The sequence below is a fragment of the Pseudomonas sp. RC10 genome, from assembly GCF_038397775.1.
Taxonomy (GTDB): Bacteria; Pseudomonadota; Gammaproteobacteria; order Pseudomonadales; family Pseudomonadaceae; genus Aquipseudomonas; species Aquipseudomonas bambusae.
Window position 1 is genome coordinate 4,155,277 of the sequence record NZ_CP151650.1, and the last position, 56,591, is coordinate 4,211,867.

The window sequence follows — 56,591 nt, forward strand, 5'->3', positions numbered from 1 at the left end:
CAGAAGAAAATCGCCGGGGCGGGGCTGGACGTGTACGGCATCGAGCCGCTGCCCGCCGATCATCCGTTCCGCAGCCTGCCAAACCTGCTGGCGACGCCTCACGTCGGCTATGTCACGGAGAACAACTACCGGATGTTTTTCAGCCAGATGATCGAGGACATTCAGGCCTGGCACGCGGGTTCGCCGATTCGGGTGTTTGGCTGATGGCCGTCGCCCTCTCCCGGCCCCCTTCAGACCCTCGTGCCGCGCTGTTGGTCATCGACATGCAGTACGACTTCATGCCCGGTGGCGCGCTCGCAGTGGCCGAGGGTGATCAGTTGGTGCCGCTGATCAACCGCCTGGGCGCGCAGTTTCGCAACGTGGTGATCACGCAAGACTGGCACCCGGCCGAGCACATTTCGTTCGCGTCGAGCCATGCCGGGCGCGCACCGTTCGACAGCATCACCCTGCCTTACGGACCGCAAACGCTATGGCCGGATCATTGCGTTCAGGCCACGGGCGGCGCCGAACTGCACGCCGACCTCGACATTCCCCAAGCGCAGTTGATCCTGCGTAAAGGCTGCAACGCCGGGATCGACAGTTATTCGGCGTTCGTCGAGGCGGATCGCACGACCCAGACCGGGCTGGCGGGGTATTTGAAGGAGCGCGGGGTCGACAGCGTGTTCGTGGTCGGCCTGGCGCTGGACTTCTGCGTGGCGTGGTCGGCGCTGGATGCGCGGACGGCGGGGTTCAATACGTGGGTGATCGCTGACGCGTGCAAGGCGATCGACCTCGGCGGGTCGCTGGAAACGGCGTGGCAGGACCTGACGGCAGCGGGTGTGGTGCGGATTGATAGTGCTGATCTGACGGGCTGAACCGGATACCCGTCGCCTTCTCGCCAGGCTGGGGCTTGGCGTGCGCTGACGATTCTCTGTGGGAACGAATTCATTCGCGAAAGGTTGGTACAGCCTGCACATCTCCATCGCCTGTCCCACCTTCGCGAATGAATTCGCTCCCACAGTTAAACCTGCGTCAGGCCGCACATTTCGTGGCGATATCGAACCCCTGTGGGAGCGAATTCATTCGCGAGACGTAGGCATGGCCAATGGAGACATGCCGTCTGTACCGGCCTCTCGTCAGAATGCCGCCCAGAATGAATTCGCGCCTACAGGTCATGCGCCTTGCCGGCCTACTCGTTACCCAACGCAAACCGTTTCAACCCTTCCCCTTCCATCCGATACCGCACCCACTCGTCCTGCGGCTCGGCGCCAATCGATTTATAGAAATCGATCGCGGGCTGGTTCCAGTCCAGCACGCTCCATTCGAAACGACCGCATCCGGTGTCATGGGCGATCTTCGCCAGATGCCGCAGCAGTTGCTTGCCCGCGCCAATCCCGCGCTGGCTGGCAGACACGAACAGGTCTTCCAGGTACAGCCCCTTGCGGCCCTGCCACGTCGAGTAGCTGAGGAAATACACCGCAAAACCGATGGGCTGGTCGTCCAGCAGGCAAATCAGCGCCTTGGCCGGTGACGGCTCGTCAAACAGGCTGCGCTCGATGTCGGCGACGCTGGCCTTGACCTCGTGCTCGGCTTTTTCGTAGATCGCAAGCTCGGTGATGAAGCCCAGAATCACGGCCGCATCGGCGCGGGTGGCGTCTCGAATATGAAGGGTCACGGTGGGGTCTCCCGAATCAATGAAAAGGCCGCCGCGCAGGGGCGAACGACGGGGAGCGGATTGTGTCTCAACCAACAGCACGGCGCAGCAGGTACACCGAAAAAAACTGACCGTCTCCCTCAGCAAACCGCCAGACTACCCAAGAGAAGCAGCATGGACACTGAACAAGACGGCAAGACCCCCGGCCTTACCCCCGAGGAAGAACGCGACATCGACGAGAACCAGCCACCCCGCGCCGCCGTGCTGCACGAGACGATCCGCATGCAGGGCGATCAGGAGCTGGAGCGCAACGTCGCCGCGCTGTTCTGGTCGGCATTGGCCGCGGGCCTGACCATGGGCCTGTCGCTGATGGCCATGGGGCTGCTCAACTCGCGGCTGCCGGACGGCGAAGCGTTCAAGGTGATCGCCAGCGTTGGCTACAGCGCCGGGTTTCTTGCGGTGATCCTTGCCCGTCAGCAACTGTTCACTGAAAACACCCTGACGGCCGTGCTGCCGGTGATGAGCAAGCCGACGCTGAACAATTTCGGCCGTCTCCTGCGGCTCTGGAGTGTGGTGCTGGTGGGCAACTTGTGCGGCACGCTGCTGGTGGCGTACGTGATGCTGGAACTGCCGATTTTCGACACCAAGACCGACGCCGCCTTTCTGGACATCGGCCGCAAGGTGATGGAAAACGGCACCACGCAGATGTTCGCCAAGGGCATCGTCTCCGGCTGGATGATCGCCACCATGGTCTGGATGATCCCCTCCATGGAAAACGCCAAGATGTGGATCATCCTGATGATCACCTACCTGATGGCGCTGGGGGATTTCACCCACATCGTGGTCGGCTCGGCGGAGGTCTCGTACCTGGTGTTCGCCGGGGAATTGTCGTGGAAAGAGTTCTGGCTGGTGTTCGCCGGGCCGACCCTCGCGGGGAATATCATCGGCGGGAGCTTTATCTTCGCGCTGATCAGCCATGCGCAGATTCGAAGTGAGAGCGGGACGCCGAAGAAAGAACGTCGTCCCAAACAACCGCCGAAGGACAGCGCAAACCCCGAAGGCGCGTGAGAACCTTTGTAGGAGTGAGCTTGCTCGCGATAGCGGTGTGCCTGTGCCACATCTGTTGACCGATAACTCGCCTTCGCGAGCAAGCTCACTCCTACAGGGCCCGTGCAAGATGGCAGATCGGTGTACTTAAATAATTTTTAAGAAATACCGGCTACGTTTAAAGGCAAAATGCAAGTCTCCAGTCGCAACGTGGTTCAGGCACTCCAATGACCCGAATTCTGACAATCGAAGACGATGCCGTCACCGCCAAGGAAATCGTCGCCGAGTTAAGCAGCCATGGCCTCCAGGTGGATTGGGTCGACAATGGCCGTGAGGGGTTAGTGCGCGCCGTCAGCGGCGATTACGACCTCATCACCCTCGACCGCATGCTGCCCGAAGTAGACGGTCTGGCGATTGTCACCACCATGCGCGCCCTCGGCATTGCCACGCCGATCCTGATGATCAGCGCCTTGTCCGACGTCGATGAACGCGTCCGTGGCCTGCGCGCCGGGGGCGACGATTACCTCTCCAAACCTTTCGCTTCCGACGAAATGGCCGCTCGGGTCGAGGTCCTGCTGCGCCGCAGCAACCCCGTCACCCAGGCCGAAACCATGCTCAAGGTCGGCGATCTGGAGCTGAACCTGATCACCCGCGAAGCCAGCCGCGCCGGGCAGCCACTGAACCTGCTGCCCACCGAATACAAGCTGCTGGAATTCCTGATGCGCAACAACGGACAGATCATCACCCGCATGATGATTTTCGAGGAAGTCTGGGGTTATCACTTCGACCCCGGCACCAACCTCATTGATGTGCACATTGGTCGCTTGCGCAAGAAAATCGATCCCCCTACCCTGACGCCGCTTATACGTACCGTTCGAGGCTCAGGTTATGTCATTGCCGAACCCGTCTAAGGGCTGGCGCTCCTCCAGCAGCCGGCTGCTGGCGCTTTACAGTTTTCTGTTCGTGGCCTGGAGCAGCATCCTCATGGGGGTGCTGTACTGGGAAGTCACCAGTTACCTGAACAACCTCGCCCGCCACTCGTTGATGCAGCGCCAGCAACTGTTCTCGCGCTTCGAAGGCGTCCAACTGGACGACGCGCTGCACACCAGCGAGCGCTTCGACATCCGCACCGTCGACGCCTATGGCCTGTTCGACAAGGACCTCCAGCCCATCGCCGGGCCGATCCGCGAGATTCCTGAGGGCCTGAAGCTGACCGGTGAAATCCAGGAGCTGGACACCTGCATCGATTCCGACGACCCGAACCTGCCGCGCGCCAGTTGCGATGCCGTGGCCATTCACACGATGGACAACCGCTGGCTGGTGCTGGTCCGGGACAATGGTTCACTGTTCGCCGTGGCCACGCTCATCCTGCGTGCGTTGCTCTGGGGCGTCTCGCTGACGATCATCCCTGGCGCCTTGGGTTGGCACCTGCTGCGCCGTCGACCCTTGCGGCGTATCGGCGCGATTCAGGCCAGCGCCGAAGCCATCGTCATCGGCGACCTGACCAAGCGCCTGCCGGTCTCGGACCGTCGGGACGAGATCGACATGCTCGCCGATATTGTCAACGCCATGCTCGACCGCATCGAGCGGCTGATGAACGAGGTCAAAGGCGTCTGCGACAACATCGCCCACGACCTGCGCACCCCGCTGACCAGGCTGCGGGCGCAGCTGTACCGCATTCAGCAGCAATCCCCGGAACATTCGCCCCAGGGCGAACAGATGGCGCAAGTGATTGCCGATGCCGACACCCTGATGGCCCGTTTCCGGGGCTTGCTGCGCATTTCCGAGCTGGAAGACCATCAGCGCCGCTCCGCCTTCGGCCAACTCGATCCCGTGCCGCTGCTGCATGAGCTGTTCGATTTCTATCTGCCACTGGCCGAAGAAGGTCGCGTCTCACTGCACCTGAAAGTCGCGGAACGGCTGCCGCCGCTGGTGGGCGACCGGGCGCTGTTGTTCGAAGCGTTATCGAACCTGCTCAGCAACTCGATCAAATTCACCCCGGCCGGTGGCCAGGTGCTGATGATCGCCCGGGCCGAGGGCGACACCACGTTCATCGAAGTCCAGGACACCGGCCCCGGCATCCCCGACGCCGAACGCGAAGCGGTGTTCAAACGCTTCTACCGCAGCGAAACCGGCAACAACCACAGCGGCTTCGGCCTCGGCCTCTCCATCGTCGCCGCCATCGTCAACCTCCACGGCTTCAAACTGCGCATCGGCAACAGCCCCTCCGGCGGCGCGAGCCTGGTGCTGGAGTGTCGGCAGGTGACGGCGCTGGGCTGAAACGACAAAGCCGCCTTGAGGGGCGGCTTTGGTGTGCGGGATTCGGGTTACAGGTTGCGGGCCTTCTCAATGATCCGGTCCTGACGCTCCCAGGCTTTCTTCATGACTTCTTGGTAGACGCGCTCTTTCTCTTCGGAAGTGGCGTTGCGGACGAAGTCTGAAAGCGTGCGTTTGAAAGATGTATCTGTTTTTTCCGGCGAACTCATATTTTTCCCTCATTGGCGTTAAGCATCCTTGCCAGCGAAGTCTGATCATATTTTTCAGGGATATGATCGTCAATTCGCTGGATGTTCTCTCGGTACATTCGCGTGGTCCCGTTCTCATTCTTGATGAGGACATCCACGGTCACAGCATGCCCGAATTCAGTTTTGAGTCGATTAACGACCTCTCGAGCGCTGAAGTACTGCCTGATGAACTCATGCGGAGGAATGTTCCGACCTTCCACCTGCTCCCTTGCCGCCACAAACCTCCAAGCCAATTCAGGATCTTGGTAAACGTACAAAATCAGCACGAAACGTTGTTTGCGTAAGGATCTGCGAATGTTGCGCGCGACGACGTCAAAATTCGCCGATGTGCCATCCAACAAAAAGGACTGATTCTGCTTAAGCACCTGGTCATGGACTTTGTCCACCAGCACGGAAATCGCGCGCTGAAACAGGTAAGAATTGCCCCCGGTATAAGACGGAATTTCGCCTCTGAGAAGGTCTGGATCAATCCGCACCGTAGGGGTTTCAAATCGAGCGAGAAACTCCAGCGACGCCTCTGTTTTACCCGCACCCGGCGACCCGGCCATGAAAATGGACACGGGAAAATCATCGGGTGGAAAAAATGAAAGGCTCGTCAGCCTTCTTGCAATCTCCCGCCTGTTCGCCTTGGCAAATGCCACCGCCTCATCCGCAATCTGTTGTTCGGCTGAATCCATTTCCCCTACGTCCTTTCAATGAGTTGACCCATTTGATTGGCACGCAGTATTGGTAGGTTTACGGACCCTGCCTATCCGACGCAACACGCAGAAACAGGATGCGCTGCCGAGCATTCACGGATATGGGATAGCAGGAGGCCGTAGCGTTCAGGCTATAGAGATGCTGTGGATGTACCGGCCCCTTCGCGAATGAATTCGCTCCCACAGTGGAGGCCCGGACGGCTACAGGGGGTTGATGTCGATCGCGTAATCGTGTCGTGACGCAAAACCTGTAGGAGCGAATTCATTCGCGAAAGACGGTTCAGGCGGTGGAGATACTGCGGATGTACCCGCCCCTTCGCGAATGAATTCGCGCCCACAGGAAAAGCCCGGTGCGCCGGCGTGCTACACCGGGACGCTGTTGATCACATCACCCCGGCATGCACGTGAAGTCCCGGCTGCGACCGATCTGGTGCCCTTGGGAATCCTCAAGCTTCACCCGGTATTCCTCGCCCAGGCTCGACTCCACCAGTTTGTAATGCTCGCCCGCCTTGAACTGGTTGAAGCTGATCCCCGCTTCGCAATTCATCTGCCCGTCGTCGCCATTGCCGTCGACGATCAAATCCAAGTCCAGCGTGTGTGCCCCCGGCTTCACATCGAAATACCGGCCATCGTTCAGCCGCTTCCCGTCCAGGTCCTCGGCCATCAAGACCCCGGAAGGCTCTTCCTGCAACCCGATCCACGCCTCGGTGGGATCGGCTTTCGGCATAGGACCCGCACACGCAGACAGGACAGCCACCAGCCCCAGCATGGGCACGAGCAACAGTGATTTGGCGTTCATGACACAACCCTCATTGGAAAGAAAAAGTCCCTGTGGTGCAGGGTGAATTTCAACGATTAAAGGCTGCGCGCCGCCCGGATGAACCACAAATGAATCCCCCATGAAAGCTCCTTGTGCGCGGGACTAACGATTTGTTCATCTGGGCGAAAGCTGCCTGTTAGGTCCCGGCCCCAAGACTGCGCCCATTCGAATAGGAGGTTTCAGGCATGCTCGGGCTGGTCAGGACTGCATTGCTCAAGCCCTACACGTTTATCGTGTTGGCGATTTTCATCTGTATTGTCGGGCCGATGGCGGCGGTCAAGACGCCCACAGACGTGTTCCCCGACATCGGCATTCCGGTGGTGGCGGTGGTCTGGCAGTACGCGGGGCTGTCGCCGGACGCCATGGCCGGTCGGGTGATCTACACCTACGAGCGCTCGCTCAGCACCACGGTCAACGACATCGAGCACATCGAATCGCAATCCTTGCCCGGCATGGGCATCGTCAAGATTTTCTTCCAGCCCGGCGTGGACATTCGCACCGCCAACGCCCAGGTGACGGCGGTGTCACAAACCGTGCTCAAACAGATGCCCGCCGGGATCACGCCGCCGCTGATCCTCAACTACAGCGCCTCGACCGTGCCGATCCTGCAAATGGCCTTTTCCAGCCCGACCCTGTCGGAAGCGCGGATTCGCGACCTCGTGCAAAACAGCATTCGCCTGCCCCTCAGCGCCGTGCCGGGCCTCGCCATGCCAACGCCCATGGGCGGCAAGCAGCGGCAGATCACCCTCGACCTCGACCCGCAGGCACTCGCCGCCAAGGGCCTGTCGGCGCAGGACGTCGGCAACGCGCTGGCCGCTGGCAACCAGATCATTCCGGTGGGCACGGCGAAGATGGGCACCGACGAATACACGGTCCTGTTGAACAACAGCCCGCAGGCGATCAACGAGCTCAACGACCTGCCGATCAAGACCGTCGACGGCGCGCTGATCACCATCGGTCAAGTCGCTCACGTGCGGGACGGCTCGCCGCCGCAGACCAACATCGTCCGGGTCGATGGCCGTCGTGCGGTGCTGATGCCCGCGTTGAAAAACGGCAACATCTCGACCCTGTCGATCGTCGACGACATCCGCAACATGCTGCCGCTGATCAACGAAACCCTGCCGCCCGAGTTGAAAACCTCGCTGCTCGGTGATGCCTCGGTATTCGTAAAAGAGTCGGTGGGCAGCGTGGCGCGGGAAGGCATCATCGCCGCCCTGCTGACCAGCGTGATGATCCTGCTGTTCCTCGGCAGTTGGCGTTCGACGCTGATCATCGCCGCGTCGATTCCACTGGCCGTGCTGTCGGCCATCGCTCTGCTCTCGGTCACCGGGCAAACCCTCAATGTCATGACCCTCGGCGGGCTGGCGCTGGCGGTGGGGATTCTGGTGGACGACGCCACGGTGACCATCGAGAACATCAATTGGCACCTGGAACAAGGCAAGGCGGTGAAGGACGCGATCATGGACGGCGCGAAGCAAATCGTCGGCCCGGCGTTCGTCTCGCTGCTGTGCATCTGCATCGTGTTCGTGCCGATGTTCATGCTGCAGGGCATCGCCGGTTACCTTTTCCGGCCGATGGCGCTGGCAGTCATCTTCGCCATGGGCAGCTCGTTTCTGTTGTCGCGCACGCTGGTGCCGACGCTGGCGATGTTTCTGCTCAAGCCCCACGTGCTCGAAACCGGCCCCGGTCATCACCCGGAAGACGCCTTCATTAATCACCACGAGGGCGATCAGCACGGCCGTCAGCGCAACGTGATCCTGCGCGGCGCGCTGAGTTTTCAGCAAGGTTTCGAGAAACGCTTCTCGGCGATTCGCGACGTCTACCACGGGCTGCTGGGACTGGCACTGAAACGTCGCAAAGCATTTCTGCTGGGATTTCTCGCCTGCGTGCTGGCCAGCTTTGCGTTGTTGCCGAGTCTGGGGGAAGACTTCTTCCCGGCCACCGATGCAGGCGCCTTGTCGATGCACGTGCGCCTGCCGCTGGGCACGCGGATCGAGGAAAGCGCCGCCGACTTCGACCGCATCGAGCAGCGCATCCGCGAGATCATTCCCGGCGATGAGCTGGACACCGTGATCGACAACATCGGCATCCCGCTCAGCGGCATCGACATGGCCTACAGCAGCAGCGGCACCATCGGTCCGCAGGACGGCGACATTCAGGTCACCCTGAAAGAAGGCCACGCGCCCACTGCCGACTACGTCAAACGCCTGCGCGAAGCCCTGCCCCAGAGTTTCCCCGGCAGCCAGTTCGCCTTCCTGCCCGCCGACATCAGCAGCCAGATTCTCAACTTCGGTAACCCGGCCCCGCTGGACCTGAAAATTTCCGGGCCCAACGGCGACGCCAACCGTGATTACGCGCTGGAACTGCAACGCCGCCTGCAACACATTCCTGGCATCGCTGACCTGCGCATCCAGCAGTCCACGGGCTATCCGTCGCTGCAAGTGGATGTCAACCGGCTGCGCGCCAAGCAACTGGGCATCACCGAAAAAGACGTCACGACCAGCCTCGGCGCCTCATTGGCCGGGACCTCGCAAGTGGCGCCGACCTACTGGCTGAACCCGAAAAACGGCGTGTCCTATTCCGTGGTCGCCGCGACCCCGCAATACCGGCTGGACAGCCTGCCGACGTTGGAAGCCCTGCCGATCACCGGCAGCGACGGGCAGTCACAGATCCTCGGTGGCCTGGCAACGATCAAACGCGTGGACAGCCCCGCTGTGGTCACCCATTACAACATTCAGCCGACGCTGGACCTGTTCGCCAACGTTCAGGGCCGTGATCTCGGCGGTGTGGCCAAGGACGTGCAAAAGGTCATCGACGACATGGCGCACCTGCGGCCCAAAGGTGCGGTGGTCAGCCTGCACGGCCAGATCGACGCGCTGCACGAAGCCTTCAGCGGCTTGAGTTTCGGCCTGCTCGGCGCGGTGGTGCTGATCTATCTGCTGATCGTGATCAATTTCCAGTCGTGGATCGACCCCTTCGTGATCATCACGGCATTGCCAGCGGCACTGGCCGGGATCGTCTGGATGCTCTTCCTCAGCGGCACGTCGCTGTCGGTGCCGACGCTGACCGGGGCGATTTTGTGCATGGGCGTGGCGACGGCCAACTCGATTCTGGTCGTGAGTTTCTGCCGCGAGCGTCTGGCCGAACACGGCGACGCGCTGCTCGCCGCGCTGGAAGGCGGGTACACCCGCTTCCGCCCGGTGTGCATGACGGCTTTGGCAATGATCATCGGCATGCTGCCACTGGCCATTTCTCAGGAGCAGAACGCGCCGCTGGGCCGTGCCGTCATTGGCGGGTTGATCCTCGCCACCACCGCCACCCTGCTGTTCGTGCCCGTGGTGTTCAGCCTCGTGCACCGCCACTCGAAACCCATCTCTGCTATTACCCCCGCCAGCGCTACCGATGGAGAAACACCCCATGTCGTCTGAACACGCCCCTTCGCGCAAACGCCTGATGCTCACCGGCATCGGCGGCCTGACCCTGGCGGCACTTTTGGTCGCCAATGGCCTCGCCGCTCGCACCCGCCATGATCACGCCGTCGCGGACTGGACTGAAAGCCAGTCGGTGCCAGTGGTCACGGTGGTCTCGCCTTCGCAAAACGCCCAAGCCGACACGCTACAATTGCCCGCACGCCTCGACGCCTGGAGCAAAGCCTCGATCAATGCCCGGGTCAGCGGCTACCTGAAAGACTGGGCCGCCGACATCGGCACGCAGGTGCAGGCCGGTCAGGTGCTGGCCCACATCGACAGCCCCGAGCTGGATCAACAACTGGCGCAAACCCACGCGCACCTTGCCCAGCAACAGGCCCAGGCGCGCATCGCCCAGACCACCGCCGAGCGCTGGCAACACTTGCTCGCCACGCATTCGGTGTCGCAACAGGAAGTGGACGAGAAAGTCTCCGCCGCCACCGCTGCGAAGGCCGATGTGCAAGCGGCGGAGGCGGACTACCAGCGCCTCACCGACTTGGCCGCGTACAAGACGATTCGGGCGCCGTTCAGCGGCACGATCACCGCGCGTAACACCGACATCGGCCAGTTGATCAAGGCCGACGATGGCGGCGGCACCCCGTTGTTCAGCATGGCCGACACCCATCGACTGCGCCTCTATGTGCCGATTCCGCAGAACTACGCCAGCGTCATCCGCCCCGGCATGCAGGTGCAGCTCAGCGTTCCCGAGCACCCCGCACAAACCTACAAGGCGACCCTGCTCGGCGACTCCACCGCCGTCGATCCGCGCTCCGGCACGTTGCTGGCCCAGTTCGTGGCCAACAACCCCGATGGCGCGCTGCTGCCGGGTGATTACGCCGACGCGACCCTGCCCATTGCCGCAGGCAGCCATGGGATGAGCATCCCGGCGAGCGCACTGATTTTCCGCGCCAAAGGCACGCAGGTCGCGACCATGGACGGGGCCGGTCATGTGCACCTGCGCGACATTCACATCGCGATGGACCTTGGGGATCGGCTGGTGATTGACCAAGGCTTGCAAGCCTCCGACAAGGTCATCGACAACCCGCCCGATGCCCTCCGTGAAAACGACCCGGTGCAACTCGCGGACGCGGGAGGTGCCCATGCGCCCAAGGCTTAAGGGTCTGACCCTGGCGCTGGTTATCGCAGGCGCGTTAACGCTGCAAGGCTGCTCGCTGGCGCCGACCTACCACGCACCAGCGGTGCCGCTGCCTGAGCATTACAGGGAGGACGCAGGCCCGTGGCACCCGGCGCAGCCTGCGGATCAGTTGCAGGCCCAGTGGTGGCAGGTGTTCGGCGACAAACAGCTCGACGACCTGCAACAGCAACTGCTCAACGCCAACCCGGACCTGGCGGCCGCCCTCGCCCACTACGACGCGTCGGTGGCCTTCGCCAGCCAGTTGCATGCCGGGCTGTTTCCGCAGATCAACGCCAGCGTTGCGCCGGTGCGTCAGCGTCAGTCGGATCGAAGACCCTTGCGTGGCGATACCCAGCCCTCGGTCTATAACAGCGACACGGCCGGGTTCAGCCTGAGTTTCGACCCGGATCTGTGGGGCAAGATTCGCAATCAGGTGGCGGCGGGAGACGCGCAGGCCCAAGCTTCGGCGGACGACCTGGCCGTCGCCCGTCTCAGCCTGCAAAAGCAACTCGCGACCCTTTACGTGCAAGCGCGCGGACTGGACGCGCAGAGCCGAATTCTCAAGGCGTCGCTAGACGACTACACCCAGGCCCTGCAACTGACCCGAGACCGTTACGAAGGCAAGATCGCCTCGGAGCTTGACCTCTCCCGCGCCCAGAGCCAGTTGGCCGAAGCCCAGGCGCAACTGGACGATGTCAAAGCGCAAAGTGACCTGAGCGAACACGCCATCGCCGAGCTGGTGGGCGTCCTGCCGAGCGACTTCGCCCTGGTTCACGACGCTGAATCGTTGAAACAGCCGGACATCCCTCATGCCTTGCCCGGCAGCCTGTTGCAACAACGGCCTGACGTGGCGGCCGCAGAGCGTCGGGTGTTCGCAGCCAACGCCAACATCGGCGTCGCCAAAGCCGCGTGGTACCCGGATTTCAGCCTCACCGGCCTGCTCGGCGGGCAGACACAGGGCAGCGGCAATCTGCTGGCGGCGGCCAATCGTTATTGGGCACTGGGGCCGCTGGTGAACCTGCCGATCTTCGACGGCGGACGCCGCAACGCCAACGAGCGTCAGGCCAAGGCCGAGTTCGAAGGAGCCGCCGCGCAGTACCACAGCCAAGTGCTCAAGGCGGTGCGCGAAGTGGAAGATAACTTGGGCCAATTGCGGGATTTGCAGCAGGAATCCCAAGACCAGCAAGCCGCCGTCGACGCCGCCCACAGCGCCGAACAGATCGCGACCAACAGTTATGAAGCGGGGGCGCTGAATTATCTGGAAGTGGTGACCGCGCAGACCACCGCCTTGCAGGCGCAGCGGCGGTTGCAGGAAGTGGACACCAGCCGGTTGCAGGCCAGTGTCGGGTTGGCGGTGGCGTTGGGTGGAGGGTGGAGCAGTTCCTTTTCCAATGACTGACTCACCGCTTTCGTCCGACCGCGGCCCGAACCGTCGTAACCTCCGGCATCTCCTACAGGTTTTTGCGGTGCATCGAAATCTGGTGAACGCCGCCGAACCTGTGGGAGCTGCTGGAGGTTACGACAGTGGCGAAGGCGTCCTGCCTGACACACCGCATTCGCTGCCGTCGTAACCTCCGGCGTCTCCCACAGATTGAACTGCCCCCAAGAAGTTGGACACCCATCCAACCCCTGGGGGATCTATGATCAAGTACACCGAGCAGTTCAAGCTCACGGCGGTCACCGCCTACCTAAACGGTACCAACGGCTTCCGAACAGTGGCCAGACATTTTGGCATCGACTTCAGTCTCCTTCGACGCTGGGTCGCCAGTTATCGGACTGGCAACAGCATCAAGCCAATGTCGTATGCGCGGCGGTACAGCGAGGATTTCAAGCGCCAAGTCTTGACCTACATGCATGAGCATCGACTTTCGCTACGCCAGACCGCTGCGCATTTTGACCTTGGGCGGTCCTCCCTGATAGGCATCTGGCAACGCCAGTATTACAGTGACAGTCCTGTCACCCCTACTGCCATCCAGCCAGCCGACACGCCCATGAAAATCAAACCCGCCAAACCCACCGACACCAACGATGCACAAAAGCCACGAGAGCAGTTGATGGCTGAACTTGAGTACATGCGCATGGAGAACGCTGTCCTAAAGGAGCTCAAGGCCCTGCGCGAGGAAAAGGAGCGAACACGGGGGAAAAAGTCCTGATCGTCCGCAAACTCAAGCACCGATTCCCATTGCCCGACCTCCTTGAGCTGGTCGGGCTGGCACGCAGCACCTTCTATTACCAGGTCAAGGCTGAGCAGAAACCGGACCGGCATGCGGCGCTCAAGGAACGGGTGCAGCAGGAATATCACAAGCAGAGAGGGCTGTATGGCTATCGGCGTATTGCGCTTGCGCTCAGAAAGGAAGGAACGCTGGTCAACAAGAAGGTCATCGAACGGCTGATGGCCGAACAGGGTTTGCAATCGGTCGTACGGCCCAAGAAATACCGTTCCTACCGGGGGACTGTTGGCAAAATCGCCGCGAACCTGCTGGAGCGTAATTTTCATGCACCCCGGCCAAAACAGAAGTGGGTAACCGACGTCACCGAGTTCAAAGTGGGTCAGCAGAAGCTCTACTTGTCTCCTGTGATGGATTTGTACAACGGCGAAATCATCGCGTACGAAACAGCCAGTCGGCCTTACTACGAGTTGGTGGGGAACATGCTCGACAAGGCGTTGGCTTGCTTGGGAGACGCGCCCAAACTGGTCGTTCATTCGGACCAGGGATGGCACTACCAACAGCCACGCTATCGCCACGCACTCAGCGAAAAAGGCGTGAAGCAGAGCATGTCCCGCAAAGGCAATTGCCTGGATAATGCGGCGATAGAGAGTTTTTTCGGCACGCTGAAGTCAGAGTTTTTCTACCTGAAGCGTTTCGAGAGTGTGGAAGAATTGAAGGCGGGCCTGGATGAGTACATTCATTACTACAACCATGACCGCATCAAGCTGAGGCTCAATGGCATGAGTCCTGTTGAATACAGGACTCAGGCTGAGGCGTAAACTGTCCAACTTTTGGGGGGCAGTTCAGATCAGGCGTCGAACATGGCTTGATCATCCACGCAGACTTCCTGTAGCAGCACGGCTCGCCGGCGGTGGCGTCCATGAAATTGCCACCGCCGGCAAGCCGGACTGCTACAGGGTTTTGGGTAGCATTCAAATCACCGATCCGCCAACGCCTTGGGCACTTGCCACACCAACAGCGCGCCCAAGGTCAGGAACGCCGCCACTGCATACAGCCCGGTGTCGGTGTGCCCGGTTGCGGTGTTCAGCCACCCCACCATGTACGGCGACACGAACCCGGCGAGGTTGCCCATGCAGTTGATCCCGGCAATCGCCGCCGCAGCCGAGACCCCGGCAAGAAACGCGGATGGAATGCCCCAGAACAGCGACAGCGCGGACAGCACCCCGGCGGTCGCGACGCACAGCGCCAGCACCACCAGCACCGGGTTGGCGCCCACCAACGGACAGACGATGAACCCCAGGGCCCCGATCAACAACGCCTCGGAGAAATGCTGTCGGCGCCTGGCGGTGCGGTCGGCCGTCATGCCGGAAATGATGATCGCGGGTAGCGCCACCAGGTACGGGATCGCTGAAATCCAGCCCACGTAGGCCACGTCCTGAATCCCGGATTGCTTGATCAGCGACGGCAGCCAGAAGCTGATGCCGTACAGCCCGATGATCTGGCAGAAATACACTGCCGTGAGCTTCCAGATGTTGCGGTCGCCCATGAAGCTGCGCACGCTGGCGTGTTCGGTTTTCACCGCGTCTTCCCGCGCCAGGTCACTCTGTATTTCCTGCTTCTGCGCGTCGGTCAGCCATTTGGCCTTGGCGGGTTTATCAACCATCAGAAACAGCACGGCAATACCGGCGATGAACGACGGAATGGCTTCGAGCAGGAACAACCATTGCCAGTTGGCCATGACGGTCGAGTCTTTCAGCGTCGCCATGATGATCCCGGAAATCGGCCCGCCAATGACCCCGGCCAGCGGGATGGCGATGTAATACAGCCCGAGCGAAAGACCACGTTTCTTCGACGGAAACCAGTACGTCAGGTACAGCATGATGCCTGGCGAAAACCCGGCTTCGGCCACGCCGAGCAGGAAACGTGCGATGTAGAAATGCATCGGCGTCTGCACGAAGAGCATGGCGGCGGAGATGATCGACCAGGTGATCATGATCCGCGCGATCCAGATGCGTGCGCCAACCCGGTGCAGGATCAGGTTGCTCGGCACTTCGAAGAAAAAGTAGCCGATGAAGAACACCCCGGCGCCGAAGCCGTAGATGGCATCACTGAATTGCAGATCCTGCATCATCTGCAATTTGGCGAAACCGACGTTGACCCGGTCGAGGTACGCGGTGAGGTAACAGAAGATAATGAACGGCATGATCCGCCAGGCGATCTTGCGATACACATCGACCTTGCTTGCGGCCTGCGCAGTCGTCTGGCTGGTCGTCTCGGCGACGACGGCTTCGGTGATATTCGACATACATTCCTCTTCTTTCTGAAGATCTTTTTATTGTTGGAAGACCCTGTGCGCCGACGGCCAGACAGAGTGCCTGACAGCCGACGCGGGCCTGAATGCAGTGCGCCCTCGGTTACCGCAACGTCGCTTGAAAGACTTCCTCCATTTCCTTGCGCACCCGCACCGCCTGAATCGACAGGTCCGCCGTGACGTCACTCCAGCGCACCGGTTGGCCCGCTGCCACCGGACGGTTCAGCACCACGCCGTGGGCCAGACCGATCGGCAGGCCGCCCATGGCCAGGGAATCCACCGCTGGCATGAGCTTGCCGTACACCCGATGCCCGCCCTCGCCGTCCAGTTTTTCGCCCGCTTGCAGGTCGCGTTTGGCCGTCGCCACCACATCGCCGCGGAAGCCGTTGGTGGCCCCCGTCGCACGACCCAGCAGCGCGGCCTGGGCCACGGAAATGCCCAGCTCCAGACCGATCATGTGGTACGGCCGGTACAGCGAGGCGTACTCGCCGGTCGGGTCCGTGCGTACGCCGTATTGCGAGAAGCAGTCGCGCACGTAATCGCTGTGCCCCTTGAACGTCACGTACACGCCCCAGCGCAGGTCGCGGTACACCGGGCGCTCGTCGCGCTCCAGCGAGGAAATCACCTCGACCGTCCCGGAGTGAGAAAGAATTCCGCCGATGTCCCGTGGCCGCAACAGCGTCGGCAAGTCGTCCACGCCACAGGGCGGAAACGCCAGGCCCGTGGCCGCCGGGGTCAGGCCGGTGGCGTTGGACACCGCGGCCATTTCCAGCGCCGATTTGGTGCCGTCGAGAAACGAGTTGAACATCTGCGCGTTGAAATCGCCGGAGCCGACCTGCTCTTCGGTAAAGCCGTAATAGCCCCAGACGGTGTCGGGGGTCGAGGTGTGATAAGCCGGCAGGTATTTGGTGCCCTTGCCCGCGCAGACCACTTCGAAACCCGACGTCCGGGCCCAGTCCACCAGCTCGACGATCAACGCCGGTTGATCGCCGTAGGCCATGGTATAGACGATCCCGGCCTCGGCCGCTTTCTGCGCCAGCAAGGGACCTGCCAGCACGTCGGCTTCGACGTTGACCATGATGATGTGTTTGCGGTGTTCGCAGCAGAGCAAGGCGTGACGAATCCCTGCCGCCGGGCTGCCCGTGGCGTCGATGATCACATCGACCTGGCCATTGGAAATCAGCGCCTGGGCGTCGTCCTGAATGTAGGTGGTCTGGTTGCGAACGGCGTCGTCGAAGGAGCGCGCGGCGTATTGCTCGGGGCTCCAGCCCACCCGCGCCAAGGCGTTGCGGGCGCGTTCAGGCGACAGATCAGCGATGCCGATCAGGTGAATGCCCGGCGTGCGGCGGGCCTGTGAAAGGTACATCGAACCGAATTTGCCTGCGCCGATGAGACCGACACGAACCGGCTTGCCGTCGGCCTGACGTTGTTGCAGTTGATCAATCAGCATCATGAGGGGTACGTCCTCTTTTGTTGTTATGGACCGCTACGTAAACGGTGTGCGGGGCGGGTGTCGTCCTCGTCACCGTTTGTGGAGATTCGAATCTAGCATTAGTATTTCTGCGGATGAATGAGCCTTTGCCCACTACCGGATGTGCAAAAAACCACATGGACGCTTTTAACTGGAACGACTTGCAAACCTTTCTGGCGATTGCCCGCACAGGCCGTCTGACGGTCGCGGCGCAACGTCTGAACCTCGATCACTCGACCTTGAGCCGCCGACTGGCGAGCCTCGAAGCGGCGCTGGGGGTCAAGCTGTTCGACCGCCGCGCCACGGGCTACACCCTGACTCAGGAAGGTGAGGCGCTTATTCAGGAAGCGGAGTCCATCGAAAGCATCAGCCTGCGCCTGCAAACCCGGTTGCAGGATGCGCAGCACAGCGTGTCGGGGACCGTGCGCATCGGCACGCCCGAAGGTTTCGGCACCTGGTTTCTGGCGGAGCGGTTACCGCGTCTGATGGCCGATCACCCGCAACTGGAAGTGGAACTGGTGGCCAACCCGCGCCATTTCAGCCTGTCGAAACGCGAGGCGGATTTGTCGATTGCCATGGCGCGCCCGGATCACGGCCGGGTGCATGCGCGCAAGCTGGTGGATTACGAATTGGGGATTTATGGCGCGCCGTCGTACTTGGCGCGGCATGACGCCATCGACTCAGTCGCGCAACTGACCCAGCACAAGTGGGTGGGGTACGTGGAAGACCTGATGTGGACGCCGGAGCTGAATTATTTTCGGGGGCAGATCCCGGTGATTCATCCGGGGATTCGCATTTCCAACGTGATCAGCCAACTCGCGGCGGTGCGGGCGGGCGTGGGATTGGGCGTGCTGCCGTGTTTCATGGCCCGTGGCGAGGCGGGGCTGAGGCAGATTTTGCCCAGCCAGAAGATCAACCGCACGTACTGGATCATTACCCACGCTGACACGTGCGAGCTGGCGCGGGTGAAAGTGATGCAGCAGTTTCTGGAGCGCGAAGTGGCGCGGGAACCGTTGTTCTGGCGGATTTGAAAGATCAGGACCTGTAGGAGCGCGCTTGCCCGCGATTGCGGTTTGCCTGTGACAAATGCGGGGGCTGACACCACGCAATCGCGGGCAAGCGCGCTCCTACAGAATGTGCGTGTATCAATGAATCTGGCTCACGCCTCAACCACCGAAAAATCGAACAACACCTGCGGCGCTTCGATCAACAACGAGCGCATCACCTGTGGCGAACAATCCAACGCCTGCAACTGCTCGACCACCGTGCCGTAGCTGATCTGCTTTTCATGCTGCGTATGCGGCCAGTCACTGCCCCACACCAACCGCTGCGGGCCGAAGCTCTGCACCAGCAGCGGCAATGCGGCGCGGGCGAAGTCGAGGTTTTCCTGCTCGCTGCCTTCCAGCCGATAGATGCCCGAAACCTTCATCCAGACCTGTCCGCCCAAACCCAGCTCCAGCATCTCGCGAAAGCCCGGTTGCTCCAGACCCAAGCGCGCATCGGGTCGACCGAAATGGTCGACGACGACCTTGACCCCGAACGGCATCAGCGCACGAATCAGCCCCGGCAGGTCCGCCACATGGCGGTGCAGCTCCACGTGCCAGTTCAGCTCGGCCACATGCGCGAACAACACCTTCCACTGCGGCTCGGAAAAATCCGGCAGTGCCTTGCCCATCAGGTTCAGGCGGAGCCCGACCACGCCCAGCCGGTCCATCTCGTCAAGCTCGGCACGGGCGATGTCGCGTTCGACCACCACCACACCGCGCAACGGGCCCGGCGCCTGTTTCAGCGCGTCGAGCAAGTAGCTATTGTCGGTGCCCAAAAAGCTCGGTTGCACCAGCACGCCGTGGCTCAGACCATGGCTTCGCAGGTTTTGAAGATACAAGGCCAGCGTGGCGTCGTAGTCGGGTGAGTAGCGTCGTGCCGATGTCAGATCCAGCTCCCTGCTGAATACGTGTGCGTGGCCGTCGATGCCAAGAATCGACGCGGGAAAGGTCTCGGACATGGGTCTCATCTATCGAAGGAATACGCGGTGCCGGGGTGTTGAAATCCGGACACCGCACTAAAGGAATCGTCAGGCGCTAGCCGCTTCGTTGCGCGGGGTCGAGCCCTGGGCAGCGGCGGCGGTGGCTTCGAGGCTGCGGCCACGGGTTTCCGGCAGGCACAGGGCGGCAATCACGGCGACGCCGTAGGCGATACCGGCGTCGATGCCGATGGCCGAACCCAGGGACATCGACTCGCTCATGTGGCCGACGAGGAACGGAAACACCGACGACAGCACGCGGCCGAAGTTGTAGCAGAAGCCCACCCCTGCCCCGCGCACGTCGGCCGGGTACAGTTCGTTGAACAACGCGCCCAGGCTGGCCGGAATGCCGGCGGCGAAGAAGCCCAGCGGGAAGCCGAGGAACAGCATCTCGGTGTTGGTCAGCGGCAGGAACACGTAGCACTGCACGGTGATCACGCAGCACAGGGCGAACAGCACGATGTTCATGCGACGGCCGATGCGGTCGATCAGGAAACCGCTGGCCACGCAGCCGCACCAGAAGGCGACGATGATCACGGCGAGGTAGCCGCCGGAGTTGAGCACCGACAGGTTGCGTTCGGTTTTCAGGAACGTCGGCAGCCAGGTCATGACCGCGTGGTAACCGCCGTGGGCACCGAGGCCCAGCAAGCCACCGAGCAGAGTCACGCGCAGCAGTTCAGGACGGAAAATGCCCGCCAGGGATTTGAAGAAGTTCTGCGGGATGGCGTTGTCTTTTTGCAGGCGCTGGAAACTGTCCGGCTCTTCGACGTTGCGACGCACCCAGATGATCAACAGCGACGGCAGCAGGCCCACGAGGAACATCACGCGCCAGGCCATGTCGGCCGGAACGAAGGTGTAGATCAGCGCAAACACGCCCACCGCCAGGCCCCAACCCACCGCCCACGCGCTTTGCACGGTGCCCATGACCTTGCCACGGTATTTCGGGTTGATGGTTTCGGCCATCAGCACCGCGCCCGCCGCCCACTCGCCACCGATGCCGAAACCTTGCAGGGCCTTGACCACCAGCAGCGAGCTGAAGCCGGTGACAAACGCCGACAGGAAGGTGAAGAACGAGAACCAGAGGATCATCCATTGCAGGGTGCGCACGCGACCGTAGCGGTCCGACAGCGTGCCGCCGACCCAGCCGCCCAGCGCCGAAGTGATCAGAGTCACGCCGCTGATCAGACCGGCGTCGCCCTTGCTCATGGCGAAGGCCGCGATCAGGGCAGGAATGGCCAGGCCGAACATCTGGACTTCAAGGGCGTCCAGCGACCATCCGCCGAAACAGGCCCAGAACGTTTTGCGCTCCCGAGGAGTGACTTGGCGATACCAGTTGAACATGGTTCTTGTCCTTATAAGTGTGTGACGCGGCAGTGGTTATGGCGCCTGCTCTCGATGGCAGGCTCAATGCATTGCGCTCTGTAGGAGCGCGCTTGCCCGCGATGAGGCCTTGTCAGACACCGTTGCAGCGTCTGGACGAATGCCATCGCGGGCAAGCGCGCTCCTACAGGTGGCGCGTGATCATCAGCGGATATCCACGCTGTACCGAAAATGGCTGGCATGCCCCCGCGAGCGGCGCCATTCCAAGGGTTGTCCGGCGTAGTTGCGGGCCAGGCGCTCGATCACCACCACCGGGCTACCGGCTGGCACCTGCAACAGTCGGGCATGGACGTCGCCAATGGCCTCGGCGGTCAGGGTTTCTTCGGCGTAGGCGACCACCTGCCCGCACAGCTCTTCGTAGATGGGATAAAGCAGCGGGCCATGGCGGCTGAGATCGGTGTCGAGCAGGGTCTGGAATTGCACTTGCGGCAGCCAGATTTCCTCGGCCAGCACGGGCTGCGCGTCCAGCAGGCGCAGGCGAATCATGCGAATCACCGGCGCCTCCAGCGGCAGCCCCAGCGCCTGGGACACGGCAGAAGGCGCGTTGACCGGTTCGATGGAAAGAATGCGGCTCTCCGGCACCTGACGTTCGCCGGACACGCTCTGGAAACGAAAGAAACGGAACAGTGACGACTGGAACTGCGGACGACGAATGAAGGTCCCACGCCCCTGTTGGCGTTCGAGAATGTTTTCGCTGACCAGCATGTCGATGGCCTTGCGCACCGTGCCGGTGGACAGGCAGTACTCGCTCGACAAGGCAGCTTCGGTGGGAATGGCCTCACCCGGACGCCAGCGGTTATTGGCGATTTGCTCCGCCAATTGATCACGCAAACGTTGGTAAAGCGGCAGGCGGACATCACTGGAAAGACGGTTCATGGCGGCGCTTCGCTGTTGTAGTTATCTAGTCATCTATATGAATTTTCGCGAAGTATTGTCCTGTTACAGCTGGTCGTCAAGGTGGGCGCATTGCCGTTCGGCGCTTCGCTCAGTTCGCCGGACCTGCGAAAACGCCTACGCCCACCGTTCATCTCGGCATCGCCCTTGTCGAGTCTTCCTACGTCTGTGAGTCCTGCCGTCCTCTAGCGAACAGTTCCGCCACCCGCTTACGTGAGGGTTTTCCAACGCAGGCGTTTTTGACTCATGAATCTTTATTACACGCAACATCCCCACGGCATTCTCTGCAGCTCGCAGTTGATCGGCGAGGCCTCTGATCAGGGTTGCCGGATGGCGGAACACAAGGGCGCGCTGTATGCCGCGTACCTTGGGGAAGGTGACGTGATCAAGCTGATCACCCGGCAGGCCGCCTCGGAGCGGGAATGGGCAACGCTCGAAACAGGCCGCAACAGCAGCGGCGTGCCGGGGCTTTTTTCGTTCAAAAGCACGCTGTACATGGTCTACAAGAACGCACAGAACATGACCGTGCTCTGCCGTTACGCCGAGCCCTCGAAGTCCTTCGTGACGGTTGCGCAGATGAATGACTGGCTGTCGCAGACACCCGCCTTCGCTGTTCTCAATGGCACGCTGCACATGTTCTACAAGACCCACGACAGCGCCAACCTCTATCACAAGACCACCGCCAACCTGAGCAGCTGGCGCAGGCGCCCGGTGATCAAGACCGATGGCAAGATCGCCGCCTTGACACACCTGAGCCCGGTGGCCGCGACCTACCAGAACCTCATTCATTTGATCTACAGCGACAGGGAGTCGGGTCACTGCTTCTTGCTGAAAAGCGACGGCACAAACTGGACAAGCCGCATCCCGCTGATCAATCAGAGCTACCCGCATTCGCCGGGGCTGACCGTGCATGACGGATTGCTCACTCTGGCGTTCGCCGGGCAGGACAACGCGCTGCACCAGTACACCTATGACGGTCACTGCGTGAGTGCGCCCGTCGCCAGCACGCTGCTGACGTGCGCCCCGGTCAGCCCGACGCTGGCAGCTCAGGACGGGCAGCTCACAGCGGTTTTTTCCCAGTGAGCGCGCTCCAGTTCCCTCTCCCGCCAACAGACTTCGTGAGCGTTTGCCATGCCCGTCAACCCCACCATCCGTGATTACATCAGCCGCGAACTGCTCTCCGTTTCCCGCCTGCAAGACTTCGAAACGCAATTCGAAGTGGTGGTCACGGACATCGCCACGTTACTGTCTTCCGCGCCCGCCGATGCCGGACACACGTCGGCGTGGCTGGCGTATGCACTGTCCCAGCGTTACATGCGCAGCGCGAATGAAGCCGCGCAACGGGATTACGCGGAGTCGCTGACGTCGACGTTCCGACGGCTCTACAACGATGCGCGGTTCATCGCGCTCATCACGGCGGCTCCGGCCCGTGTCAGCTACCCAATGCTGCTGAATTTCTATCACCTGCATCACGCCTTCACCATGAATGGGCTGCGCGCAGCACAGGGCCCCGAAACGCTGGACCACGGGGACGCCCTCAGGGTGTTGCAGATCATTGTCGGGGCGGCCCACGGCCCCTGGCTGTCGCGCATTCGCCTGCACGGGCGCATCCGGGATTATCACCACGCGCGGATGATCGACGATGCACAAGGCACACGGATCGAACTGGGCCGGGCACCGTCCAGCGTTCATCATTCCTTGTCGGTGGCCACCTGGAACATGCAAGGCACGTCAGAAGCGAGCGATGCAAAATGGCGCACGTTCGTACTGCCACTGGCCCGTGAGAACACCCTCATTGCCCTCCAGGAAGCAGGGGTTCGTCCAGCCTCGGCCCGGCACGTGACCGACCTGACAGTGGCTGATCAATTCGGTGCGGTGTTCCGGGTTGAGCAGTATCTCTGGGACGCGGGCAGCGTCTCGCGCCCGGAGCAATATCAGCTGTTTTTTCTCGACGTCCAGCGCTTGCGGGTCAACCTGGCGGTGGTCGTCGCCAGCCGGGGTGACTTTGAAGTAGTGACGCCGGTGGTGATTTCCGATGGCCTGCCCGCGCTCGATGGCGCCCCGCCGAATCGCCCGGCACTGGGCGTGGTGATACGCAGGCGCCATTCGCGCGCGGAGCCGATCACCGTCTACACCTTCCACGCGATTTCCGGCGGTGGACCCAATGCTCCGCGTGTGCTCAGAGAAGTGAGTTGGCACACGCCGACACCCGTCGCCTTGTTGGGTGATTTCAACCGGGACCCTCGGGAAGACCCTAGTGGTAGCCAGCCCGCTCGGGGCCCATGGATCTCCCCTCCGGAAATCGGGCAACTGGTGCTGCCCGGCACGGCGACTCACCCCAGCACACAACCTCAGTCGATACTGGATTACGCCGTGGTGAATGGCACGAGCATCGATCCCGCCCCCGGGCAGGTCAGCGCCGCCGGCCCGTCGGACCATCGGGCAGCCAGTTTCACGCTGGCGTTTCCCGAGTGAGCCAGTGAGCGCGTCCGCCGAGGGTGGCGTACGCGCTCACGTGAGTGGCTAAGCCACCTTGTGCTTGGCACGCACCCGAGCGATGTGTTCAACCAGGTACTCGGCATCCCGCGCGACGCCGGAGAACCGGCCCGATCCCCAGGTGTAGAGCCATGGCAATCCGAGGAAATACAGCCCCGGTTGCGCCGTCACGCCGCGCACATGGCCGGGATGACCACGACCGCTGAACACCGGCGCATCGACCCAGCTGAAATCCGGCGTAAAGCCGATGCACCAGATGATGCTGGTGATGCCGTGCTCCAGCAGATTCAGCTCGCCGCGCTCCTGCTCCGGCGTCCACACCGGCTCGTAACGCTCACCCGCCGGGGCGTCGATCTCTTGCTCGGCGATGTACTTGTCGATAGACGTGTTGATCCGGTTGTACACCGCATCGGCGCTGTTCAGGCTGTCCGTGAGGTTGTCGCTGAACTGCATCACCTCGCCTTGCAAGCCGTCGAGGCGACCGAACAGCTCCATGCCTTCCAGGGCAAATTTGCGCAGGTCGATGTCCCGCCCGCCGTCGCGCCCGGTGACGTAATGGTTGGTGTTGTCGCGCACGCCTTCGCGCAGCGGATGGGTGTCGACGCCGATCTGGTAGTAGCCCATTGCCGCGAGCCAATCGACCACGTCCTTGCCCCGGTAAAACCGCGCGCAGCGAGGCGCATCACCCACCGCCAGATACACCTTGCGCCCGGCCAGGTGCAGGTCTTCGGCGATCTGCGCGCCGGACTGCCCGGAGCCGACCACCAGCACATTGCCTTCGGGCAGGGCCTGGGGGTTGCGGTATTGCTCGGAGTGAATCTGGGTGATGCTCGAAGGCAGGCGCTCGGCCAGGCGCGGGATGATCGGCGTGTGATAACCGCCCGAGGCGCAGATCACTTGATCGGCGGTGAAGTCGCCTTGAGATGTGTGCACGTCGAACCCGCCCGAAGCACGAGGCGCCACGCGCTTGACCGTCACGCCTTCGTGCACCGGAGCGTTGACCGCTTTGACGAAACCCGCCAGGTAGGCGTTGATTTCGTCCTTTTTCATGAAGCCGTGGGGGTCCGTGCCGCCGTGCTCTTCGCTGTAGCGATACCCTGGCAGCGCGCATTGCCAGTTGGGCGTGACCAGACTGAACGCGTCCCAGCGCTGGTGGCGCCAGGTGTGGGTCAAGCTGTGCTTTTCCAGCACCAGATGATCGACGCCCTGCTGTTGCAGGTAGTAGCTGGCCGACAGACCGGCCTGCCCGCCGCCGACGATGATCACACTGTGGTGCGGGGTTTTGATGGGGGTGATTGAGCTGGGCATGGTGGAGGTCTCCGGTGGTGCAAATCATAAAAGTCAGAATGTGTGGGCTACGGCCATCTGCCGGCAGAATTGCGTTTTTTCTGTGGGAGCGAATTCATTCGCGAAGGGCCAGTGCATTCGATAGAGAGGCGTCGCCTGGCAGATTTTTCGCGAATGAATTCGCTCCCACAGAGGGGGCCGAGTTGAGTCAAAACGAACTCCAGCCCGCACCCGTCACCCGGCCACCGCCTTCGGTGCGCATGCTCAACACTTCGACCTCGCCTTCGGACTGCCCGAAGGCCTGCCCCTTGAGCATGCCGAGGGTGTCCATCGCCGAGCTGCAATAGAAGCCCTTGACCTGCTTCACCCGCTCGGAGGCGTTGTTCAACCCGCCGTCGACTCGCTGGAGAAAATCCGCCAGCGGGTAGCTCGCGCCCTCCTGCAAATGTTCGTAGATCACGGTCGAGGGCGAGTAGCAGGCGGCCTCTTTGCCATTGGGCCAGCGGATGCGGAAGTTGACGGCGGGCATGTCAGTGCTCCTTGTGTGCGGACAGAGGTGAAAGGTCGAGGTGCGGGTAACTGAACCCGGTGAATGGCTGCTCCTTGAGGTTCCAGAAGGTGCGGCGTTGCAGGCCGTGCTGAACGGTGAGTTCGGCACTGTCGGTGACCCGGCCGATGCGTTCGCAGCGCAAGCCTTCGAAGGCAAACGCCGCCTGAACGTTGGGCCAGTCGGCGTCGTCCAGGGTCATGAGAAATCCGTAGCTGGGGAAGACTTGCAGCCAGCGCAAGAGGTCGGCGTCGTCCGGACACGGCAGCCGTTGCAGGTCGATGTCGCCCCCGCAGCCAGTGGTTTCCAGCAGCATCAACAGACTGCCCAGGACCCCGGCGTTGCTGATGTCCTTGGCGGCATGCAGCAGTTGCGCTTCGGCCAGACGCGGCAGCACTTCGAGCTTGCTGCGCAGGCGCTCGGCGGGCACGCCTTCGAAGGCTTTCCAGTAGGTGCTGTCGGCGTGCCAATAGCCTTCGAGGTCCACCGCCATGGCGATGACCTGCCCCGGTTTGACGTGCAGGGTCGAGAGCAAACGGCTGGCGATGCCGGTGATCGCCACGGCCAAGGCAGTGGGATTGTGCGCGGCGAGGCTGGTGTGCCCGCCCGCCAGCATCAGGCCGTAGGCGTCGCAGGCCGCACGAATACCCGCAAGGATCTCTTGCGCGGCGGCATCGTCGTGATGCCAGTAAGCGTTGACCACCGCCGTCGCACGACCGCCCATGGCGGTGATGTCGCTGACGTTGGCCATTACCGCTGACCAGCCCGCGAACCACGGCGCCGCTTTCACGAAACCCGGCAACATGCCTTCGATGGCCAGCAACTGGAAGTGATCGCCACAGGCAATGGCGGCGGTGTCGTCGCCGGGCAGTGCGTAGAGCTCGGCGCGGGTCAGCGGCTTGTCGCTGATGCCGATGATTTTCGCCGGTTGCTGGATCGCCTGTTTGGACAGCATCGCCGGTGTCTTGCGCAGGGTGTCGAGCAGCGCGTTCAGATCGATGGATTCAGCCATGACGAGCCCCCTTCAACGCTCGCAACGACACCTGACGCGGCATCAATGGATAGCAGGCCAGATCAGCCTGCATCAGGCAGTGAGGCTGGCCCAGCAATTCGAGGTGTTCGAGGGTCTGCCACTGCAAGCCATGGAAATACGCTTCGTTGGGCGCCTGAACCGTGGCACGAAACGTCTCGCAACCCAGGTCCTTGGCCCGTGAGACCGCCTCGTTGACCAGCGCCTTGCCGATCATGCTGTGGCGACGATAGGCCTGCGCGACACACAAGCGCCCACCAAACCAGAGACCGGGCTCCGGTTGATAGATGCGCACGGCACCGACGACCTGATCCGCCATGCCGCAACTCCCGGCCAGCGCGACAATGGCGATGGCCTGGAAGTCGTGGCTGTCCTTGTCCTGGGGCAGCAGCTGTTGTTCATCGGAAAACACCGAGCGACGCAGCGCGAAGTACGCCTGTTTCTCCCAGGGTTCCGAAGCGGGTTTGACCACCAGCTCACCGGCGCGAAACGGTTCGAAGGTGCTGTCGACGAGGGCAAAGGCCAGGTTCTGCATGATCCGTCTCCCGTGAAATGTGTAGAACCTGTAGGCGCTTGCTTGCCCGCGATGACGGTGTGTCAGACAACGACGAAGTGTCAGATCCGACGCCTTCGCGGGCAAGCGCGCTCCTACAAAAAGCAATGGCTCGCGCCGTTATTCATGGTTCTTCAACGCCGAACACGCGCCGCACTTCGCGCAGCCCGCGTTGATGTTTTCCGAGTGCAGGCCGTGGCGACGCAGGCTGGCGCCAATCTGCGGGTAGAGCCGGGCCATCATGGCGCTGTCGGGTTTGGGATGATGAGCCAGCGGCGTGCCGTCGATGGGCACGAACGGCACGACGAAGGGGTACACGCCCATCGCACTCAAACGCTCGCTCATGTCGGTGATCGCCCGTTCGCTGTCGCCCAGCCCGGCGAGGATGTACGTGCTGACCTGACCGCGCCCGAACACCTTCACCGCCGCTTCGAAGGCTTCGAAATAACGGCTCAACGGCACTTCGGCTTTGCCCGGCATGATCCGCTGACGCACCTCGTCCGTGACCGCTTCCAGGTGCATGCCGAGCGAGACCACGCCGCTGTCGGCCAGTCGTTCAAACCAGACGTCGTCGTCCGGCGGCTCGCATTGGGCCTGGATCGGCAAGTCCACGGCGGCGGTGACGGCAGCGGCGGACTCACACAGAATTGCCGCGCCACGGTCCGGCGTCTGGGGCGTGCCGGTGGTCATTACCATGTGCTTCACGCCGTCCAGCTCGACGGCGGCTTTCGCCACTTCCGCCAACTGTTGCGGACGTTTGCGGGCGATGGTCTTGCCCGCCGCCAGCGACTGGCCAATAGCGCAGAACTGGCAGGACGTGCTGCGATCATTGAAACGAATGCAGTGCTGCAACACCGTGGTGGCCAATACGTCAGCACTGTGCAGCGTGGCGATCTTCCAGTAGGGGATGCCGTCGGCGGTGCTGCGGCTGTAGAAATTTGGCACGCCGGGCATCTTCACCTGACCGACCTGCAAGCCTTCACGAAAGATCAGCGCCAGGCTGCCGTCTTCACTGGGCTGCGCTTGGTACGGCGAGGTCTGTGAAGCCTGGTTGAGGATCGGCACCATCATGGTCCGTCCGCCCACGGTCAGCGCCTTATGGTCCGAAGGCCCCGCACCGCCCTTGCGTGACAGGCCATTTTGCGCGGCGGGCCAGCGCACGCCGTGGCATTGCAGTTCGGCGAGCAGTTCATTGGTCTGCATGGCTCAGCTCCTCGCGAACAGGGGTCATCGGGTGCGGGCTGCGTTCGTGCAGCTGGGCGGTGGGCGTGCGGTCGATCAGCAGGCTCAGCAGTTCCGGACGGCTGTAGTGGCCGACGGAATCCATCATGCGTTTGCGTTTGTCGATGAGCTTCAGGTCGAGGTCGGCGATCACCCGGCCTTCGCCGGTGCGCAGCGGTTCGCCGAGCAACTTGCCTTCCGGCGTGACGATGGCGCTGAAGCAACCTCCGGAAATCGGCCCCAGCGCACAACCGGTGTCCTGCATGATCTGCCCCTGTTGATCGGCGTCGAGCCAAGCCGTGGCGTTGACCACGAAGCAGCCGGATTCCAGGGCGTGATGGCGGATGGTGACTTCGATCTGCTCGGCAAAAATATCGCCCACCAGCGAGCCGGGAAACATCGCCACGTGAATCTGTTCGCCATCGGCCATCAGCGCGTAACGGGCCAGCGGGTTGTAATGTTCCCAGCAGGCCAGCGAGCCGATGCGGCCCACGGCGCTGTCCACGGCACGCAGGCCCGAACCGTCGCCCTGCCCCCAGACCATGCGTTCGTGGTAGGTCGGGGTGATCTTGCGGCGGTGTTGAATCAGCGTGCCGTCGGCGTCGAACAGCAATTGCGCGTTATAGATCGTGCCGCCGTCGCGCTCGTTGACGCCGATGGAGGCGACGATGCCCGCTTCACGGCAGGCCTCGCCGATTTGCCGAGTGACGTCGGAGGGCACGGTGACCGACTCTTCGAGCAGTCGCAGGTGCTCCTTGCCCATGGCGAACGGCGGTTGGACGAAGGAGAAATAGGGGTAATACGGCACCACGGTTTCCGGAAAAACCGCGAACTGCACCCCCTCGCGACCCAATTCAAGCAAGGTGCGGCACAGCTTGGCGACGGTGGCTTCGCGGGAGTACAGCACGGGGCTGAACTGAACGGCGGCGGCGCGGATGGTGGTCATGTCGGGGTGTCCTGGTCGTGCGTTGATCGTTAGCGGCAGGCATTCATTGATGCAGCGCCAGCCGCGACCTCTGTAGGAGCCGGCTAGCTGGCGAATGCGGAGTGTCAGGCGATGTTTTTTAGCTGACCCACCGCTTTCGCCAGCAAGCCGGCTCCTACAAGGGATATGCGCTATTCAGCGCTGTCGTCTCAGGCCGTCCAGGTATCGATAATCATCGCGCCCTCACGGCGCATCAGCAGGCGCAGGTCCATCACGTCCAGCGGGTTGATCGGGCGGATGCCTTCGATCAGCGCCTTTTCGGTCTGGCCGTACAACGCCTGCAGGGCAAAGCGGCAGGCGTAGACTTCGCCGCCCTCGACCATGAACGCCTTGATCTGGTTATTCACCGCCAAGTGCCCCGGAAACGCTTCGGCGCCCAACGTCGGGAAGCCGCGCTGCACACCCAGTTGCACGCCCGGTCCGTACAGCAGGACTTTGGTTTCGAAGCCTTTACGCAACAGGCGCTTGGCTTGAAGCATGTTGACCAGGCCGATCGACCCTTCGAACGCGATGGTGTGGAAGGTCAGCAGAGCTTTTTCGCCCGGCTCGGCTTTGACGTCCTCGAAGACCTTCTCTTCGTAATTGACCAGGAAGTCGCCGTCTTGATAGTGATTGATGTCTACGCTTGGCATGTCGTCGCTCCGTTCGTTCGGGTGTTGTCGGTGTCCGGATCGTTCACCGGGTGACAACCTGATAGAGCGAAGGCCGTGCCAAAAAAATCGAGGGTCTCGTGAAAGGCGTAACCGGTTGATTTCAAGGAAGATCCCTATCTGATCCGTCTTTTTACCCACCATCTGATGCTTTCAAGGCATTACGCATTCCCGTAGAAGTACGAATCTTCGTAGTGGAAAACCACGAGATTTCGTATCATGAACGAACCCGATTCGTTGATTGGCTGGGCCGACCTGGCCTATTCCTCGCGGCACATGGTGTTCGAGCACTGCGCCGAAGCCATCGCCCTCCTCGACCCGTTCGCCGATCACTTCGGCGACCTCAACATCGCCGCCTGCAAGCTGCTCGGTTACCCGCGCCAGGAGTTGCTGGCCCTGCCCGTGAGCAAACTGTTCGGGCACCAGTTGGCGGACCTGATCGTGTTCACCCAGGCGGTGATGGACAAAGGCCGAGGCTGGACCGACGACTTGAGTTGCAACATCAAGACTGGCGAACGCATCGAGCTGGAAATCTCCGCCACCACCTTGCAGATCAAGGGCAGCCCGCAGCTGATCCTGGTGCTGCGCGAGGCCAGTCAGCAGAAGTACCAGCAGGATCAGGCCCACACCGAGCGCACCATGCGCGGCGGGCTGATCGAGTGGCGCAACATCCTCAATCTGTTTCAGGAGTCCGAGCGGGACAATCAGCTGTTGCTCAGTTCGGTGGGCGACGGCATCTACGCCATCGACAGCGAAGGCCTGGCCACCTTCGTCAACCCGGCGGGCGCGCGGATGCTCGGCTGGGACGCCAAGGACATGCTCGGCAAGAACATTCACCGCATTCATCACCACAGCCACGAAGACGGCAGCCACTACCCGGTCGAGGATTGCCCGATCTACAAGGCCGTGCACGACGGCGTGGTACACGAAGGTCGGCAGGAGGTGTTCTGGCGTCGTGACGGCAGCTTTTTTCCGGTGGAATTCACCAGCACGCCGGTGATCTCGGATGGGCGTATTGCGGGGGCCGTGGTGGTGTTTCGCGACATCACCGAACGGCGCAGCACCGAGACTCAGCTGCAAACGGCGCTCGACGAACTGAAGGTGCTGAAGCAGCGGCTCGAAGACCAGAACGCTTATTTACAGGAAGAGATTCACATCGAGCACAACTTTCGCGAGATCGTCGGTCAGAGCGCGCCGATCCTGAAAATCATCAAGCAGATCGACGTGGTCGCCCCCACCGACGCCAGCGTGTTGATCAACGGCGAATCCGGCACCGGCAAGGAGTTGATTGCCCGCGCCATTCACCAGGCCAGCCGCCGCAGCGCGCACCCGCTGATTCGGGTCAACTGCGCGGCGATTCCCACGGAGCTGTTTGAGAGTGAGTTTTTCGGCCATATTCGCGGGGCATTTACCGGAGCGGTGAGAGACCGGGTCGGACGCTTCGAACTGGCCGACGGCGGCACGCTGTTTCTTGACGAAATCGGCGAGATTCCACTGGAGCTGCAAAGCAAATTGCTGCGCGTGTTGCAGGAGGGGCAATTCGAACGAGTGGGCGAAGAACGCACCCGCAAAGTCGATGTGCGGATCATCGCGGCGACCAATCGCGACCTGAGGCAGGAAGTCGGGGCCAAGCATTTTCGCGAGGATTTGTACTTCCGTCTTAACGTCTTCCCGATCCAGTCCCCCGCCCTGCGCGACCGTCCGATGGACATTGCGCCGCTCGCCGCGCACTTTCTCAAACAAGTCGGCAAACGCCTGAACATGCCCGGTCGGCGGCTGCGCAACAGCGACATCGAACGGCTGCAAAACTACTCCTGGCCGGGCAACATTCGCGAATTGCAGAACGTGATCGAACGGGCACTGATCACCTCGACGGGCGCGGATTTGAATATGGATTTGCCTGATGAACCGAAAGCCGCAAGCCGTACAGTGGCTGACACGTCGCCTCTGCCGACCTTCCTCACCGAAGATCAGATGCGCGACCTCGAACGCAACAACATGCACGCCGCCCTGAAAGCCGCGAATGGAAAACTGTTCGGCAAAGGCGGTGCGGCGGAATTGCTGGGGGTGAAACCGACGACGCTGGCATCGCGGTTGAAGCGGTTGGATATTGAGGTGGACTAAGAGGTCCACCTCATCGCTCAATGCTTTAAAGCGGCCAACACGTGAACGGGATCATTGTGGATCGCACGCAATAATGCCTTCGCGGGCCCTTCAGGCTCTCGGCGACCCTGTTCCCAATTACGCAACGTGCCGACCGCGACATCGATCGTGCGTGCAAAACTCGCTTGCGAAAGACCGGTCGCCTGTCGGATTTCCTTGATTTTAAGCGCATCAACATGAAATTCGCGGGACGGCTGGCGCTCCCCCCGAACGATCTCACCCATCTCTGTCATGCTCTCGACAAGACGGTTGAAGAGTTCTTTTTCCATCATTCCCACCTGCTGTTCAATTCCTTGAGAATCTTTTTTTCCTGAGCGTCCAGATCATCCTTGACGCCCTTGCGGTAGATCAGAATCAGGCGAATCTGAAATGCCAGACTCACGTGGTAATAGATCACCCGCACACCCGAACGCTTTCCTTTGTCCTGACTCGACCACCTGACCTTACGCAAGCCCCCAGTGCCTTGAATCACCGTCCCAGCTAAAGGATTCTGAGCGAGAAAAGCCTGAAAGGCCTGGTACTCCTCGTCAGTCAGCAGCTCTCCAAGATCCTGAGTGAATATCCGTGTTTCGATGAAGATCATCCTTTATCCTCATGCGCCATTGGCGCAGTCGCAAGCGTAGACATACCTTAAGTCGATTGCAACCCTAAAAAAAGAGCGCCCGAAGGCGCCCTTGGTTACACGGTATGACCTGCCCTCAAAACCCCACACTCGCCTGCACAAAGAACGTCCGTGGTTGCCCCAGGTAGATCCCCGAGTTGTTGTCGCTGGAGCGGGTGAAGTATTGGTGGTCGAAGAGGTTCTTCACGCCCGCCCCCACTTTGAGGTTCGACATCTGTTTGCCGAAGTTGTAAGCGCCGCGCACGTTCCAGGTGACGTAGCCAGGGATGTCGCCGTACTGACCGTCAGCCGAGGGCGTGGTGATGTAGTTGCCGTTGAAGCTGCCATCGGCGTTGGTTCCGGTGCCGGGTGCGCGTTGTTTCGATTGGGCGTAGCCGTCGACGTTGTAGGTCCAGCGGTCGACCTCATAACGCAGACCGACCGTGGCGACCTGACGCGAATAGAGCGGCAGGTCGCGGCCTTTGAAGCCGGGGATGTCGCCCTCGGAGGTGGCGCGGGTGTAGGTGAATCCGGCATTGGCCGTCAGCCCGGTCAAGTGCGCGTCGAGGGCGCTGAGGTCGTAGTGGGCCGAAGCTTCGATGCCCTGGTGCTTTGTGGCGCCGAGGTTGGTCCAGCCCACGTCGTTGCTGACGTATTGCAGTTCGTCGTCGAAGTCGATGTAGAACGCGGTCAGCTCGCCGCCCCACGTGCCGTTGTCGTAACGGGTGCCCAGTTCGTAGGTCTTGGCCTTCTCCGGTTGCAGGCCGCTGGCCGTGTCATTGCCCGTGCCGCCCTGGGCAACCTGGAAGTATTGCAGGCTGCCAAAGGACGTCTCGTAGTTGGCGAACAGCTTCCACTCGTCCGACAGGTGATACATCACGCTCAGCGCGGGCAACGGTTCGTTGTTGTTGACGCTGCGGTCTTTCTCTTGCACTCGCACCCCGTTGGTGCCGAGCACCGGTCGGTCGTGCCAATCGGTGCTGATCCGTTCGAAACGGATGCCGGGGGTGACGGTCCATTTGCCCACATCGATCTTGTCGTCGATGTAGAACGCGGTCGCTTCAGTGCCACCCGTGCGATCCTGATAGACGTGGCCGTCGGAACCCGGAATCACCACGGGAGTGTTGTTCACCAGCCCCAGGCGAGACGCCTGCTCATGCATGGCCTCTTTCAGGTAGCGGGCACCCACGCTGACTTCCTGGGTGGTCGGCCCCAGGTCCAGCACGTGCGAGACGCGCGGCTCGATGCCAAACGTGTGGTAGCTGCGCGGGAAGGAGCCGAGGGTTTTCTGGTCGCGGGCGGCAATGTTGCTGCCGCGAAAACTGTCGGTGTAATACGTCAGCAGTTCGGCTTGGGTTGAGTCGTCGATCTGACGCTTGTACTTGATCGACACGTCCTTGCGACGACCGCTGAAGTTGTCGTAATCACGGTCAGACTGATACGGATTGGCGTCGAACTGCTTCTGCGTCAGACCGCCCGGCATGTCGGCCTTGGCGTCGTAATAGTGGAAGTTCACCGACAGGTCATCCTGCTCGGTGAGCGCCCAGTGGGTCTTGAGCAGCAGGTCATCAATGTCGTTGTCATTGTTGCTGGAGCGATAGCCCGAACCGTTGACGGTGGAGTACAGCAAGGCTGCGCCCAGGCCGTTGTCCGCCGTGCCGCCGATGAACATGGTTTCCATGTTCTTGTAACCGCCATGGCGACTGGTCTCGATGGTGCTGCTGACGTCGCCGCTGAGTTTTTCCGGGATGGCGCGGGTGACGAAGTTGATCACACCGCCGACGTTCTGCGGCCCGTAACGCACCGAACCTGCGCCGCGCACCACGTCGATGCTGTCGAGGTTGCCCGAGGAAATCGGCGCCATCGACAGCTGTGGCTGGCCATAGGGCGCGAACGCCGCAGGTACGCCGTCGATCAGCACGGTCGAGCGTGGCGACAGGCGCGAGGTCAGGCCACGCACGCCCACGTTCAGGGAAATGTCGCTGCCGCCGGTGCCGTTGGATTCCTGCACTTGCACGCCGGGAATGCGCCGCAGCACATCGCCGACGTTTTGCGCGCCCTGCTCGACCATGGTCTGACGGCGCACAACGGTCCGCGCACCGGGGTGGTTCTGCACCACGACGGCGTCGGCATCACCGAGCCAGTCCCCCACCACTTTCACTTCGATCGGCGCGATTTCAAGGCTGCCCGGCGTGGCGAACGCGCTTTGTCCGGCAAGCTTGAGCACCACGGTGTCGGCGGACATTTCATAGTCCAGACCACTGCCCCTAAGCAGCGAACGCAGCGCCTGTTCCGGTGACAGATTGCCATCCACCGCGGGCGCCTGCTTCCCGGCGACCAGGTCCGGGCTGAAAAACAGTTGCAGGGAGGTCTGCTGACCCAGCTGACTCAACGCGGCGCTCAGGGGTTGGGCCTGAATGTGAATCGCCGTCGGCGCGCCCTCGGCATAGCTGTGACCCGCGCCGGTGCCGACCGCCAGGGCCAACGCCCACGGCAGCCAGCGAGAGGATTGCGGTGCAGGCAGGGTGCGGCGGACGGCCAGTTGAAGCGCGTTGAGTCTATTGTTTTTCACGTCGGGTCTTGTCCTGAAGTTTCAGAATGCGAAGCACATCTGCGTTGTTCTGAATGCTAAGCAATCGCAGTTGGACAAGAAGACGAAGGGCCGCGAAAAAACCTGAATCTATTTTGAAAATATTTCCTGGCTGCCGTCGGCGAGGGTTCGCACGGCCACCGGCAAAATGCTCGGCAAGGCCCGGAGCAGGGCATCCGTGTCGTCGGATTTGAACACGCTGGTCAGGCGCAAATTCGCGGCCTTCACATCGCTGACCCGCAATGGCTGCGCGCGATAGCGGGAGACTTCCTGCACCACGTCCCTCAAGGACGCGTCGTTGAACACCAGCTTGCCGGTACGCCACGCCGTGATCGCCGCCGTGTTGACGGCCGATGCCGGCATGAGGTTGCCACTGGCATCGATGCTCGAACCCAGTCCCGCGGTGAGCGTGACCTGATTCCCTTGCTCGCCCGCCGTGCCCTTGACCTTGACCGTGCCAGACTCCACCGCCACCAGCGTGCGGGTCGGGTCGCGACGGACGTCGAAGCGGGTGCCGGTGACGGTCACCGAACCATTGCCGGTCTGCACCACAAACGGTCGGGAGGTGTCGTGCTCGACGCTGAACATCGCTTCGCCCTCGGTCAGTTCGACCTGACGCGTGGCGCTGAAGAAGTGCACCTTCAGACGGGTGCGACCATTGAGGTCCAGCACCGAGCCATCCGGCAATGCCACCTGACGCCGCTCGCCCACTGCCGTGGCGAATTCCGCGCTGTAATCAGGCTGCCGTTCCAGGCCGAAGTAAAGGCTCGTTCCCACCACCATCGCCACCAGACTGGCCGCCACCGCATAGCGGGTAAATGTTCGACAAGCGGGTAAAGATGGCGCAGGCAACGGCGTCGGCGCATCCGGTTCACACAGGGCTTCGAGCCGTGCCCTAGGCAGCAGATCGGCAGCGCCCCACAGGTTTTGCAGCAGGCGGTATTCATGGGCGTGCGGGTCGTGGGCGCTCAGCCAGGCCTCGAACTCAGCGTGCTCCTCCGATGACAGCTCGCCGTCGCGAGCACGCGCAAACCACCACGCCGCCTGATCGCGTACGGCGTCTGGGCCACAAGGGCAATCACGGTCCGTCGTCATGGTGTTTCCTGAGCAAATGAAAGGCGGGCCAGTTCCCGGTGACGATGCATCATGGCGCCGGGGCATCCAGCCGGTCGCGCAAATGGCGCAGCGTGCGAATCATATACTTTTCCACCATGTTCTTGCTCAGGCCCAGGCGGTCGGCGATCTCCAGCTGCGACAACCCTTCAAGCTTTTGCCAGACGAACACCTTGCGACAGTTGAGCGGCAACTCCGCCAGGGCACGTTCGATGGAGTCTGCCAGCTGGATGGCATGCATGAACGCCTCCGGGTCATCCGTGTGACCGGCCGATGTGTCGAGGGATTCCCGTTCGAGTTCACTGCGCCGGTCTTCACGCCGCCAGGTGTCGACGGCGATGTTGCGGGCCGTTTGATGCAGATACGCCCGAGGCTGCTCGACGCTCGCCCCGCCGGTCGATTCCAGCACGCGCACAAACGCGTCATGGGTCAGGTCTTCGGCCTGATGACGGTTCTTCAGACGGCGGGTCCAGGTGCCCACGAGCTCTTCGTAATGATCGAGAAAGCCTTTGCTTCGTGGCAGCTTGAGGGTCATGAGGGGGTGGGAATGTGGGGGCGGAAGGCGCGAATAGTAATGGTTCTTATTATAGAAACGCAATCTTCCAACGCATTATCGCCTTCCCCGGTTATTCAGGAGCAGCGCCGTTTCGGCTCCGCTCCCCCATTGACCCTCTGTCAGCCATGACGTGCTGAGCGGGACGGTCAGTGTCGTCCATCAGCCCGGTGGAATCGTCGCCAGCAGGCCAATGGAAATGGTCAGCGCCAGAAAGCCCAGCAGAAACAGCGTCATCTTGCCCATGAGTGTCACCTCTCAATGTGTGCGATACAGGCGCAAACATCGCCTGATCGCTCGGGGCCAGCCTCCTTTCAGTGGCTGGGAATGGTGACTAGTTTGGGCCGGACAACTGTTTCAATACAGCGCCAGATCTTGGAGAAAAATACGGATCAGATGGAAATCCTCACAGCGCCGGACGCTGAATGTTCACCCATTCCTGCACGCTCGGCCGCGCCCACTGCCGCTTGGCATACGTCACCAGCGCATCAGGCACGTCGTCGCCATTCAGGATCAGCCGGTTGAGCATCAACGCCAGGTCTACGTCGGCAATCGACCATTCGCCAAACAGGTGGTCCGCCCCTTGCGGCAACAATGCCTGAGCGCCCTCGATCAATTTTCGCGCCGCGGCCTTTGCTGAGGGCGTCAGCGCAGGGGCCTGCTGACCGTAAAACACCACCAGCGTCGAGCGCTCCTGCCGCAACGGGGCCAGATCGCTGCGCAGCCACGCCTGAACCTCACGAGCCTTGGCGCGGTGTTGAGGGTTTCGGGGATAGACCGGCGTGCCGGGGAACACCTCTTCCAGGTATTCGTCGATGGCCGACGATTCGGACAGGGAGAAATCGCCATGGACCAGCGTCGGCACCCGCTGCGTCACGGACAATGCCGTGTAATGGGGGCCTTGCTGCTCGCCAGCCTCCAGGTCCACCGGAATCCATTCAAAGTCGAGGCCCTTCTCGCGCAGGACCACGAAAGCGGACAGGGCGTAAGGGCTGGTGTATTGGGCGTCGACGTAGAGTCGCAGGCGAGCGTCGTTCACGAGGGTGATCTCCATTTCAGGGAACAGACACGCTACGAGAAGCGTGCGAACAAGGGAAATTCAAGATGTTCATGGGCCTATTCTCGCGGGGAATGGAAGGCACGACCGGACATAAAAACGCCCCCAGGAAGGAGGCGTTGTTGAGAGAGTGGTAGACCGATCAGCCCAAATCGAAACGGTCCAGATTCGTGACTTTGGTCCAGGCCGCCACAAAGTCCTTCACGAATTTCTCATGGGCATCGGCGCTGCCGTACACCTCGGAAATCGCCCGCAACTGCGCATGAGAGCCGAACACCAGATCCACCCGCGTCCCGGTCCATTTCACGTCGCCGGTCTTGCGGTCTCTGGCCTCGAAGGTGTCATTGCCGGGCGACGTGGGTTTCCATTCCACGCTCATGTCCAGCAGGTTCTTGAAGAAGTCGTTGGTCAGTACCCCCGGACGGTTTGTGAAGACGCCCTGCTTGCTCTCCCCGACGTTGTTGCCCAAGACCCTCAAACCGCCCAGCAAGACGGTCATTTCCGGCGCAGTCAGGGTCAGCAATTGCGCCTTGTCCACCAACAGTTTCTCGGCTGAGACCTTGTAGGTCTGTTTGAGGTAATTGCGGAAGCCATCGGCGATAGGCTCCAGAAAACCAAAAGATTCGACATCCGTTTGCGCTTGGGAGGCATCGACGCGGCCCGGCGCGAACGGCACGGTCACGGTTTGCCCGGCGTCCAGCGCGGCCTTTTCGACGCCTGCGTTCCCGGCGATCACGATCAGGTCGGCCAGCGAGACCTTGTTCGTCGACGCGCCGCCGTTGAACTGGCCCTGAATCTGCTCAAGCACCTGCAACACCTTCGCCAGTTGCTGAGGCTGGTTGGCCGCCCAGTCCTTCTGAGGCGCCAGACGCAGACGTCCGCCGTTGGCGCCGCCGCGTTTGTCCGAACCCCTGAAAGTCGACGCTGCCGCCCAGGCCGTGGAGACGAGTTGCGAAACGGTCAGCCCCGACGCCAGAATTTGAGTCTTCAAGGCCGTCACGTCGTCAGCGCTGACCAGTGGATGGGTGACATCCGGCAGCGGGTCTTGCCACAACAGTTCTTCAGTGGGGGTTTCCGGGCCGAGGTAGCGGGCCAGCGGGCCCATGTCCCGGTGGGTCAGCTTGAACCAGGCGCGGGCGAAGGCGTCGGCGAGCTGTCCGGGGTTGTCCTTGAAGCGGCGAGAGATTTTCTCGTACTCGGGGTCGAAGCGCAGGGCCAGGTCCGAGGTGAGCATGCGCGGTTCCTGACGTTTGCTCGGGTCGTGGGCATGAGGAATGGTGTTCGCACCCGCGCCGCCCTTGGGTTTCCACTGGTTGGCACCCGCCGGGCTTTTGGTCAGTTCCCATTCGAAGTTGAACAGGTTTTCCAGGTACTCGTTGCTCCATTTCGTCGGGGTCGAGGTCCAGGTCACTTCCAGGCCGCTGGTGATCGCGTCGCCGCCTTTGCCGCTGCCGAACTTATTGCGCCACCCCAAGCCCTGCTCTTCCAGACCCGCCGCTTCCGGCTCCGGCCCAACGTTGTCGGCAGGTCCCGCGCCGTGGGTCTTGCCGAACGCGTGACCGCCCGCGATCAGCGCCACGGTTTCTTCGTCGTTCATCGCCATGCGGCCGAAGGTTTCACGAATGTCTTTCGCGGAGGCCGCAGGGTCGGGGTGGCCGTCCGGCCCTTCCGGGTTCACGTAAATCAGGCCCATTTGCACGGCGGCCAGGGGATTCTCCAGATTGCGTTCCCCTTGGGCAGTACGGCTTTTTTCTTCGCCGTGCTTGGCCGGTTCCGCGACCAGATCGCCCTGCCCCGGCTGCTCCATGTCCTTGTGCGCGCCATAACGCTCTTCGCCACCCAGCCACGTGGTCTCGGCGCCCCAGTACACGTCTTCGTCCGGCTCCCAGACGTCCGGCCGACCGCCCGAAAAACCAAAGGTCTTGAAGCCCATGGATTCCAGCGCAACGTTACCGGTGAGCACGATCAGGTCGGCCCAGGAAATCTTGCGCCCGTACTTCTGTTTGACCGGCCAGATCAGGCGCCGGGCCTTGTCCAGGCTGACGTTGTCCGGCCAGCTGTTGAGGGGCGCGAAGCGTTGCTGCCCCGAGCCCGCCCCGCCGCGACCGTCACCGGTGCGGTAGGTCCCGGCGCTGTGCCAGGCCATGCGCACGAAGAATGGGCCGTAGTGGCCGAAGTCTGCCGGCCACCAGTCCTGAGAGTTCGTCATCACAGCCAGCAGGTCTTTCTTGACCGCGTCGAAGTCCAGGCTCTTGAATTCTTTTGCGTAGTCGAAACCCTCGTCCATGGGGTCGGATAGGGAAGAGTGCTGGTGAAGGATCTTCAGGTTCAGCTGATTGGGCCACCAGTCGCGGTTGGTGGTACCGCCGCCAGCCGCGTGATTGAAAGGGCATTTTGATTCGGTTGCCATGGTTATCTACCTTTGATCGTGATCATCCCGCCGTCTGCCTTTATCCAGGGCGCGGCAGAGACGAGTGAACTCAGTAGCACCGACGGTGCTTATTCTTATCGCCTTATCAGGGATGGAACCGTCGGCAAAAGCCAACGACAGATCAAAGATAGCTCCGATCTCAGAGAGGTCTAATAGCCGCAGCATTGATCCGCGATAGAGCGGCTCTTTTAAGCGGTCTGGATGTGTCACGTTCGCGCGGCATCGCTCTGCTACCCTGCTTCATCCCTTTTCGGACAGACCTGCCCATGATCAAAATCCGTGTGATGACAATGGACGATTACGATGCCGTCCTGGCCCTGATGAATGCCACCCCCGGCATTTCGATCCGCGATGCCGACTCCCGCGAATCAACGGCCCGCTACCTGGACCGCAACCCCGGCATGAGCTTCGTCGCGCAAAGCGATTCGGGGCTGGTCGGCTGTGTGATGTGCGGCCACGACGGGCGGCGCGGTTATTTGCAGCACCTGCTGGTCTTGCCCGAATTCCGCCGTCAGGGCATTGCGCGGGAGTTGGTAGAGCGCTGCCTGTCCAGCCTCGAAGCCTTGGGCATCGGCAAATGCCACCTCGACGTGCTCAAGACCAATGACGCCGCTGCCCGCTACTGGCAAGGCCAGGGCTGGAAGCGGCGTGAGGATATCGACCGTTTTTCGTTCACCCGACCGGGCAACGAAAACGCGTGATCCCGACGATCAGGCCTTCGAAACGGCTGCGCTGACGGCTACCGCATCCGCGCCCGCCGGGGTGCGCATCGGCGCGGATGGATCGGTCACCGCCTGCCACACGGCTTCGGCGACATCCAGCGCGTGGGTCATGGGCGATGCCGTGTCGCGCACGCTTTCGAACACCTGATCCCGGAACGCGACGTACGCATCCGGAATCGGATCGGCCATCAGCCGCCGAGCGTTATCGCCAAAAGCGGTGCCCGGTGCGCGACCCGGCAACACCAGCCGCACGCGAACGTCGAACGGTTCCAGCTCCAGCGCCAGCGATTCGGTGAAGGCGTTCACCGCCGCCTTGCTCGCGGTGTACACCGCCAACAGCGGCAACGATTTCAGCGTCACCGTAGACGTGACGTTGACCACCACCCCGCCCCGACGCTGACGGAACTGAGGCAGAACGGCCTGGGTCATGGCGATGGTGCCGAGGGTATTGGTGTCGAAAATCTCCCGTGCGCTGGCAAGGTTGAGCCCTTCCACCGGCGCCAGCAAGCCAATCCCTGCATTGTTGACGAGGGCATCAATCGGTCCCGCCGCGTCGATGCAACGGGCAATGCTGTCGGCGTCCGTCACGTCGAGTGCGAGGATGCGCAGGTGATCGGAGGCCGGCAGCAAGTCTTTACGCGGCGTGCGCATCGTGGCGATGACGTTCCAGCCTTTGTCGAGAAAGAATCGCGCGGTTTCCAGGCCGAAGCCCGAGGAGCAACCGGTGATCAAAACGGTGGGCGAGTGAGTCATGTGAAACTCCAGCGAATGAATGACCGCTCCACCATAGATCGACGGCAGCAGACGAACTACACTCCAACGTCCTGTTCTTTGTCGTGAGCGTCCGGAATGGTCGATCCACTGGCTGAAGTCGTCGGCCTGCTGCAACCCTCAGCGCCCTTCTCCAAACTGGTCATTGCCTCGTCGCCGTGGGCCGTCAGGCGCGCCGACACCGGCCAGCCGTTTTATTTCGTGGTGCTTGAAGGGGCATGCCGACTGGCCATCGACGGCCCTCACGGCAGCGACATGATCGTCCTGAACGAAGGCGACTTCGTGCTGATTCCTGCCGCCCAGTCCTTCGCCACGTCGAGCATGGACCGCGAGCCGCCGCTGGAGGACGAAGTTCCCACGACGGCCATCACCCCGATGCCTGGCGGTGTCCGGCTCGGTGATCCGCTGGCTGACGTCGACACGCGATTGCTGGTCGGCCATTGCGTGTTCGGCTCGGCCGATGCCGGGCTTCTGGTGCCCTTGTTGCCGCGATGGGTGCACGTGCGTGGCGAACGACGGCTGGCAACGCTGGTGCAATTGGTGGGCGACGAATCCCGTGCCCAGCGACCGGCGCGAGAGATGGTCATGGCGCGGCTGCTGGAAGTGCTGCTGATCGAGGCGCTGCGCTCGAACGGATCAACGGCGGCCTCACCCGGGCTGTTGCGCGGGTTGTCCGACCCCAAGCTGTCATTGGCCTTGAGGGGCTTTCATGAGCACCCCGCCGCGCCGTGGAACGTTGCGCAACTGGCAAGCACGGCGGGCATGTCGCGCTCGACGTTTTTCGAGGCCTTCGGCCGTGCGGTGGGCCTGCCGCCCATGGAATACCTGCTGACGTGGCGCATGGCACTGGCCAAACAGATGCTGCGCCAGCGCGAGCTGGCGATCAGCGAGATTGCCGAGCGGGTCGGCTACAGTTCGGTGAGTTCATTCGGGGTCGCCTTCACCCGTCACGTTGGCCTGCCACCGGGGCGCTACGCCACGACTCAGGTCGATGCAGCACCAGACATCGACAGCACAGATCAGCAGCTCGGCTGATCCAGCTTCACCACCGGCACCTGATGCCGACGAGCCGACCAAAGCACCCCGCCCACCAGCAGACAGATCGACGCCAACTCCACGAAGCCGGGGAAGTGCCGGGTGTAAATAAAGCCGTAGATGCAGGCGAACACTGTTTCGAACACGATCATCTGGCCGCTGAGCGACGAAGCCATGCGCCGGGAACAGGCGTTCCACAGGCTGTTCGCCAGCCACGAACCGCACAGCGCCAGAAACAGGCTGACCCACAGAAACGTCATCCAGCGGCTGTGTTCGATGCCGGTGGGAATCAGGTTCGGGAACAGCGCCAACGCCACCACGCCAAACACCACCGCCACGCCGCCGGTGACAATGCCCAGCAACGTCGACCATTCCCTGCTGTTGAACGAACTCTGCTTGAGGTAGCGGCTGTTGTGGGTGGCGAACCACGACCAACTCACCACGCCGCATAACCCGCAGGCGATGCCGAGTAGCTGCGAGGACAGTGGCACATCGGAAGCGGTTTGCACGGCGCGTTCAATGCAGATCGAGACGATGCCGAGGAATACCATCAACAGCGGCAGCTTGAGCTTATTGATGGGCAGCGATCCGGTGTCGTTGCGCCCTTGAAAGGTGATGGCGATGGGAAGCATGCCGTTGATCAAGGCGGCAGCCGTGACCCCGCTGAGCTGGATTGCGGCGCCGAGCAAAGCGTAGTTCAACACGTTGCCGGTCAGCGACAGGCGCAGCAACAGCATGACCTCGCCACGGGTGAGCCGAGCGAACAGACGACGGGCGAACGGCAACGCCACCAGCAGCGAAAACAGGCCGTACAGGGCGAACCGTGCGCTGCTGATCAGCACAGCGTTGAAGTCCGGCAGCAGCGACGGGCCTACGATGACCCCGGCCCAGATGGCCCCGGCCAGCAGCGCGTACACAATTCCACTGTTCATCATTTCCACTCGGCAGGCCGTTTGGCGAAATTCTATCGATGGCCGATACTTCGCACATGCGATAAAAACTCAGCGACACATTCCTCGGTGGAATGTCAGCCCAAGGATCGAGCCTTGAGGAGACACCGTCATCAACCGCTACCTGCGCAACCTGCCGCCCCTTGAAACACTGATCACGTTCGAAGCCGTCGGACGGCACGCGAGCTTTACCCACGCGGCGTCGGAGCTGTTTCTCACCCAGAGCGCAGTGAGCAAACAGATGCGCCAGTTGGAGACGTGCATCGGGGTGCCGGTGTTCGAGCGCAAACCTCGGGGCGTGGCGTTGACCCGAGCGGGGGAGGAATTGCTGATGACGGTCAACGTCATGCTGTCGACCCTCTATCAAAGCGTCACGCGCATTCGCAACGTCCATCAGACCAACGCCGTGTCGGTGTTGGCGACCCATGCGCTGGCGCAGTTCTGGCTGTTCCCCAAGCTCATCGAATTCAATAAGGCTTACCCCGAGATCGCCGTGCACGTGCACGCGATCAATGAAATCGACGACGCCAGCCTCAACGATTTCGACCTTGGCATCCTCTACGGCGACGGGGAATGGGCCTCGTTGAACAGCGACTTTCTGCTCCCGGAGATCGTTTACCCGGCCGCCCACCCGTCCTACGACGTGTCCGGCATCGAGACGCTGGAAGACCTCGCACGGGCCAACCTCGTGCAAATCGACACCTCCGCCTGGCGTTGCCTGGACTGGCAACAGTGGTTTGAACTGTTGGACCACGACTACACACCGCCCGACAACGCCCCGGTGTTCAATCAGCTGACATTGGCATTCCGCGCCGTGCAACAAGGCATGGGCATCGGCCTGGCGTGGACCTTCATGGGGGACGAAGCCGTGGCCAAGGGCGAACTGCGGCGGGTCACGGATTTCCAGTGCGTCACGCGGTTCGGGGAGTTTCTGGTGTCCGTGAAACACCGCGCCCTGTCACCTTGCGCCGAGGTATTTCGGCAGTGGTTGCTGGTGTCGGCGAAGGAACAGGTGGGTGCGTTTGGAGATCGCGTTGTGCCAGATAAAACGCCGTCGCTGCCGTCGTAACCTCCGGCGTCTCCCACGGGAATTGCGGCGTGTGCAGGTTTCGACACCGGCACATATCCTGTGGAAGCTGCAGGAGCTGTGCGACGGCCGCGAAGGCGGTGTGCCAGGCGGCCTATTCATCTCTGTCCCCGCCGCCGTCGCTGCCGTCGTGACCTCCGGCGTCTCCCACGGGAATGAACTGCCCCCCAAAAGTTGGACAGTTTACGCCGCAGCCTGAGTCCTGTATTCAACAGGACTCAGGCCATTGAGTCTCAGCTTGATGCGGTCATGGTTGTAGTAATGAATGTACTCATCCAGGCCGACCTTCAATTCTTCCACACTCTCGAAACGCTTCAGGTAGAAAAACTCTGACTTCAGCGTGCCGAAAAAACTCTCCATCGCCGCATTATCCAGGCAATTGCCTTTGCGGGACATGCTCTGTTTCACACCTTTTTCGCTGAGTGCGTGGCGATAGCGTGGCTGTTGGTAGTGCCATCCCTGGTCCGAATGAACGACCAGTTTGGGCGCGTCTCCCAAGCAAGCCAACGCCTTGTCGAGCATGTTCCCCACCAACTCGTAGTAAGGCCGACTGGCTGTTTCGTACGCGATGATTTCGCCGTTGTACAAATCCATCACAGGAGACAAGTAGAGCTTCTGCTGACCCACTTTGAACTCGGTGACGTCGGTTACCCACTTCTGTTTTGGCCGGGGTGCATGAAAATTACGCTCCAGCAGGTTCGCGGCGATTTTGCCAACAGTCCCCCGGTAGGAACGGTATTTCTTGGGCCGTACGACCGATTGCAAACCCTGTTCGGCCATCAGCCGTTCGATGACCTTCTTGTTGACCAGCGTTCCTTCCTTTCTGAGCGCAAGCGCAATACGCCGATAGCCATACAGCCCTCTCTGCTTGTGATATTCCTGCTGCACCCGTTCCTTGAGCGCCGCATGCCGGTCCGGTTTCTGCTCAGCCTTGACCTGGTAATAGAAGGTGCTGCGTGCCAGCCCGACCAGCTCAAGGAGGTCGGGCAATGGGAATCGGTGCTTGAGTTTGCGGACGATCAGGACTTTTTCCCCCGTGTTCGCTCCTTTTCCTCGCGCAGGGCCTTGAGCTCCTTTAGGACAGCGTTCTCCATGCGCATGTACTCAAGTTCAGCCATCAACTGCTCTCGTGGCTTTTGTGCATCGTTGGTGTCGGTGGGTTTGGCGGGTTTGATTTTCATGGGCGTGTCGGCTGGCTGGATGGCAGTAGGGGTGACAGGACTGTCACTGTAATACTGGCGTTGCCAGATGCCTATCAGGGAGGACCGCCCAAGGTCAAAATGCGCAGCGGTCTGGCGTAGCGAAAGTCGATGCTCATGCATGTAGGTCAAGACTTGGCGCTTGAAATCCTCGCTGTACCGCCGCGCATACGACATTGGCTTGATGCTGTTGCCAGTCCGATAACTGGCGACCCAGCGTCGAAGGAGACTGAAGTCGATGCCAAAATGTCTGGCCACTGTTCGGAAGCCGTCGGTGCCGTTTAGGTAGGCGGTGACCGCCGTGAGCTTGAACTGCTCGGTGTACTTGACCATAGATCCCCCAGGGGTTGGATGGGTGTCCAACTTCTTGGGGGCAGTTCAGGAATGCGGTATGTGAAGTTTTCGACATCGGCACATATCCTGTGGGAGCTGCAGGAGCTGTGCGACGGCCGCGAAGGCGGTGTGCCAGGCGGCCTATTCATCTCTGGCCCGCCGCCGTCGCTGCCGTCGTGACCTCCGGCGTCTCCCACAGATGTGCGGTATGTGAAGTTTTCGACATCGGCACATATCCTGTGGGAGCTGCAGGAGCTGTGCGACGGCCGCGAAGGCGGCGTGTCAGGCGGCCTATTCATCTCTGGCCCGCCGCCGTCGCTGCCGTCGTGACCTCCGGCTTTTCCCACGGGAGTTGCGGCGTGCGCAGGTTTCGATGTCGATGCAGGCCGTCATCCGCTCACTGAACCGTGCGCGTCGGCCGCACCACAATCTCGTTCACATCGACATCATCCGGCTGTTCGATGGCGTAGCGCACCGCCCGGCCGATCGCGTCGGGTTGCAGGGCAATGGCGCGGTAGGTGGCCATGGCGGATTTGGCGGTGTCGTCGGTGATCGTCGAGGCCAGTTCGCTTTCCACCACGCCGGGGTGGATGCAGGTGACGCGGATGTCCGGGCTTTCCTGGCGCAAGCCGTCGGAGATGGCGCGCACGGCGTATTTGGTCGCGCAGTACACCGCCGCCGTCGGCACGACGCTCAACGCACCCACCGACGCGATGTTGATCACATGGCCCGAACGGCGCTGGGTGAACTCGGGCAAGACCGCCGCGATACCGTGCAGCACCCCCTTGATATTGACGTCGACCATGCGGTCCCATTCTTCGGTTTTCATTGAGGCCATGGGCGACAGCGGCATGATCCCGGCGTTGTTGATGATCACGTCCACCCTGCCCCAACGCTCCCGTGCGGCTTGGGCGAATGCAACGACGTCGGCCTGGTCGGTCACGTCGAGGCGACGGCACTCGGCCTTCCCGCCGGCGGCATTGATCTGGTCCACCACGGTTTGCAGACGGTCCGTACGGCGCGCGCCCAGCATCAGGGTCGCACCGGCGGCGCCCAGTTCCCGGGCGATGCCTTCGCCAACTCCGCTGGAAGCGCCGGTGATGAGGATGATTTTGTCGAGGCTCATGTTCAGGTTCTCGTGTAAGTGACGTTGACGGACACACTAACCGTGAAGCATTGTCGCGATAACTCCCCCTCCACTGACCGAACAGGTTAGCGCTGCTTACCAATGGACATCGATCTCAATCTGCTGAAAGTCTTCGCGGCGGTCGCTCAATGGCACAACTTCAGGGCGGCCGCCGATCATTTGGGGGTGAGCCGCTCGGCGGTGAGCCAGAGCATTCGCAGGCTGGAAGACAGCCTCGGGGTGTCGCTGGTCCAGCGCTCGACGCGCAATGTGCGCCTGACCGAAGCGGGCGAAGCCTTGCACCGACAGACCGCGGGCGCGTTGTCAGCGGTGGCCATCGCCCTCGACAGCGCCGCGTTGCAAGGCCCGCCTCGCGGGTTGTTGAGGGTGGCGGTGACGTCGATTGCCGAACGCTTTCTCGACGGCCCGCTGATCGCCAGCTTCGTCGAGGCCTTCCCTCACGTGACGCTGGACGTGACGGTAACCGATGAGGAGTTCGACATCGTCGAGCGCGGGTTCGACGCGGGCGTGCGCTTGGGCGAAGTGATCGAGCAGGACATGATCGCCATCCCGGTCACCGGCGAGCAGCGCGAAGTCGCCGTCGCCACCCCGGCCTATCTCGCGCAACATGGACGCCCGCAACACCCCCGCGACCTCACCGCCCACCGCTGCATCGGCTGGCGCCCGTCCCCGGACGTCGCGCCTTGGCGCTGGGAATTCACCGAAAACGGTTGCGCGTTCGACGTGGCCGTCGCTCCCCGAATTACCACCAACGACATGCTGCTGATGGTGCGCACAGCGCTGGCGGGCGGCGGAATCACCTTCGGCATCGAAGACACCTTCCGCCCGTACCTCGAACGCGGCGAATTGGTGACCGTGCTGGACGAATACCTCGCGCCTTTTCCGGGGTTCTACCTGTACTACCCGAATCGGCATAACCTGGCGCCTAAGTTGAGGGCGTTGATTGACCATGTGCGGGGGTACAGGAAGAGATAGAACATGCAGTGCGCGCGGGGAGCCTGATCCACCGGGTTGCCCGGTTTTACTGCCGCTTCGCAGCAGATCGCGAGCAAGCAACGCTCCCACGGCCTGCGGCCAGAATCAAAAGCCCGTCTGTGCACGACGCGCCGCTTCCCACCGGGCCTCAGTCAAAAAACTCCATCCCTTCATACGGACTGACCCGACAAGCGGCCAGCCGGGACGCCAAATCGCCTACATGGGCTTCGAGCTGATGGCCATCGGGATCAAGAAAATACAACGAATCCCCTTCACTTTTATCCTGTTTCCAAAGTGAGACGTTCTGGTCCCGAAGCCATTGCCCGAATGCAGCAAAATGCTCCGGCGCCACGGTGAATGCATAGTGCGTGTAGTTCAGTTGCATACCTTCCGGGCGCACATCATCCAGCGACAGGCACAGCCAGAGATCTCCCAGCGTGAGATATGCGCCACGCGCCCAACGCGCGGAAAGTTTGAAGCCCAAGGTTTTCTGGTAAAACTCAACACTTCGCGGCAGAGACGCCACCGCAAGGGTCAGGTGATTGAAACCGGTCAACATGAGAACGAGCCCTTTGGAGGTTCAATGAGTGCCGATGCAACGCCGCTGGACGAATCAGGATCATCACCGCAGGACGGCTGGTTTTCCGCCGAGCATCGGGCGCGGATCGATGAGTTGATCGTCAAGTTGAAGACCAGCGACACCCGCGAGAGCGTTTCGCGGTATCACGGGATGGCGGAAGGTTATCTGCTGGGGCTGCTGGATGGCTATCACGTCGGCGTCGAACACCATGATGAGGTGCGGCAATACTTGCACAGCCTCGCCATCGCGCGGTTGAAGGTGGTCAAGCCGAAGGGGCGCACGTGACCACTGTCCCGGGGTCGGTTCAGTCTCCGCGATTGCAGCACAGCCGCATTTCTGCTGGGATGCCCCATCGCCATTCAAAATGAGCCCCTCATGACCTCTTATCAGGACCTTTTCAGCATCGGCGAAGCGTTCGACACCTTCGTCGGTCGCGGCCTGCCCGCCGAAATCGCCACCGTTCGCCGCATTCAGCAACAGCTCGCGGAAACCAACGCCCTCAGTCCCGCCACCCTTGAGCGACTGCGCGCTGTCCGTGGCCGTGTTCATCTGCTGGCGGCGGGTGAAATGTGGTGCCCGGATTGCCAGATCAACCTTACCGTCCTGGATCACCTGCAGCGCGTGCAGCCAAACATCACGCTGGCGGTGATCACCAAAAGCCGGGCGGAACAGGCGCTCAAGGCCCCGCTGGCGCTGGAGCGGATTTCGATCCCGTTCGTGCTGGTGCTGGATGACGCATTTCACGTGCTAGGGCGTTTCGTCGAGAGCCCGCAGGCGGTGGTGGACGGTGGCGATGCCGTGAAGGCGGATTATCGGGCGGGGAGGTTTCTGGAAAATACCGTGCGGGATGTGCTCGCGATTCTCGAAGCGCCAAAGCCTTGATGTGCTGATGCATCTCACGGGGTTGCCTGTGTGTGTGTGTGTCTGGACGTGTCGAGACCGGCAAAAAACCCGTGGGAGACGCCGGAGGGACGACGGCAGCGACGGCGGTGGGTCCGTTGCCGATCAATCGTCTGCTCCACCGCTTCGCGGCCGTCGTTCCTCCGGCTGCTCCCACAAGGTTCAGTGCCGTGCTCGCGTTATTCGTTCAAACACAATCCTGTCCGGGTTGCCGATGGCCGCGAGTCATGGCCGGACTGCCACAGTGGGTTTGTGTCGTCAGCAAAATCCCTGAACACCGCAAATCCCGTGGGAGACGCCGGAGGGACGACGGCAGCGACGGCGGTGGGTCCGTTGCCAATCAATCGTCTGCTCCACCGCTTCGCGGCCGTCGTTCCTCCGGCTGCTCCCACAAGGTTCAGTGCCGTGATCGCGTTCTTTGCTCAAACCAATCGTGTCCGGGTTGCCGATGGCCGCGAGTCACGGCCGCCGCGCCGGAGTGCCACAGTGGGTTAGTGTCGTCAGCTCAATCCCCGGACGCCGCACGTCTTCCTGTGGCGTACGGTGTTTAGCGGACGACGCCAATCTCTGTGCCGGACCGCTTGTAATTTCCGCTCCTTCAGCTCAACTGTCTAAGGTGCATATCCTTATATTCAGGAGCGTTGGACATGGCCATTGCAAGCTCTTTGGCCCCGTTGTTCCGCCAATCGGTGGGATTCGATCGTTTCAATGATGTCTTCGAGTCAGCCCTCCACAGCGAAGCAGCCTCGGGCTACCCCCCTCACAATGTCGAGCGCTACGGCGACGATCATTATCGGATCGTCATCACCGCTGCCGGGCTGTGCGCCGACGACCTGGACCTTCAACTGGAAAAAAGCGTGCTCACGATTTGCGGCGGCGAGCGCCACGCCGATGCGGGCGCGACTTATCTGCATCAAGGCATCGCCCACGGCCCGTTTCGCATGGTGTTTCATCTGGCCGACCACATTGAAGTGCAAGGCGCGACGTTCGAGCACGGGCTGTTGATCGTCTTCCTGCTGCACCGCATGCCGGAGCCGCTCAAGGCCCGACACATCAGGATCGACAGCTCGGGCGATGGTCCCGGGGAGTACCGAATCAATCGGGGTTGAAGGTGGAGCATTCGGCCGTCTCACCCGCGACGGCCCCCGATCGCCCCTCTTCGACAAACGCCGCCCGTTTCGCCGCCACGGTGTCCCGCAGCGCCTCGTAGTAGTCAGGCTCTTGCCGCAACTTGTCCGTCATCGGCAACAGGCGCGCTCGGTCATCGACAATCCCGCCCACCGTGTTGATCGTGCTCAGGGTGTCGAGGGTATCGCTGTTGTCGCCGAACGGATCGACCGCGAAGCTCAATACCTTGCCAGTGGCGTCCCGCAGGTTGGCGGTGCCGAGCAGCGGCAGTTCGACGATAGGTCCGTCGGCGATGCTCCAGACGCCGAAAGTCTGACCGAAATCGGCCTTGTGCCGCTCGATGCCCAGCTTGCCCGACACGTCGAACAGCCCGACTACGCCGACGGTGGTGTTGATGACGAAGCGCCCGAGGGTGTTGACCGAGCGTCGGCCGTTGCCTTGCAGCAGGTCGTTGATGAAGACCTTCGGCTCGCCGAAGTTGGCGACGAAGTTGTGCACGCCGCTCTGGAAGAACCCCGGCAAATGCCGATAACCACGGGCCACCGGGGCCAAGGCGTAATCGTCGACCGTGCGGTTGAAGGCGAAGATGCCCCGGTTCACCGACTGAGCGGGGTCATGAATCTGGTAGGCCACCGGCTCACACGAAGAGGGCGCCGGGGAAGGCGGCGTCGCGCAGCCGCTGGCGAGCACGGCCAGCACACCGACAGCGGCGAATCGAACACAGGGCACAGCAGGTTTGAGGATAGGCATGCGGAGCATCTCGACAGGAAGTGCCGACGATGCTGCCAAGGCTTTTTTGCCCGAAGATTGCCGGTTTCTTGCGGCCCGGTCGCTTTGTTGCCGGATTGAAATATATGACGCGGCGCGCCGAATGATTTTAGATAGACGTCTGTTTTCCAGCCCGACAGCGTGCCCGACCGTGAGCCATCTCATCCTGGTGGACGACGACCTCGAAGTCCTCGCCCTCCTGCAGAAATTCCTTCAGCAACACGGCTACAGCGTGGAAGTCGCCATCGATGGGCCTTCGCTGTGGCGGGCCGTCGAGCGGCGCGCCCCGGACCTGATCATCCTCGACGTGATGCTGCCGGGGGACAGCGGCCTCGTCCTGTGCCAACGCGTGCGCGCCGAACACAACGTCGCGGTGATCATGCTGACGGCGCTGGGCGAGCCAAGCGACCGCATCGTCGGCCTGGAACTGGGCGCCGACGATTACCTGACCAAACCCTTCGACGCCCGCGAACTGCTGGCCCGGGTGCGCGCCGTGCTCAGACGGACCGGAGAACACCAACACCCGACCCGAGAGGCGCCACGGCCGATTTTGATGTTCGCCGACTGGCAGCTGGACGTCACGCGCCGGGAATTGCGCTCGCCGGATAACGTGATGATTCCGCTGTCCGCCGGGGAGTTCGAGCTGCTGCTGGTGTTCGCCGAGCATCCTCGTCGCGTCCTCACCCGCCAGCAGTTGCTGGACATGGCGCGGGGCGAAACCCATGACGCCTTTGATCGCAGCATCGATGTGCAGGTCAGCCGTCTGCGCCGCAAACTGGAGTCGGAAGTGACTGCGATGCCGATGATCCGCACCATTCGCAACGTGGGGTATCTGTTCACCCCTGCCGTGGTCAGTCGATGAACGTGGTACGGGCGGTGCGCGCCACACTGGGCCTGCCTCGCGACACCGTGGCACGCTGGATCGCCTTGACCACGGTTGCCGCCATGCTCACGTCCCTGGCGTTGAACGGCGTGGTCAGCCTGCTCGGCGGGGTGTGGGCCCGACCACCGCTCACCGAAACCGGTCTGATGGAAAAGGCGGCTGCCGTGACCCGAATCATCGATTCCGTGCCCCCGGCGCAACGGCCAGGGATCGCCAGTGCAGCCAGCGACAAGGCGTTCACCAGCCAGTGGTTGCCGCGTCACGAAGACGCCCGTATGCCACCGGTTGACGACCCGGATTTCCGCTCCGGTGGCCCGCTGCTGCGGCGGTTACTGGACAGGCCCGACGCGAGGATCGAAGCCTATGAGCCGTCGGACTGGGTGCCGCAATTGGCCGAGAGTCGCTACAGCCTGTTGATCGAGCTGCGTGACAAAAGCTGGGTGCTGTTTTCAGTGCCGACCCGCAGCTGGGGTCTGTCGGAGCTGCCGCGCAATCTGATCATTCTCGTGCTGATTCTGTCTTCGACCCTGCTGGTGGCGCTGGTTGCCACTCGCCATCTCGCGACGCCGCTGGAGCGCTTTGCCAAGGGGGCGCGGCGTTTTGGAGTGGACTTCAAGGCGCCGCCGATTGCCGTCGAGGGACCTCGGGAAATCCGCGAAGCGATTCTGGCGTTCTACGGGATGCAGGCGCAAATCCAGCACTTCTTACAGGACCGCACGCAAATGCTCGCGGCCATTTCCCACGACCTGCGCGCCCCGCTGACCCGCATGCGTTTGCGCGGCGAATTCATCGAAGACCCGGAGCAGCAATCGCGGCTGTTCCGGGACGTGGACGAGATGCAGGCGATGGTCAATTCGGCGCTGGAGTTCTTTCGCGATGATGCGCGGCTGGAACAGGCTACGGCATTCGACCTGGCCGAGCTGCTGCACACCCTCGTTGATGATTTCAAGGACGCGGGCATCTACGTGTCCCTCGACGCCCCGCCACGTTACGTGTACGTAGGCCGTCCCATCGGCATCAAGCGTGCATTGGTCAACCTACTGGACAACGCCGTCAAATACGGGATGGAACCGGGGATCAGCTTGCGTGCACTGACCGGCAGCGTCGAAATCCACGTCACCGACCGCGGCCCCGGCATCGCGCCGGAATATCAGGAAAAGGTCTTTGCCCCGTTCTTCCGCATCGAAGGCTCGCGCAACAAATACACGGGTGGCGTGGGCTTGGGGCTGCCTGCGGCACGGGCCATTGTGTTGGAGCACGGCGGCAGCCTGACGCTGGAGGCGCGGCACGGGGGTGGGCTGGAGGTCAAAATGGTGTTGCCGGTGTCGGTGTGAACCTGGGGATCGCCTTCGCGGCCGTCGTAACCTCCGGCTGCTCCCACAGGATTTGCGGCGTGTCTGTATTTCGAGACCAACGCTGAACCTGTGGGAGCAGCCGGAGGTTACGACGGCCGCGAAGCGGCGGGGTGCGCGACCTGCGGGCCGATCTGCGCTGACGCTTCAATTGATGGAACTCCCTCGGCAAACCCAGGCCCTATAGGAGTAGGCCTCCGCCCTTGAGCGGCGAGAGGCAGGCGCCGGCTCGACGCCGTGCCATGGAATTCAATCGCTGACAGGTGACGCCGTGAATACATTCGTTCCGCTGGAAAAACTGGAAAAAATGGGCCGAGAAGAGCTGAAGGATTTCTACGAAATCTGGCTCACCACGTCCGAAACCTGGCCCCAGGACCCTGCCATCTCGCAACGCGAATGCCTCTGGCGCGCCGACCGCGAGCTGACCCAGGACGTGGAAATCGACGAGGCGTTCTTCCAGAACCTGCCGCGCCTGTGGCTGGTGGTCGATGACCTGAATGACACCTCTGCCATCCGTAAAATCGAAGACGAACTGGGCAGCCATTTCAACGAACTCGCCGTGAAGGGCGAATTCCGGCCGGTCGACAAGCCGAAAGTGTCCTGCGAAGACAAAAACACCGACTTGCGAAGCTGACCTCAAACCCCGTGGCAGTCGATCTCCGGCTGCCACTGCAATGCTGCTACAAGCTGCGCTAATTGCCCTCCTGGTGTGTTACCGGCATCATCGGCGGTCTCGACACAAGGACCGTGCCCATGCCCACCCCGTCTCTCCCTGACACTGTTCACATTCGCGACCTGCGAGGCACTGACGCTGAAGCGCTGCTCGCATTCGAAACCGAGAACCGCGCCTGGTTCGAATCCCACATCGACCCCCGCCCCGCATCGTTCTACTCACCGCAAGGTGTGGACGAACACATTGACCGTTGCCTATCCGAGCTCGCCTTGGGTACATGGCATCCGTGCGTCATCGAAGATGCCAGCGGGCGCATCGTGGGCAGGGCCAATTTGAAGCAGATCGATGCGCAGTCCGGGACCGCGGAAGTGGGCTATCGAATCGCGGAAACGGCTGCTGGAAAGGGCTTGGCCACCCAAGCGCTCAGGCACCTCATTCAACAGGCGCACAGCCGCTGGGGGCTGACCGGGTTGGTGGCGTATGTGTTCGAGGAAAATCGGGGGTCGCAGAAGGTGCTGGCGCGGTGTGGTTTCGGCCGTGACCGCCTTGCCCTTCACGGGGAGCCCGGAAGGGAAAGGCGCTTCACACTGTCACTTTGAGTCCAGCATTCAGCGTCAGTGGCTGATCGCGTCTTCCATGCCGATGCCGCTGTCACGGCGCAACACCAGGGCACGCCATTTCTCATCGGCGTCCACGCGTCTGCGGTAGAGAAGAGTGCCCAGTATCAAAAAGATCGCGCCGAGCGGAATCGAAATCACCCCAGGGTTTTTCAACCCGATCAATGGCTGCTCCAACCCCACCAGACTGGTGGTTTCAGCGCCTGTCGCGTCGTATTTATCTTTGTTCGTCTGGAGGTTCGCCTGGGCTTTGGCGAGTGCGGCGGTCAAGGCCTTGACTGACTCATCGTTCAGGCCTGGCGCATCAAGACGGGTTTCCAGCGTTTGAATGTCCGTCGCGATACGGGTCATGGTTACGGTGGTCTCTGCGCGAATCGCCATCGGGTATTGCATGTTGGGCGAGACAAGCACTACCACGATCGCGGCCAGTGTCCCGCCGATGACGCCGCACACCACACCGAAGACATTGCAGCGTTTCCAGTACAAGGTGCCGATCAATGCCGGGAGATTGGCCGAAGCTGCGATGGCGTAGGCGAGCCCTACCAACTGGGCGACGTTTTGCCCCTTGGCCATCAGACTTGCAGAAATGGCCACGGCGCCCACCAGAATGGCGGCCAGT

The 56,591-nt window shown here is 61.9% G+C and carries 54 protein-coding genes (2 of these 54 only partly in view); 24 read left to right on the forward strand and 30 right to left on the reverse strand.

The genetic code is table 11. The features are described 5' to 3' along the window. Together AAEO81_RS19035 and pncA are read left to right on the forward strand one after the other, a co-directional pair. Nucleotides 1-204 carry the 3' end of a D-2-hydroxyacid dehydrogenase family protein gene (locus tag AAEO81_RS19035; protein WP_341958531.1) on the forward strand. It extends 762 nt beyond the left edge of the window, so the window shows 204 of its 966 coding nt (coding positions 763-966); its start codon lies off the left edge, out of view; it ends in the stop codon at nt 202-204. Beyond that, on the forward strand, nt 204-854 hold the full coding sequence (gene pncA / locus AAEO81_RS19040; RefSeq protein ID WP_341958532.1) for a bifunctional nicotinamidase/pyrazinamidase: 651 nt from the start codon (nt 204-206) through the stop codon (nt 852-854). The genes AAEO81_RS19035 and pncA overlap by 1 nt, the downstream gene beginning before the upstream one ends. A gap of 314 nt (nt 855-1,168) precedes the next feature. On the opposite strand, the gene AAEO81_RS19045 is transcribed toward pncA, so the two are convergent. After that, nucleotides 1,169-1,654, reverse strand: a complete 486-nt coding sequence (locus tag AAEO81_RS19045) for a GNAT family N-acetyltransferase (RefSeq protein WP_341958533.1) — start codon at nt 1,652-1,654, stop codon at nt 1,169-1,171. A 153-nt stretch (nt 1,655-1,807) separates the two neighbouring features. Between AAEO81_RS19045 and AAEO81_RS19050 the strand changes: the two genes are divergently transcribed. From AAEO81_RS19050 to AAEO81_RS19060, 3 genes are all read left to right on the forward strand, one after another. Then, complete coding sequence (locus tag AAEO81_RS19050) at nt 1,808-2,701, forward strand: formate/nitrite transporter family protein (protein ID WP_341958534.1); 894 nt, start codon at nt 1,808-1,810, stop codon at nt 2,699-2,701. A 206-nt stretch (nt 2,702-2,907) separates the two neighbouring features. Then, complete coding sequence (locus tag AAEO81_RS19055; protein ID WP_166596829.1) at nt 2,908-3,591, forward strand: response regulator transcription factor; 684 nt, start codon at nt 2,908-2,910, stop codon at nt 3,589-3,591. Continuing rightward, the gene (locus tag AAEO81_RS19060; protein WP_341958535.1) at nt 3,569-4,960 is read left to right on the forward strand and encodes a HAMP domain-containing sensor histidine kinase; all 1,392 of its coding nucleotides are present in this window, start codon (nt 3,569-3,571) and stop codon (nt 4,958-4,960) included. Before AAEO81_RS19055 ends, AAEO81_RS19060 begins: the two co-directional genes overlap by 23 nt. Before the next feature lie 47 nt (nt 4,961-5,007). Here the strand turns inward: AAEO81_RS19060 and AAEO81_RS19065 are convergent, their stop codons facing one another. The 3 genes from AAEO81_RS19065 to AAEO81_RS19075 form a co-directional block, all read right to left on the reverse strand. Continuing rightward, nucleotides 5,008-5,166, reverse strand: a complete 159-nt coding sequence (locus AAEO81_RS19065) for a hypothetical protein (protein WP_341958536.1) — start codon at nt 5,164-5,166, stop codon at nt 5,008-5,010. Next, on the reverse strand, nt 5,163-5,882 hold the full coding sequence (locus AAEO81_RS19070) for a zeta toxin family protein (RefSeq protein WP_341958537.1): 720 nt from the start codon (nt 5,880-5,882) through the stop codon (nt 5,163-5,165). Before AAEO81_RS19070 ends, AAEO81_RS19065 begins: the two co-directional genes overlap by 4 nt. A gap of 409 nt (nt 5,883-6,291) precedes the next feature. Next, nucleotides 6,292-6,702 (reverse strand): hypothetical protein, encoded by a 411-nt coding sequence (locus AAEO81_RS19075; RefSeq protein WP_341958538.1) that lies wholly within the window; start codon nt 6,700-6,702, stop codon nt 6,292-6,294. A 206-nt stretch (nt 6,703-6,908) separates the two neighbouring features. Between AAEO81_RS19075 and AAEO81_RS19080 the strand changes: the two genes are divergently transcribed. The 4 genes from AAEO81_RS19080 to AAEO81_RS19095 all read left to right on the forward strand — a co-directional run bounded on the left by AAEO81_RS19080 (nt 6,909) and on the right by AAEO81_RS19095 (nt 14,314). Next, nucleotides 6,909-10,151, forward strand: a complete 3,243-nt coding sequence (locus AAEO81_RS19080; protein ID WP_341958539.1) for an efflux RND transporter permease subunit — start codon at nt 6,909-6,911, stop codon at nt 10,149-10,151. After that, a complete protein-coding gene (locus tag AAEO81_RS19085; RefSeq protein WP_341958540.1) occupies nt 10,141-11,307 on the forward strand; it encodes an efflux RND transporter periplasmic adaptor subunit in 1,167 nt (388 codons plus the stop codon). Before AAEO81_RS19080 ends, AAEO81_RS19085 begins: the two co-directional genes overlap by 11 nt. Next, nucleotides 11,291-12,724 carry an efflux transporter outer membrane subunit gene (locus AAEO81_RS19090; RefSeq protein WP_341958541.1) on the forward strand — a complete coding sequence of 478 codons (1,434 nt, stop codon included), beginning with the start codon at nt 11,291-11,293 and terminating at the stop codon, nt 12,722-12,724. The genes AAEO81_RS19085 and AAEO81_RS19090 overlap by 17 nt, the downstream gene beginning before the upstream one ends. A gap of 241 nt (nt 12,725-12,965) precedes the next feature. Beyond that, a protein-coding gene (locus AAEO81_RS19095; protein ID WP_341958542.1) for an IS3 family transposase occupies nt 12,966-14,314 on the forward strand; the annotation gives its coding sequence in 2 pieces (ribosomal slippage) (nt 12,966-13,430 and nt 13,433-14,314; 1,347 coding nt in all). 158 nt (nt 14,315-14,472) lie between these two features. On the opposite strand, the gene AAEO81_RS19100 is transcribed toward AAEO81_RS19095, so the two are convergent. Then, nucleotides 14,473-15,801 carry an MFS transporter gene (locus AAEO81_RS19100; RefSeq protein WP_341958543.1) on the reverse strand — a complete coding sequence of 443 codons (1,329 nt, stop codon included), beginning with the start codon at nt 15,799-15,801 and terminating at the stop codon, nt 14,473-14,475. Nucleotides 15,802-15,910: 109 nt separating this feature from the next. After that, on the reverse strand, nt 15,911-17,260 hold the full coding sequence (locus tag AAEO81_RS19105; protein WP_341958544.1) for an SAF domain-containing protein: 1,350 nt from the start codon (nt 17,258-17,260) through the stop codon (nt 15,911-15,913). 155 nt (nt 17,261-17,415) lie between these two features. Here AAEO81_RS19105 and AAEO81_RS19110 point away from each other — a divergent pair, with 155 nt between their 5' ends. Continuing rightward, entirely contained in the window at nt 17,416-18,309 is an 894-nt protein-coding gene (locus tag AAEO81_RS19110; RefSeq protein WP_341958545.1) for a LysR family transcriptional regulator, read from the forward strand. 128 nt (nt 18,310-18,437) lie between these two features. On the opposite strand, the gene AAEO81_RS19115 is transcribed toward AAEO81_RS19110, so the two are convergent. The 3 genes from AAEO81_RS19115 to AAEO81_RS19125 all read right to left on the reverse strand — a co-directional run bounded on the left by AAEO81_RS19115 (nt 18,438) and on the right by AAEO81_RS19125 (nt 21,557). Beyond that, entirely contained in the window at nt 18,438-19,283 is an 846-nt protein-coding gene (locus AAEO81_RS19115; RefSeq protein ID WP_341958546.1) for an amidohydrolase family protein, read from the reverse strand. A 69-nt stretch (nt 19,284-19,352) separates the two neighbouring features. Further along, entirely contained in the window at nt 19,353-20,642 is a 1,290-nt protein-coding gene (locus AAEO81_RS19120) for an MFS transporter (protein ID WP_166596817.1), read from the reverse strand. A 183-nt stretch (nt 20,643-20,825) separates the two neighbouring features. After that, nucleotides 20,826-21,557, reverse strand: a complete 732-nt coding sequence (locus AAEO81_RS19125) for a GntR family transcriptional regulator (RefSeq protein WP_341958547.1) — start codon at nt 21,555-21,557, stop codon at nt 20,826-20,828. Nucleotides 21,558-21,821: 264 nt separating this feature from the next. Here AAEO81_RS19125 and AAEO81_RS19130 point away from each other — a divergent pair, with 264 nt between their 5' ends. Both AAEO81_RS19130 and AAEO81_RS19135 read left to right on the forward strand, forming a co-directional pair. Next, the gene (locus AAEO81_RS19130) at nt 21,822-22,658 is read left to right on the forward strand and encodes a hypothetical protein (protein WP_341958548.1); all 837 of its coding nucleotides are present in this window, start codon (nt 21,822-21,824) and stop codon (nt 22,656-22,658) included. 48 nt (nt 22,659-22,706) lie between these two features. Next, nucleotides 22,707-24,050, forward strand: a complete 1,344-nt coding sequence (locus AAEO81_RS19135) for an endonuclease/exonuclease/phosphatase family protein (RefSeq protein ID WP_341958549.1) — start codon at nt 22,707-22,709, stop codon at nt 24,048-24,050. A gap of 48 nt (nt 24,051-24,098) precedes the next feature. Here the strand turns inward: AAEO81_RS19135 and AAEO81_RS19140 are convergent, their stop codons facing one another. From AAEO81_RS19140 to AAEO81_RS19170, 7 genes are all read right to left on the reverse strand, one after another. Beyond that, nucleotides 24,099-25,379: an MSMEG_0569 family flavin-dependent oxidoreductase gene (locus AAEO81_RS19140; RefSeq protein WP_341958550.1), complete on the reverse strand. Its 1,281-nt coding sequence runs from the start codon at nt 25,377-25,379 to the stop codon at nt 24,099-24,101. Between the two features lie 187 nt (nt 25,380-25,566). Then, nucleotides 25,567-25,887, reverse strand: coding sequence for an MSMEG_0570 family nitrogen starvation response protein (locus AAEO81_RS19145; RefSeq protein ID WP_166596812.1), 321 nt, complete (start codon nt 25,885-25,887; stop codon nt 25,567-25,569). Nucleotide 25,888: 1 nt separating this feature from the next. Then, nucleotides 25,889-26,917, reverse strand: a complete 1,029-nt coding sequence (locus AAEO81_RS19150; protein ID WP_341958551.1) for a sll0787 family AIR synthase-like protein — start codon at nt 26,915-26,917, stop codon at nt 25,889-25,891. Continuing rightward, the gene (locus AAEO81_RS19155) at nt 26,910-27,470 is read right to left on the reverse strand and encodes an MSMEG_0567/Sll0786 family nitrogen starvation N-acetyltransferase (RefSeq protein WP_341958552.1); all 561 of its coding nucleotides are present in this window, start codon (nt 27,468-27,470) and stop codon (nt 26,910-26,912) included. The genes AAEO81_RS19150 and AAEO81_RS19155 overlap by 8 nt, the downstream gene beginning before the upstream one ends. Nucleotides 27,471-27,608: 138 nt before the next feature. Next, on the reverse strand, nt 27,609-28,691 hold the full coding sequence (locus tag AAEO81_RS19160; protein ID WP_341958553.1) for an MSMEG_0568 family radical SAM protein: 1,083 nt from the start codon (nt 28,689-28,691) through the stop codon (nt 27,609-27,611). After that, complete coding sequence (locus AAEO81_RS19165) at nt 28,678-29,655, reverse strand: Nit6803 family nitrilase (protein ID WP_341958554.1); 978 nt, start codon at nt 29,653-29,655, stop codon at nt 28,678-28,680. Before AAEO81_RS19165 ends, AAEO81_RS19160 begins: the two co-directional genes overlap by 14 nt. A 188-nt stretch (nt 29,656-29,843) precedes the next feature. Then, nucleotides 29,844-30,326 carry an MSMEG_0572/Sll0783 family nitrogen starvation response protein gene (locus AAEO81_RS19170; protein ID WP_341958555.1) on the reverse strand — a complete coding sequence of 161 codons (483 nt, stop codon included), beginning with the start codon at nt 30,324-30,326 and terminating at the stop codon, nt 29,844-29,846. Nucleotides 30,327-30,563: 237 nt separating this feature from the next. Between AAEO81_RS19170 and AAEO81_RS19175 the strand changes: the two genes are divergently transcribed. Beyond that, entirely contained in the window at nt 30,564-32,468 is a 1,905-nt protein-coding gene (locus tag AAEO81_RS19175; RefSeq protein ID WP_341958556.1) for a sigma 54-interacting transcriptional regulator, read from the forward strand. Between the two features lie 17 nt (nt 32,469-32,485). Here AAEO81_RS19175 and AAEO81_RS19180 read toward each other — a convergent pair whose 3' ends face one another. The 7 genes from AAEO81_RS19180 to katG form a co-directional block, all read right to left on the reverse strand. Next, nucleotides 32,486-32,776, reverse strand: coding sequence for a helix-turn-helix domain-containing protein (locus tag AAEO81_RS19180; protein ID WP_341958557.1), 291 nt, complete (start codon nt 32,774-32,776; stop codon nt 32,486-32,488). Beyond that, nucleotides 32,776-33,090, reverse strand: a complete 315-nt coding sequence (locus AAEO81_RS19185; RefSeq protein WP_341958558.1) for a hypothetical protein — start codon at nt 33,088-33,090, stop codon at nt 32,776-32,778. Before AAEO81_RS19185 ends, AAEO81_RS19180 begins: the two co-directional genes overlap by 1 nt. A 115-nt stretch (nt 33,091-33,205) precedes the next feature. Then, complete coding sequence (locus tag AAEO81_RS19190) at nt 33,206-35,632, reverse strand: TonB-dependent siderophore receptor (protein WP_341964570.1); 2,427 nt, start codon at nt 35,630-35,632, stop codon at nt 33,206-33,208. A gap of 156 nt (nt 35,633-35,788) precedes the next feature. Then, nucleotides 35,789-36,793, reverse strand: a complete 1,005-nt coding sequence (locus AAEO81_RS19195; RefSeq protein WP_341958559.1) for a FecR family protein — start codon at nt 36,791-36,793, stop codon at nt 35,789-35,791. Nucleotides 36,794-36,842: 49 nt separating this feature from the next. Then, nucleotides 36,843-37,346, reverse strand: a complete 504-nt coding sequence (locus AAEO81_RS19200) for a sigma-70 family RNA polymerase sigma factor (protein ID WP_166597002.1) — start codon at nt 37,344-37,346, stop codon at nt 36,843-36,845. Nucleotides 37,347-37,770: 424 nt separating this feature from the next. Then, on the reverse strand, nt 37,771-38,403 hold the full coding sequence (gene yfcF / locus AAEO81_RS19205) for a glutathione transferase (RefSeq protein ID WP_341958560.1): 633 nt from the start codon (nt 38,401-38,403) through the stop codon (nt 37,771-37,773). A gap of 160 nt (nt 38,404-38,563) precedes the next feature. After that, entirely contained in the window at nt 38,564-40,831 is a 2,268-nt protein-coding gene (gene katG, locus AAEO81_RS19210) for a catalase/peroxidase HPI (RefSeq protein ID WP_341958561.1), read from the reverse strand. Nucleotides 40,832-41,118: 287 nt separating this feature from the next. Between katG and AAEO81_RS19215 the strand changes: the two genes are divergently transcribed. Beyond that, on the forward strand, nt 41,119-41,553 hold the full coding sequence (locus AAEO81_RS19215; RefSeq protein WP_341958562.1) for a GNAT family N-acetyltransferase: 435 nt from the start codon (nt 41,119-41,121) through the stop codon (nt 41,551-41,553). Between the two features lie 9 nt (nt 41,554-41,562). Here AAEO81_RS19215 and AAEO81_RS19220 read toward each other — a convergent pair whose 3' ends face one another. Further along, a complete protein-coding gene (locus AAEO81_RS19220; protein ID WP_341958563.1) occupies nt 41,563-42,327 on the reverse strand; it encodes an SDR family oxidoreductase in 765 nt (254 codons plus the stop codon). A gap of 96 nt (nt 42,328-42,423) precedes the next feature. Here AAEO81_RS19220 and AAEO81_RS19225 point away from each other — a divergent pair, with 96 nt between their 5' ends. Then, entirely contained in the window at nt 42,424-43,380 is a 957-nt protein-coding gene (locus AAEO81_RS19225) for an AraC family transcriptional regulator (RefSeq protein ID WP_341958564.1), read from the forward strand. On the opposite strand, the gene AAEO81_RS19230 is transcribed toward AAEO81_RS19225, so the two are convergent. Next, a complete protein-coding gene (locus tag AAEO81_RS19230; protein ID WP_166598464.1) occupies nt 43,365-44,315 on the reverse strand; it encodes a DMT family transporter in 951 nt (316 codons plus the stop codon). The two genes, AAEO81_RS19225 and AAEO81_RS19230, sit on opposite strands and share 16 nt — an antisense overlap. A gap of 127 nt (nt 44,316-44,442) precedes the next feature. Between AAEO81_RS19230 and AAEO81_RS19235 the strand changes: the two genes are divergently transcribed. After that, on the forward strand, nt 44,443-45,399 hold the full coding sequence (locus tag AAEO81_RS19235) for a LysR substrate-binding domain-containing protein (protein WP_341964571.1): 957 nt from the start codon (nt 44,443-44,445) through the stop codon (nt 45,397-45,399). A gap of 201 nt (nt 45,400-45,600) precedes the next feature. Here AAEO81_RS19235 and AAEO81_RS19240 read toward each other — a convergent pair. Both AAEO81_RS19240 and AAEO81_RS19245 read right to left on the reverse strand, forming a co-directional pair. Continuing rightward, nucleotides 45,601-46,949 (reverse strand): IS3 family transposase gene (locus AAEO81_RS19240; protein ID WP_341958565.1). Its coding sequence is split into 2 segments (ribosomal slippage): nt 45,601-46,482 and nt 46,485-46,949, totalling 1,347 coding nucleotides; the frame shifts between segments, so codons are not numbered across the junction. Nucleotides 46,950-47,346: 397 nt separating this feature from the next. Next, complete coding sequence (locus AAEO81_RS19245; protein WP_341958566.1) at nt 47,347-48,075, reverse strand: SDR family oxidoreductase; 729 nt, start codon at nt 48,073-48,075, stop codon at nt 47,347-47,349. A gap of 102 nt (nt 48,076-48,177) precedes the next feature. Here AAEO81_RS19245 and AAEO81_RS19250 point away from each other — a divergent pair, with 102 nt between their 5' ends. Then, on the forward strand, nt 48,178-49,071 hold the full coding sequence (locus AAEO81_RS19250) for a LysR family transcriptional regulator (protein WP_341958567.1): 894 nt from the start codon (nt 48,178-48,180) through the stop codon (nt 49,069-49,071). 148 nt (nt 49,072-49,219) lie between these two features. Here the strand turns inward: AAEO81_RS19250 and fos are convergent, their stop codons facing one another. Next, a complete protein-coding gene (gene fos, locus AAEO81_RS19255; protein ID WP_341958568.1) occupies nt 49,220-49,630 on the reverse strand; it encodes a fosfomycin resistance glutathione transferase in 411 nt (136 codons plus the stop codon). Between the two features lie 24 nt (nt 49,631-49,654). Here fos and AAEO81_RS19260 point away from each other — a divergent pair, with 24 nt between their 5' ends. The 3 genes from AAEO81_RS19260 (at nt 49,655) to AAEO81_RS19270 (ending at nt 51,660) form a co-directional block, all read left to right on the forward strand. Then, on the forward strand, nt 49,655-49,936 hold the full coding sequence (locus AAEO81_RS19260) for a hypothetical protein (protein ID WP_341958569.1): 282 nt from the start codon (nt 49,655-49,657) through the stop codon (nt 49,934-49,936). Nucleotides 49,937-50,026: 90 nt separating this feature from the next. After that, nucleotides 50,027-50,533, forward strand: coding sequence for a thioredoxin family protein (locus tag AAEO81_RS19265; RefSeq protein ID WP_341958570.1), 507 nt, complete (start codon nt 50,027-50,029; stop codon nt 50,531-50,533). Nucleotides 50,534-51,198: 665 nt separating this feature from the next. Beyond that, complete coding sequence (locus AAEO81_RS19270; protein WP_341958571.1) at nt 51,199-51,660, forward strand: Hsp20 family protein; 462 nt, start codon at nt 51,199-51,201, stop codon at nt 51,658-51,660. Here AAEO81_RS19270 and AAEO81_RS19275 read toward each other — a convergent pair. Beyond that, nucleotides 51,647-52,429, reverse strand: coding sequence for a VacJ family lipoprotein (locus tag AAEO81_RS19275; RefSeq protein ID WP_341958572.1), 783 nt, complete (start codon nt 52,427-52,429; stop codon nt 51,647-51,649). The genes AAEO81_RS19270 and AAEO81_RS19275 overlap by 14 nt on opposite strands. A 169-nt stretch (nt 52,430-52,598) precedes the next feature. On the opposite strand from AAEO81_RS19275, the gene AAEO81_RS19280 reads away from it, so the two are divergent. The 4 genes from AAEO81_RS19280 (at nt 52,599) to AAEO81_RS19295 (ending at nt 55,954) form a co-directional block, all read left to right on the forward strand. Continuing rightward, nucleotides 52,599-53,309 (forward strand): response regulator, encoded by a 711-nt coding sequence (locus AAEO81_RS19280; RefSeq protein WP_341958573.1) that lies wholly within the window; start codon nt 52,599-52,601, stop codon nt 53,307-53,309. Next, nucleotides 53,306-54,664, forward strand: a complete 1,359-nt coding sequence (locus AAEO81_RS19285) for a HAMP domain-containing sensor histidine kinase (RefSeq protein WP_341958574.1) — start codon at nt 53,306-53,308, stop codon at nt 54,662-54,664. The genes AAEO81_RS19280 and AAEO81_RS19285 overlap by 4 nt, the downstream gene beginning before the upstream one ends. Nucleotides 54,665-54,953: 289 nt before the next feature. After that, complete coding sequence (locus AAEO81_RS19290) at nt 54,954-55,316, forward strand: hypothetical protein (RefSeq protein ID WP_166598445.1); 363 nt, start codon at nt 54,954-54,956, stop codon at nt 55,314-55,316. Between the two features lie 119 nt (nt 55,317-55,435). Then, a complete protein-coding gene (locus AAEO81_RS19295; RefSeq protein WP_341958575.1) occupies nt 55,436-55,954 on the forward strand; it encodes a GNAT family N-acetyltransferase in 519 nt (172 codons plus the stop codon). A gap of 15 nt (nt 55,955-55,969) precedes the next feature. On the opposite strand, the gene AAEO81_RS19300 is transcribed toward AAEO81_RS19295, so the two are convergent. Continuing rightward, nucleotides 55,970-56,591: the 3' portion of a cation acetate symporter gene (locus AAEO81_RS19300; RefSeq protein WP_341958576.1), read on the reverse strand. 1,280 nt of this gene lie beyond the right edge of the window; only the last 622 of its 1,902 coding nucleotides appear in the window; its start codon lies off the right edge, out of view; its stop codon occupies nt 55,970-55,972.

Bases quoted from the DNA above. Each gene is read 5' to 3' on its own strand.
- AAEO81_RS19110 (WP_341958545.1), top strand. From the start codon at position 17,416: ATGGACGCTTTTAACTGGAACGACTTGCAAACCTTTCTGGCGATTGCC.
- AAEO81_RS19155 (WP_341958552.1), bottom strand. From the start codon at position 27,470: ATGCAGAACCTGGCCTTTGCCCTCGTCGACAGCACCTTCGAACCGTTT.
- fos (WP_341958568.1), bottom strand. From the start codon at position 49,630: ATGTTGACCGGTTTCAATCACCTGACCCTTGCGGTGGCGTCTCTGCCG.
- AAEO81_RS19085 (WP_341958540.1), top strand. From the start codon at position 10,141: ATGTCGTCTGAACACGCCCCTTCGCGCAAACGCCTGATGCTCACCGGC.
- AAEO81_RS19260 (WP_341958569.1), top strand. From the start codon at position 49,655: ATGAGTGCCGATGCAACGCCGCTGGACGAATCAGGATCATCACCGCAG.
- AAEO81_RS19230 (WP_166598464.1), bottom strand. From the start codon at position 44,315: ATGATGAACAGTGGAATTGTGTACGCGCTGCTGGCCGGGGCCATCTGG.
- AAEO81_RS19070 (WP_341958537.1), bottom strand. From the start codon at position 5,882: ATGGATTCAGCCGAACAACAGATTGCGGATGAGGCGGTGGCATTTGCC.
- AAEO81_RS19285 (WP_341958574.1), top strand. From the start codon at position 53,306: ATGAACGTGGTACGGGCGGTGCGCGCCACACTGGGCCTGCCTCGCGAC.
- AAEO81_RS19295 (WP_341958575.1), top strand. From the start codon at position 55,436: ATGCCCACCCCGTCTCTCCCTGACACTGTTCACATTCGCGACCTGCGA.
- AAEO81_RS19100 (WP_341958543.1), bottom strand. From the start codon at position 15,801: ATGTCGAATATCACCGAAGCCGTCGTCGCCGAGACGACCAGCCAGACG.
- AAEO81_RS19225 (WP_341958564.1), top strand. From the start codon at position 42,424: ATGGTCGATCCACTGGCTGAAGTCGTCGGCCTGCTGCAACCCTCAGCG.
- AAEO81_RS19195 (WP_341958559.1), bottom strand. From the start codon at position 36,793: ATGACGACGGACCGTGATTGCCCTTGTGGCCCAGACGCCGTACGCGAT.
- AAEO81_RS19060 (WP_341958535.1), top strand. From the start codon at position 3,569: ATGTCATTGCCGAACCCGTCTAAGGGCTGGCGCTCCTCCAGCAGCCGG.
- katG (WP_341958561.1), bottom strand. From the start codon at position 40,831: ATGGCAACCGAATCAAAATGCCCTTTCAATCACGCGGCTGGCGGCGGT.
- AAEO81_RS19145 (WP_166596812.1), bottom strand. From the start codon at position 25,887: ATGCCCGCCGTCAACTTCCGCATCCGCTGGCCCAATGGCAAAGAGGCC.
- AAEO81_RS19055 (WP_166596829.1), top strand. From the start codon at position 2,908: ATGACCCGAATTCTGACAATCGAAGACGATGCCGTCACCGCCAAGGAA.
- AAEO81_RS19130 (WP_341958548.1), top strand. From the start codon at position 21,822: ATGAATCTTTATTACACGCAACATCCCCACGGCATTCTCTGCAGCTCG.
- AAEO81_RS19080 (WP_341958539.1), top strand. From the start codon at position 6,909: ATGCTCGGGCTGGTCAGGACTGCATTGCTCAAGCCCTACACGTTTATC.
- AAEO81_RS19170 (WP_341958555.1), bottom strand. From the start codon at position 30,326: ATGCCAAGCGTAGACATCAATCACTATCAAGACGGCGACTTCCTGGTC.
- AAEO81_RS19200 (WP_166597002.1), bottom strand. From the start codon at position 37,346: ATGACCCTCAAGCTGCCACGAAGCAAAGGCTTTCTCGATCATTACGAA.
- AAEO81_RS19075 (WP_341958538.1), bottom strand. From the start codon at position 6,702: ATGAACGCCAAATCACTGTTGCTCGTGCCCATGCTGGGGCTGGTGGCT.
- AAEO81_RS19140 (WP_341958550.1), bottom strand. From the start codon at position 25,379: ATGCCCAGCTCAATCACCCCCATCAAAACCCCGCACCACAGTGTGATC.
- AAEO81_RS19215 (WP_341958562.1), top strand. From the start codon at position 41,119: ATGATCAAAATCCGTGTGATGACAATGGACGATTACGATGCCGTCCTG.
- pncA (WP_341958532.1), top strand. From the start codon at position 204: ATGGCCGTCGCCCTCTCCCGGCCCCCTTCAGACCCTCGTGCCGCGCTG.
- AAEO81_RS19160 (WP_341958553.1), bottom strand. From the start codon at position 28,691: ATGCAGACCAATGAACTGCTCGCCGAACTGCAATGCCACGGCGTGCGC.
- AAEO81_RS19125 (WP_341958547.1), bottom strand. From the start codon at position 21,557: ATGAACCGTCTTTCCAGTGATGTCCGCCTGCCGCTTTACCAACGTTTG.
- AAEO81_RS19115 (WP_341958546.1), bottom strand. From the start codon at position 19,283: ATGTCCGAGACCTTTCCCGCGTCGATTCTTGGCATCGACGGCCACGCA.
- AAEO81_RS19090 (WP_341958541.1), top strand. From the start codon at position 11,291: ATGCGCCCAAGGCTTAAGGGTCTGACCCTGGCGCTGGTTATCGCAGGC.
- AAEO81_RS19220 (WP_341958563.1), bottom strand. From the start codon at position 42,327: ATGACTCACTCGCCCACCGTTTTGATCACCGGTTGCTCCTCGGGCTTC.
- AAEO81_RS19165 (WP_341958554.1), bottom strand. From the start codon at position 29,655: ATGACCACCATCCGCGCCGCCGCCGTTCAGTTCAGCCCCGTGCTGTAC.
- AAEO81_RS19180 (WP_341958557.1), bottom strand. From the start codon at position 32,776: ATGGAAAAAGAACTCTTCAACCGTCTTGTCGAGAGCATGACAGAGATG.
- AAEO81_RS19105 (WP_341958544.1), bottom strand. From the start codon at position 17,260: ATGATGCTGATTGATCAACTGCAACAACGTCAGGCCGACGGCAAGCCG.
- AAEO81_RS19185 (WP_341958558.1), bottom strand. From the start codon at position 33,090: ATGATCTTCATCGAAACACGGATATTCACTCAGGATCTTGGAGAGCTG.
- AAEO81_RS19120 (WP_166596817.1), bottom strand. From the start codon at position 20,642: ATGTTCAACTGGTATCGCCAAGTCACTCCTCGGGAGCGCAAAACGTTC.
- AAEO81_RS19265 (WP_341958570.1), top strand. From the start codon at position 50,027: ATGACCTCTTATCAGGACCTTTTCAGCATCGGCGAAGCGTTCGACACC.
- AAEO81_RS19050 (WP_341958534.1), top strand. From the start codon at position 1,808: ATGGACACTGAACAAGACGGCAAGACCCCCGGCCTTACCCCCGAGGAA.
- AAEO81_RS19270 (WP_341958571.1), top strand. From the start codon at position 51,199: ATGGCCATTGCAAGCTCTTTGGCCCCGTTGTTCCGCCAATCGGTGGGA.
- AAEO81_RS19250 (WP_341958567.1), top strand. From the start codon at position 48,178: ATGGACATCGATCTCAATCTGCTGAAAGTCTTCGCGGCGGTCGCTCAA.
- AAEO81_RS19150 (WP_341958551.1), bottom strand. From the start codon at position 26,917: ATGGCTGAATCCATCGATCTGAACGCGCTGCTCGACACCCTGCGCAAG.
- AAEO81_RS19245 (WP_341958566.1), bottom strand. From the start codon at position 48,075: ATGAGCCTCGACAAAATCATCCTCATCACCGGCGCTTCCAGCGGAGTT.
- AAEO81_RS19065 (WP_341958536.1), bottom strand. From the start codon at position 5,166: ATGAGTTCGCCGGAAAAAACAGATACATCTTTCAAACGCACGCTTTCA.
- AAEO81_RS19275 (WP_341958572.1), bottom strand. From the start codon at position 52,429: ATGCCTATCCTCAAACCTGCTGTGCCCTGTGTTCGATTCGCCGCTGTC.
- AAEO81_RS19175 (WP_341958556.1), top strand. From the start codon at position 30,564: ATGAACGAACCCGATTCGTTGATTGGCTGGGCCGACCTGGCCTATTCC.
- AAEO81_RS19135 (WP_341958549.1), top strand. From the start codon at position 22,707: ATGCCCGTCAACCCCACCATCCGTGATTACATCAGCCGCGAACTGCTC.